At 73.3% G+C, this 57,330-nt stretch carries 50 protein-coding genes and 1 pseudogene (2 of these 51 only partly in view); 25 read left to right on the plus strand and 26 right to left on the minus strand.

Features of this window, described 5'->3' with window-relative positions; all coding sequences use genetic code 11:
- Both ACZ4XX_RS13950 and ACZ4XX_RS13955 read left to right on the plus strand, forming a co-directional pair.
- On the plus strand, nt 1–787 hold the 3' portion of the coding sequence (locus tag ACZ4XX_RS13950) for an aspartate ammonia-lyase (RefSeq protein WP_468508168.1). The gene continues 647 nt to the left of window position 1, outside the view; only the last 787 of its 1,434 coding nucleotides appear in the window; the start codon falls outside the window, past its left edge; it ends in the stop codon at nt 785–787.
- Nucleotides 788–945: 158 nt separating this feature from the next.
- Entirely contained in the window at nt 946–2,589 is a 1,644-nt protein-coding gene (locus ACZ4XX_RS13955; protein WP_468508169.1) for a GMC oxidoreductase, read from the plus strand.
- Nucleotides 2,590–2,665: 76 nt separating this feature from the next.
- Here ACZ4XX_RS13955 and ACZ4XX_RS13960 read toward each other — a convergent pair whose 3' ends face one another.
- The 3 genes from ACZ4XX_RS13960 to ACZ4XX_RS13970 all read right to left on the minus strand — a co-directional run bounded on the left by ACZ4XX_RS13960 (nt 2,666) and on the right by ACZ4XX_RS13970 (nt 4,761).
- On the minus strand, nt 2,666–3,154 hold the full coding sequence (locus ACZ4XX_RS13960) for a carboxymuconolactone decarboxylase family protein (RefSeq protein ID WP_468508170.1): 489 nt from the start codon (nt 3,152–3,154) through the stop codon (nt 2,666–2,668).
- The gene (locus ACZ4XX_RS13965) at nt 3,151–4,230 is read right to left on the minus strand and encodes an NAD(P)H-dependent amine dehydrogenase family protein (protein WP_468508171.1); all 1,080 of its coding nucleotides are present in this window, start codon (nt 4,228–4,230) and stop codon (nt 3,151–3,153) included. Before ACZ4XX_RS13965 ends, ACZ4XX_RS13960 begins: the two co-directional genes overlap by 4 nt.
- A gap of 90 nt (nt 4,231–4,320) precedes the next feature.
- The gene (locus ACZ4XX_RS13970; protein ID WP_468508172.1) at nt 4,321–4,761 is read right to left on the minus strand and encodes a GNAT family N-acetyltransferase; all 441 of its coding nucleotides are present in this window, start codon (nt 4,759–4,761) and stop codon (nt 4,321–4,323) included.
- A gap of 178 nt (nt 4,762–4,939) precedes the next feature.
- On the opposite strand from ACZ4XX_RS13970, the gene ACZ4XX_RS13975 reads away from it, so the two are divergent.
- A complete protein-coding gene (locus ACZ4XX_RS13975) occupies nt 4,940–5,764 on the plus strand; it encodes a hypothetical protein (protein WP_468508173.1) in 825 nt (274 codons plus the stop codon).
- Between the two features lie 104 nt (nt 5,765–5,868).
- On the opposite strand, the gene ACZ4XX_RS13980 is transcribed toward ACZ4XX_RS13975, so the two are convergent.
- Entirely contained in the window at nt 5,869–7,251 is a 1,383-nt protein-coding gene (locus ACZ4XX_RS13980; protein WP_468508174.1) for an NAD(P)/FAD-dependent oxidoreductase, read from the minus strand.
- Nucleotides 7,252–7,758: 507 nt separating this feature from the next.
- Here ACZ4XX_RS13980 and ACZ4XX_RS13985 point away from each other — a divergent pair.
- Nucleotides 7,759–8,328, plus strand: coding sequence for an NADPH-dependent FMN reductase (locus tag ACZ4XX_RS13985; protein ID WP_468508175.1), 570 nt, complete (start codon nt 7,759–7,761; stop codon nt 8,326–8,328).
- A 17-nt stretch (nt 8,329–8,345) separates the two neighbouring features.
- On the opposite strand, the gene ACZ4XX_RS13990 is transcribed toward ACZ4XX_RS13985, so the two are convergent.
- From ACZ4XX_RS13990 to ACZ4XX_RS14000, 3 genes are all read right to left on the minus strand, one after another.
- Nucleotides 8,346–9,524, minus strand: coding sequence for a YncE family protein (locus tag ACZ4XX_RS13990; protein WP_468508176.1), 1,179 nt, complete (start codon nt 9,522–9,524; stop codon nt 8,346–8,348).
- A gap of 196 nt (nt 9,525–9,720) precedes the next feature.
- Nucleotides 9,721–10,302 carry a dienelactone hydrolase family protein gene (locus ACZ4XX_RS13995; RefSeq protein ID WP_468508177.1) on the minus strand — a complete coding sequence of 194 codons (582 nt, stop codon included), beginning with the start codon at nt 10,300–10,302 and terminating at the stop codon, nt 9,721–9,723.
- A 255-nt stretch (nt 10,303–10,557) separates the two neighbouring features.
- Nucleotides 10,558–10,908 carry a hypothetical protein gene (locus tag ACZ4XX_RS14000; protein WP_468508178.1) on the minus strand — a complete coding sequence of 117 codons (351 nt, stop codon included), beginning with the start codon at nt 10,906–10,908 and terminating at the stop codon, nt 10,558–10,560.
- Between the two features lie 203 nt (nt 10,909–11,111).
- Here ACZ4XX_RS14000 and ACZ4XX_RS14005 point away from each other — a divergent pair, with 203 nt between their 5' ends.
- The 7 genes from ACZ4XX_RS14005 (at nt 11,112) to ACZ4XX_RS14035 (ending at nt 18,193) form a co-directional block, all read left to right on the plus strand.
- Nucleotides 11,112–12,320 (plus strand): RNA ligase, encoded by a 1,209-nt coding sequence (locus ACZ4XX_RS14005; protein ID WP_468508179.1) that lies wholly within the window; start codon nt 11,112–11,114, stop codon nt 12,318–12,320.
- A 2-nt stretch (nt 12,321–12,322) separates the two neighbouring features.
- Nucleotides 12,323–13,240 carry a phosphatase domain-containing protein gene (locus tag ACZ4XX_RS14010; RefSeq protein ID WP_468508180.1) on the plus strand — a complete coding sequence of 306 codons (918 nt, stop codon included), beginning with the start codon at nt 12,323–12,325 and terminating at the stop codon, nt 13,238–13,240.
- Nucleotides 13,241–13,304: 64 nt separating this feature from the next.
- The gene (locus ACZ4XX_RS14015) at nt 13,305–14,021 is read left to right on the plus strand and encodes a ribonuclease H family protein (protein ID WP_468508181.1); all 717 of its coding nucleotides are present in this window, start codon (nt 13,305–13,307) and stop codon (nt 14,019–14,021) included.
- A 297-nt stretch (nt 14,022–14,318) separates the two neighbouring features.
- Nucleotides 14,319–15,002: a GNAT family N-acetyltransferase gene (locus ACZ4XX_RS14020; RefSeq protein WP_468508182.1), complete on the plus strand. Its 684-nt coding sequence runs from the start codon at nt 14,319–14,321 to the stop codon at nt 15,000–15,002.
- 449 nt (nt 15,003–15,451) lie between these two features.
- Nucleotides 15,452–16,600 carry an enoyl-CoA hydratase/isomerase family protein gene (locus tag ACZ4XX_RS14025; RefSeq protein WP_468508183.1) on the plus strand — a complete coding sequence of 383 codons (1,149 nt, stop codon included), beginning with the start codon at nt 15,452–15,454 and terminating at the stop codon, nt 16,598–16,600.
- Nucleotides 16,597–17,526, plus strand: a complete 930-nt coding sequence (locus tag ACZ4XX_RS14030) for a glutaminase (RefSeq protein ID WP_468508184.1) — start codon at nt 16,597–16,599, stop codon at nt 17,524–17,526. The genes ACZ4XX_RS14025 and ACZ4XX_RS14030 overlap by 4 nt, the downstream gene beginning before the upstream one ends.
- Nucleotides 17,527–17,707: 181 nt before the next feature.
- Nucleotides 17,708–18,193 (plus strand): NUDIX domain-containing protein, encoded by a 486-nt coding sequence (locus tag ACZ4XX_RS14035; protein ID WP_468508185.1) that lies wholly within the window; start codon nt 17,708–17,710, stop codon nt 18,191–18,193.
- Nucleotides 18,194–18,236: 43 nt separating this feature from the next.
- On the opposite strand, the gene ACZ4XX_RS14040 is transcribed toward ACZ4XX_RS14035, so the two are convergent.
- From ACZ4XX_RS14040 to ACZ4XX_RS14090, 11 genes are all read right to left on the minus strand, one after another.
- Nucleotides 18,237–19,001, minus strand: coding sequence for a class I SAM-dependent methyltransferase (locus tag ACZ4XX_RS14040; protein WP_468508186.1), 765 nt, complete (start codon nt 18,999–19,001; stop codon nt 18,237–18,239).
- Nucleotides 19,002–19,008: 7 nt separating this feature from the next.
- The gene (locus tag ACZ4XX_RS14045; protein WP_468508187.1) at nt 19,009–21,714 is read right to left on the minus strand and encodes a helix-turn-helix transcriptional regulator; all 2,706 of its coding nucleotides are present in this window, start codon (nt 21,712–21,714) and stop codon (nt 19,009–19,011) included.
- Nucleotides 21,715–21,813: 99 nt separating this feature from the next.
- Nucleotides 21,814–22,692, minus strand: coding sequence for a bis(hydroxyethyl) terephthalate hydrolase (gene bdeA / locus ACZ4XX_RS14050; RefSeq protein WP_468508275.1), 879 nt, complete (start codon nt 22,690–22,692; stop codon nt 21,814–21,816).
- Between the two features lie 291 nt (nt 22,693–22,983).
- On the minus strand, nt 22,984–24,363 hold the full coding sequence (locus ACZ4XX_RS14055; protein ID WP_468508188.1) for an aldehyde dehydrogenase family protein: 1,380 nt from the start codon (nt 24,361–24,363) through the stop codon (nt 22,984–22,986).
- 34 nt (nt 24,364–24,397) lie between these two features.
- The gene (locus ACZ4XX_RS14060; RefSeq protein ID WP_468508189.1) at nt 24,398–26,173 is read right to left on the minus strand and encodes an asparagine synthetase B family protein; all 1,776 of its coding nucleotides are present in this window, start codon (nt 26,171–26,173) and stop codon (nt 24,398–24,400) included.
- A 225-nt stretch (nt 26,174–26,398) separates the two neighbouring features.
- Complete coding sequence (locus ACZ4XX_RS14065) at nt 26,399–26,968, minus strand: hypothetical protein (protein ID WP_468508190.1); 570 nt, start codon at nt 26,966–26,968, stop codon at nt 26,399–26,401.
- A gap of 43 nt (nt 26,969–27,011) precedes the next feature.
- Nucleotides 27,012–28,001 carry a hypothetical protein gene (locus tag ACZ4XX_RS14070; RefSeq protein ID WP_468508191.1) on the minus strand — a complete coding sequence of 330 codons (990 nt, stop codon included), beginning with the start codon at nt 27,999–28,001 and terminating at the stop codon, nt 27,012–27,014.
- On the minus strand, nt 27,998–29,101 hold the full coding sequence (locus ACZ4XX_RS14075) for a hypothetical protein (protein WP_468508192.1): 1,104 nt from the start codon (nt 29,099–29,101) through the stop codon (nt 27,998–28,000). The genes ACZ4XX_RS14070 and ACZ4XX_RS14075 overlap by 4 nt, the downstream gene beginning before the upstream one ends.
- Nucleotides 29,098–30,153 carry a hypothetical protein gene (locus tag ACZ4XX_RS14080; RefSeq protein WP_468508193.1) on the minus strand — a complete coding sequence of 352 codons (1,056 nt, stop codon included), beginning with the start codon at nt 30,151–30,153 and terminating at the stop codon, nt 29,098–29,100. The genes ACZ4XX_RS14075 and ACZ4XX_RS14080 overlap by 4 nt, the downstream gene beginning before the upstream one ends.
- The gene (locus ACZ4XX_RS14085) at nt 30,150–30,899 is read right to left on the minus strand and encodes a cupin domain-containing protein (RefSeq protein ID WP_468508194.1); all 750 of its coding nucleotides are present in this window, start codon (nt 30,897–30,899) and stop codon (nt 30,150–30,152) included. Before ACZ4XX_RS14085 ends, ACZ4XX_RS14080 begins: the two co-directional genes overlap by 4 nt.
- A 147-nt stretch (nt 30,900–31,046) precedes the next feature.
- Nucleotides 31,047–31,754, minus strand: a complete 708-nt coding sequence (locus tag ACZ4XX_RS14090) for a lysophospholipid acyltransferase family protein (RefSeq protein ID WP_468508195.1) — start codon at nt 31,752–31,754, stop codon at nt 31,047–31,049.
- Between the two features lie 210 nt (nt 31,755–31,964).
- Between ACZ4XX_RS14090 and ACZ4XX_RS14095 the strand changes: the two genes are divergently transcribed.
- Nucleotides 31,965–32,366: a hypothetical protein gene (locus ACZ4XX_RS14095; protein WP_468508196.1), complete on the plus strand. Its 402-nt coding sequence runs from the start codon at nt 31,965–31,967 to the stop codon at nt 32,364–32,366.
- 147 nt (nt 32,367–32,513) lie between these two features.
- The gene (secD, locus tag ACZ4XX_RS14100; protein WP_468508197.1) at nt 32,514–34,850 is read left to right on the plus strand and encodes a protein translocase subunit SecD; all 2,337 of its coding nucleotides are present in this window, start codon (nt 32,514–32,516) and stop codon (nt 34,848–34,850) included.
- A 187-nt stretch (nt 34,851–35,037) separates the two neighbouring features.
- Here the strand turns inward: secD and mgt are convergent.
- A pseudogene (gene mgt, locus ACZ4XX_RS14105) lies at nt 35,038–36,256 on the minus strand (macrolide-inactivating glycosyltransferase).
- A gap of 254 nt (nt 36,257–36,510) precedes the next feature.
- On the opposite strand from mgt, the gene ACZ4XX_RS14110 reads away from it, so the two are divergent.
- The 7 genes from ACZ4XX_RS14110 to ACZ4XX_RS14140 all read left to right on the plus strand — a co-directional run bounded on the left by ACZ4XX_RS14110 (nt 36,511) and on the right by ACZ4XX_RS14140 (nt 44,446).
- Complete coding sequence (locus tag ACZ4XX_RS14110) at nt 36,511–37,221, plus strand: NPP1 family protein (RefSeq protein WP_468508276.1); 711 nt, start codon at nt 36,511–36,513, stop codon at nt 37,219–37,221.
- 201 nt (nt 37,222–37,422) lie between these two features.
- The gene (gene fabV / locus ACZ4XX_RS14115) at nt 37,423–38,631 is read left to right on the plus strand and encodes an enoyl-[acyl-carrier-protein] reductase FabV (RefSeq protein ID WP_468508198.1); all 1,209 of its coding nucleotides are present in this window, start codon (nt 37,423–37,425) and stop codon (nt 38,629–38,631) included.
- A 114-nt stretch (nt 38,632–38,745) separates the two neighbouring features.
- Nucleotides 38,746–40,884, plus strand: a complete 2,139-nt coding sequence (locus ACZ4XX_RS14120; protein WP_468508199.1) for a pectinesterase family protein — start codon at nt 38,746–38,748, stop codon at nt 40,882–40,884.
- Nucleotides 40,885–41,022: 138 nt separating this feature from the next.
- Nucleotides 41,023–42,129 carry a hypothetical protein gene (locus tag ACZ4XX_RS14125; RefSeq protein WP_468508200.1) on the plus strand — a complete coding sequence of 369 codons (1,107 nt, stop codon included), beginning with the start codon at nt 41,023–41,025 and terminating at the stop codon, nt 42,127–42,129.
- 254 nt (nt 42,130–42,383) lie between these two features.
- A complete protein-coding gene (locus ACZ4XX_RS14130; RefSeq protein ID WP_468508201.1) occupies nt 42,384–43,556 on the plus strand; it encodes an alpha-hydroxy-acid oxidizing protein in 1,173 nt (390 codons plus the stop codon).
- A gap of 133 nt (nt 43,557–43,689) precedes the next feature.
- Nucleotides 43,690–44,022, plus strand: coding sequence for a hypothetical protein (locus ACZ4XX_RS14135; protein WP_468508202.1), 333 nt, complete (start codon nt 43,690–43,692; stop codon nt 44,020–44,022).
- Nucleotides 44,023–44,101: 79 nt separating this feature from the next.
- Complete coding sequence (locus ACZ4XX_RS14140) at nt 44,102–44,446, plus strand: hypothetical protein (protein ID WP_468508203.1); 345 nt, start codon at nt 44,102–44,104, stop codon at nt 44,444–44,446.
- 122 nt (nt 44,447–44,568) lie between these two features.
- Here the strand turns inward: ACZ4XX_RS14140 and ACZ4XX_RS14145 are convergent, their stop codons facing one another.
- From ACZ4XX_RS14145 to ACZ4XX_RS14155, 3 genes are all read right to left on the minus strand, one after another.
- Nucleotides 44,569–45,393, minus strand: a complete 825-nt coding sequence (locus tag ACZ4XX_RS14145) for an aldo/keto reductase (RefSeq protein ID WP_468508204.1) — start codon at nt 45,391–45,393, stop codon at nt 44,569–44,571.
- A gap of 150 nt (nt 45,394–45,543) precedes the next feature.
- Nucleotides 45,544–45,969: a GlcG/HbpS family heme-binding protein gene (locus ACZ4XX_RS14150; RefSeq protein WP_468508205.1), complete on the minus strand. Its 426-nt coding sequence runs from the start codon at nt 45,967–45,969 to the stop codon at nt 45,544–45,546.
- A 47-nt stretch (nt 45,970–46,016) separates the two neighbouring features.
- Nucleotides 46,017–47,225 (minus strand): MFS transporter, encoded by a 1,209-nt coding sequence (locus ACZ4XX_RS14155; protein WP_468508206.1) that lies wholly within the window; start codon nt 47,223–47,225, stop codon nt 46,017–46,019.
- A 266-nt stretch (nt 47,226–47,491) separates the two neighbouring features.
- On the opposite strand from ACZ4XX_RS14155, the gene ACZ4XX_RS14160 reads away from it, so the two are divergent.
- The 4 genes from ACZ4XX_RS14160 (at nt 47,492) to ACZ4XX_RS14175 (ending at nt 52,628) form a co-directional block, all read left to right on the plus strand.
- Nucleotides 47,492–48,334: a DUF6461 domain-containing protein gene (locus ACZ4XX_RS14160; protein WP_468508207.1), complete on the plus strand. Its 843-nt coding sequence runs from the start codon at nt 47,492–47,494 to the stop codon at nt 48,332–48,334.
- Between the two features lie 546 nt (nt 48,335–48,880).
- Complete coding sequence (locus ACZ4XX_RS14165; protein ID WP_468508208.1) at nt 48,881–51,382, plus strand: RICIN domain-containing protein; 2,502 nt, start codon at nt 48,881–48,883, stop codon at nt 51,380–51,382.
- Between the two features lie 174 nt (nt 51,383–51,556).
- A complete protein-coding gene (locus tag ACZ4XX_RS14170) occupies nt 51,557–52,069 on the plus strand; it encodes a hypothetical protein (protein WP_468508209.1) in 513 nt (170 codons plus the stop codon).
- 124 nt (nt 52,070–52,193) lie between these two features.
- On the plus strand, nt 52,194–52,628 hold the full coding sequence (locus tag ACZ4XX_RS14175) for a DUF7144 family membrane protein (protein WP_468508210.1): 435 nt from the start codon (nt 52,194–52,196) through the stop codon (nt 52,626–52,628).
- A gap of 36 nt (nt 52,629–52,664) precedes the next feature.
- Here the strand turns inward: ACZ4XX_RS14175 and glsA are convergent, their stop codons facing one another.
- From glsA to ACZ4XX_RS14195, 4 genes are all read right to left on the minus strand, one after another.
- Nucleotides 52,665–53,993, minus strand: coding sequence for a glutaminase A (gene glsA / locus ACZ4XX_RS14180; protein WP_468508211.1), 1,329 nt, complete (start codon nt 53,991–53,993; stop codon nt 52,665–52,667).
- Between the two features lie 120 nt (nt 53,994–54,113).
- Entirely contained in the window at nt 54,114–54,776 is a 663-nt protein-coding gene (locus ACZ4XX_RS14185; RefSeq protein WP_468508212.1) for a DsbA family protein, read from the minus strand.
- 171 nt (nt 54,777–54,947) lie between these two features.
- Nucleotides 54,948–55,631 (minus strand): hypothetical protein, encoded by a 684-nt coding sequence (locus ACZ4XX_RS14190; RefSeq protein ID WP_468508213.1) that lies wholly within the window; start codon nt 55,629–55,631, stop codon nt 54,948–54,950.
- 77 nt (nt 55,632–55,708) lie between these two features.
- Nucleotides 55,709–56,077, minus strand: a complete 369-nt coding sequence (locus ACZ4XX_RS14195) for a GNAT family N-acetyltransferase (RefSeq protein ID WP_468508214.1) — start codon at nt 56,075–56,077, stop codon at nt 55,709–55,711.
- A gap of 364 nt (nt 56,078–56,441) precedes the next feature.
- Here ACZ4XX_RS14195 and ACZ4XX_RS14200 point away from each other — a divergent pair, with 364 nt between their 5' ends.
- Nucleotides 56,442–57,330 carry the 5' portion of an FAD-dependent monooxygenase gene (locus ACZ4XX_RS14200; RefSeq protein WP_468508215.1) on the plus strand. 245 nt of this gene lie beyond the right edge of the window, so the window shows 889 of its 1,134 coding nt (coding positions 1–889); it begins with the start codon at nt 56,442–56,444; the stop codon falls past the right edge of the window.

Genomic DNA, 57,330 nt, shown 5'->3' on the forward strand with positions numbered 1-57,330 from the left:
GCTGGAGGAGGACCGCAGCCGGCTCGCCGAGGCCGTCGAACTCATCCACGAGATCAACCTCGGGGCCACCGCCATCGGGACCGGTCTCAACGCCGCCCCCGGCTACGCCGAGACCGCCCGCCGCAACCTCGCCGAGCTCACCGGTCTGCCGCTCGTCACCTCCGCCAACCTGATCGAGGCCACCCAGGACTGCGGCGCCTTCGTCCAGCTCTCCGGGGTCCTCAAGCGCATCGCGGTCAAGCTCTCCAAGACCTGCAACGACCTGCGGCTGCTGTCCTCGGGACCGCGGGCCGGGCTCAACGAGATCAACCTGCCGCCGGTCCAGGCCGGTTCCAGCATCATGCCCGGCAAGGTCAACCCGGTGATTCCCGAGGTCGTCAACCAGGTCGCCTTCGAGGTGATCGGCAACGACATCACCATCACCATGGCCGCCGAGGCCGGCCAGCTCCAGCTCAACGCCTTCGAGCCGGTCATCTTCCACGCCCTGTCGAAGAGCCTCCTCTCCCTGCGCGCCGCCTGCCTGACCCTCGCCGACCGCTGCGTCAGCGGCATCACCGCCAACACCGAGGCGCTGAGGGCGGCCGTCGAGAACTCCATCGGCCTCGCCACCGCCCTCAACCCGCACCTCGGCTACACCGCGGCCACGGCCATCGCGCAGGAGGCGCTCGCCACCGGGCGCGGAGTGGTCGAACTCACCCTGGAGAAGGGCCTGCTGCCCGCCGAACGCCTCGCGGAGCTGCTCACCCCGGAGCGCCTCACCGGAGCCCCGGGCCCGGCCCTGGCCTGACCTCTCCGCCCCCTCCGGCTCCTCCGCTCCGAGGTCCGTCCATCGTGGCGGTGTTCGAGAGGTGTACCCGACGTGAAGTTACCCGTCGGTTTCTCGTGACTTCCCCGATGGTCGACAGTAGAACATGTTCCCATTCGCCTCTGAGTGAGGAACATCACATGAGCGAACACCCCCTGCCCGCAAGGGGAATCGGCGGCGTAAGCCGTCGTCGATTCCTCGCGGGAACAGGTTCTGTTCTCGGTGCCGCCGCCCTCGTCGGCCACGGCGCCCCGGCCCACGCGGAAACCCGCCTCGCCGACACCCCCATCCCCACCGGCGCCCACGTGCCCGCCCTCGTCATCGGCACCGGATACGGCGGCTCCGTTGCCGCCCTCCGGCTCGCCCGGGCGGGCGTCGCCGTCCACATGGTGGAGATGGGCATGGCCTGGGACACCCCGGGACCGGACGGCAAGATCTTCGCCAACACCACCCGGCCCGACTACCGCTCCTTCTGGCTGCGGACCCGCACCAAGCAGCCGCTGAGCAACTTCCTCGGCTTCCCCCTCGACAAGGACGTCCCGCGGCACACCGGCATCCTCGACGCCGAGGACTTCGCCGGCATCACCGTCTACCAGGGCAGGGGCGTCGGCGGCGGCTCCCTCGTCAACGGCGGCATGGCCGTCACCCCGCGCCGCGAGAACTTCGCGGCCATCCTCCCCACCGTCGATGCGGCCGAGATGTACGCGACGTACTACCCGCGCGCCAACGCGGGACTCGGCGTCACCGAGGTCGACCAGGCCTGGTGGGAGAGCACCGCCTGCTACCAGTACGCGCGCGTCGGCCGCAAGCACGCCCAGCGCTCCGGCTTCCCCTTCGTGTTCGTCCCGAACGTCTACGACTGGGACTACATGAAGCAGGAGGCCGCCGGGGCCGTCCCGAAGTCCGCCCTCGACGGCGAGGTCATCTACGGCAACAACGCCGGCAAGAAGACCCTCCAGAAGACCTACCTGGCCCAGGCCGCCGCCACCGGCCGGGTCACCGTCTCCGCCCTGCACAAGGTCACCTCCGTGACCCCGGCGGCCGGTGGCGGCTACACCGTCGCCATCGACCAGATCGACACCACGGGCGCCACCCTCGCGAGCAAGACCGTCACCGCCGACAAGGTCTTCTTCGCCGCCGGAAGCATCGGCACGAGCAAGCTCCTCACCCGCCTCAAGGCCACCGGCGCCCTCCCCGCCCTCAACAACGAGATCGGCAAGGGCTGGGGCGACAACGGCAACGTCATGTGCGGCCGCGCCAACCACATGTGGGACCCGACCGGCAAACTCCAGTCCGCCATGCCCACCGCGGGCATCGACAACTGGGACGCGGGCGGCGCCTTCGCCGAGGTCGCCCCGCTGCCCACCGGCATCGAGACCTACGCCTCCTTCTACCTCTCCATCACCAAGACCCCCCACCGGGCCGAGTTCACCTGGAACCCGGCCACCGGCAAGGTCGACCTGAGCTGGGACAGGGCCTGGAAGCAGACCTCCATCGACGCCGCGAAGACCATCTTCGACAAGATCAACTCCAAGGAGGGCACGATCTACCGCACCGACCTCTTCGGTGTGTACAAGATCTGGGGCGACCACCTCACGTACCACCCGCTCGGCGGTGCCGTCCTGGGCAGGGCGACCGACAACCACGGACGCCTCCACGGCTACTCCGGGCTGTACGTCATCGACGGATCACTGATCCCCGGCAACGCCAGCGTCAACCCGTTCGTCACCATCACGGCCCTCGCCGAACGCAACATCGAACGGATCGTCGCCGAGGACTTCTGAGCCCGGGGCGCGACACGGGCACGTCGCACGGGGAAGGGCCGGCCGGGAACCACCCGGCCGGCCCTTCCTCGCGCGCTCAGTGCGTCGGCAGCACGCACACCTCGTCGAGCCCCAGCACCCGGTTGAGCCGCCCGAACGCCAGCCACGAGCCCAGACTCATCGTCAGCTCCACGATCTCCGCCTGGCTGTACCGGGCCGTCATCCGCTCCCAGAACTTCTCGTCCAGGCCGTGATGGTCCAGCGCGTACCGCTCCGCGTACTCGGCCGCGAGCCGCGTCCGCTCGTCGAAGGCCTCGGAGGCCTCCGTCTCGCGCCAGGCGGCGACGAGTTCGTCGAAGCCCTCCTCGACCTTCACCCCGTCCCGGTCGGTACGCCAGTCCAGACAGAAGCCGCAGCCGTTGATCTGCGCGATCCGCAGCCGCGCCGCCTCGAACTCGCGCAGCCCCAGCGTCGTATGGGCGTACACCGACAGCGAGAAGTTCGCCGCCGCCGTCCCGATCTCCGGGACCATGTCGCCCCACACGTACCCGATCGGCTCCTGGCCCTCGGGAATGTCGATGATCACCGTGGTCTCCTTCCCAGCTTCCCGACCGCCGGCCGCAACGGCACGTCCAGCGCGTCGTACAGTCCCGGATCCGCCGCCACCAGCCAGTCGATCGCCCCGACCAGCCGGCCCACCGCCGTCGCGTTCCCGCCCGCCGAGCGGTTCTCGCCCTCGGCGGTCGCCGCCACCGTCACCTCGATCCGGGGACTGCCCTCGACGATCACCCGGTGTGCCCCCGCCCCGTCCGGCGGCACGGGCCAGTCCGGCGCGCACGAGGGGTGGATGCGGGTCACGTGCTCGATCACGATGCGGGGCTCGCCTCCGACGATGCCCTGCACCTCGAAGCGGATCGCGCCCTGCGTGCCCGCCTCGAAGACGCCCATGGTCCGGGTCTTCACGGTCGACTCCAGCGGACGCCGGTCGACCGTCTCGAGGATCTCGTCGAGCTCGGCGCCGAGCGCGCGGGCCATCAGACGTATCTGCCCGCCCCACACCATCGTCGGGACCGACGGCAGCAGCATCGGCGGCTCGTAGTCGAGCGGCCGGCCCATCCCGATCAGGTCCCGGACCGACTCCTCCTGCTCGTACGTCGAGTAGTCGAAGATCTCCTGACAGCGGATCACGTCCACCGTGCTGCCCAGCCCGCTCACCAGCAGCGGCAGAACGTCGTTGCCCCAGCCCGGGTCGACTCCCGACACGAACAGCGAACCGCCGCCCTCGGCGATCGCGGCCAGCACCGGATCCCGGAACTCGGGAGGTGCGTTGCGCTGGTCGTACAGCGGATACAGCGCGGGGGTGACCACCACCGCGCCCGTCCGCACCGCGCGCGCCACGTCGTCGAGCGCCCCGTCGGGCCGGGTGTCGCCGGAAGCCGCGTACACCACCGCCCCCGGCCGCCCGTCCAGCACCGCGCCCACATCGTCGACGGCCACGACCCCGAGGTCGTGGCCGAGCCCCGCGAGCCGGCCCGCGTCCCGCCCGACCTTCGCCGGATCGGAGACCAGCACGGCCGCGAGTTCCAGCCCTGGATGGGCGTCCACGGCGCGGATCGCCGCGCGCCCGACATTTCCGGTACCCCACACCACCGTCCGAATCATGCGCGGAGGGTAGCGCCGGGCCCCGAAGGTTCCCAGACCCGTGACACCATCATCTGACGAATCGTCAGATCGCGTTGGCGGCCTGGCGCGTCAGGCCAGCCGCAGCGTCACGAACGGCACGGTGTCGCCCGGCAGGACGTACCGCTCCACCTCGACGAAACCGCGCGCCAGCGCGAACCGCAGCCCGTCCTCGTTCGAGGCCAGCACCACCGTCTCGACGCCCTCGTCGCTCAGCGCCCGCGCGTGCGCGAGTCCCCGCTCGTACAGTGCGGTCCCGACGCCCCGCCCCCGGAACCCGGGCAGCGTCCGCGCGATGACCGTCGCCGCCGCGGTCTCCTCGTCCGGCGGCCGCACCGTCGAACAACCCACCGCCGCCTCCCCGAGATATGCCACGTCCAGCCGGTTGCGACCCGCGCGCTCACGGACCTCGTCGGCGGAGAGCACGGCCGTCGGGATGATCGTGTTGTGGACGGCCCGCCAGTCGGCGAGCTGGGCCTCGCTCAGGGCCGGCTCGATACGGAGATCGTTCATGTGTGCAGGAAACCGCGGCCCTTCCGGCCCGGTCAACCGCATTCGGGTGCGGAGAGACGGCGGAGGACCGTGACACCGTCGGCCGCGGCCGTACGGGTGAGGGCACCGCAACCACCGCAGTGCCGCCCGCCGAACGGGTACGCATCCCCGCATTGCCCCCGGCCAGGAGGATCCGTCCATGTCCGTCCACAAGGGCGTCCCCGCGCTGCTGAGCGCCGGCACACTGTGCGCCGCCCTGCTGCTCAGCGGATGCGCGAACACCGCGCCCCCCGCCCCCGCCGCACCCGCAGGGACGGCCGCCTCGCTCCCGCCCGCCGGGGACTCCCGCCCCGCGGGCGCCCCACCCGGCGCACCCGGGGCCGGCGGGCCGGGGGAGCCGGCGAGCAGCATCGCCTCCGAACCCGTCCCCGCCCCCGGGCTCCCCGGCGTCGGCCCCGCCACCCAGGCCCTCGTCCCCGACGGCACCACCCAGGCCCTCGTCGTCACCGGTGCCGACGGCGACGACAACACCTCCACCGCGACCCTCTACGAGAAGGACCCCCGCGGCGGCTGGATCGAGACCGGGGGGTCGTGGCCCGCCCACAACGCGCTGCGGGGCTGGACCGCCGACCACACGGCCGGTGACCTGCGCACCCCCATCGGGGTCTTCCGGCTCGGCGACGCGGGCGGCCGGCTGCCCGACCCGGGCTCCCGCCTCCCGTACGACCAGGACGACCAGTTCGCCATCAGCGGTACAGGCTTCTCCGGCGAGCCCCTCGAAGGCTCCTTCGACCATGTGGTCGCCATCGACTACAACCGCGTCCCCGGCCGGACCCCGCTCGACAGGGAACGCCCGCTCGGCGACGAGAAGGGCGGCGGAGTCTGGATCCACGTCGACCACGGCGGACCCACTCAGGCCTGCGTCACCCTCGAACGCGAGTCGCTGCGCTCGCTCATCCGCGCCCTCGACCCGGCCAGAGAGCCTGTCATCGTCATGGGTCCGGCGTCCGAACTCGCCCGCTGAGCGAGGCCGGGGAGCACCGGGCCGCTCCCGCCGGCCACAGAGACGGGGCCGGACGCGCCCTTGCCCGTCCGGCCCCGTCACGGTGGCCCGTGCGCGCGTGCCCCTCAGTTCCCTCCGCCGGTCCCGACCGCCCCGCGGAACGCGCCCGTGTGGAGCCGGACCTGCTCCGGGGTCAGATACGCGTCGGTGTACTCGAAGTCCCGCAGCGTGCCCGTCTTCGACGCCAGGAACCCGGTCCGCACGAAGTCGTCCCCGGCCGCGGCGTTCAGCAGCCAGTTCGTCATCACCCGGGTCTTCGCCACATTGGTCCGCAGCGCCGCCCAGTGATAGGCGCGGGCCACGGCCTGCGCCGGCGCCCCGTGCAGTTCCACACCGAGCGGCTTCGAGACCCCGTCCAGTCCGCCGAGGTCCACCACCAGACCCAGATCCTTGTGGACGTACGGATGGGTCGGCTCGCCGCGCAGCGTCGAGACCAGGTTGTCGGCGAGCGCCTTGCCCTGCCGCATCGCGTGCTGGGCGGTCGGCGGACAGATCGCGCCCTCCTCGCCCTTGGCGAGATCCGGCACCGCCGCCGCGTCCCCGAGGGCCCACACCCCGTCGAGGCCCGGCACGGTCATCTCGGGCGTGACCACGAGCCGTCCCCGGAACGTCTCCGCACCGAGCGTGGCGATCAGCGGGCTGGCCGCCACCCCGGCCGTCCAGATCAGCGTCCGGCTCGGCAGCACCCGCCCGTCCGTGAGCGTCACGGCGTCGTCGTCCACGGAGGCCACCGACACCCCGAGGGACACCTCGATGCCGCGCTTCGTCAGGATGTCCATCGCGGCGGCGCCCAGCTTGTCGCCCAGCTCGGGCATCAGCTTCGGCGCGATGTCGACCAGGTGCCACTTGATGAGCTTCGGGTCGATGCGGGGATAGCGCTTGACCGCGTTGTGGGTGAGCAGCTGGAGGCAGGCGGCCGTCTCCGTGCCCGCGTAGCCGCCGCCGACCACCACGAACCGCAGCCGTGCGGCCCGCTCCTCCTCGTCGTTGCTCGCGTCCGCCAGGTCCAGCTGCGCGATGACGTGGTCGCGGATGTACACGGCCTCGGCGAGGGTCTTCATCCCCCGCGCGTGCTCTGCGAGACCGGGGATGTCGAAACTGCGGGTCACGCTGCCGGGCGCGAGCACGAGATGGTCGTACGGCTCGGTCACGTACTCCCCGGCGATCGTGCGCACCACACAGGCCTTCGCCGCCGTGTCCACGCCGACCACACCGCCCGGCACGATCCGGGTGCGGTGCCGTTCGCTGCGGCGCAGCGACAGGGCGACCGACTGCGGGGTCAGCACCCCCGCCGCCACCTGGGGGAGCAGGGGCAGATACAGCTGGTACGAGAACGGTGAGAGGAGCGCGAGCTGCGCCTCCCGCTCCGCGAGGCGTCGTTCGAGCCGCCGTACACAGGCCACTCCGGCGAATCCGGCGCCCACCACGAGAATCCTCGGTCGCGTCACGCTGTCCGCCCTTCCGTATGAGCGTGCAAGAAACCATCGGATATGGACCGGTGATCCGGGTATGGCATGCTTTCGCCTCCTATCCGTGGTTCACCCTTTTTATCGTCATTGCGTCTGGATCGCTCTTCGGCAAGGTCCGCCCCGGTGCGGACGGGCGCCGCCGGCGTCGTCCTCGCCCGACCTGCCGCCGATGCCCTCTTCGACGGCCTGCGGCTCGGGGCGCTCGGCCCCGGCGCCGACCCGGACGTGCCCGCCGGGACTCCCCGCCCTCGGCCTCGCTGTACGTGTGCACCGTGCGTCTCGAAGCAAACCCGGCGTCTTCCCCGAACCTCGCCCCCGGCTCGCCGCGACGGCCGGAGCCGACGCCGCGCTCGTCACCACCGTCTCCGCCGCCGCCCAGGCCAGAGGCCCCGCCGGGGCTCCGGTCGCAGGGGGACCACGGGCGGGTTACGTTGCCGAAGGCCCCGCGCGGAGGCCGTATCCCTCCCGGAAGGCGGAACACCCCGCATGACCACGTACAAGGTCGGCTACTTCGTCGGCAGTCTGTCGAAGGACTCCATCAACAGGACCCTCTCCCGCGCCCTCCTCCGCGTGGCACCGCCGGAACTGGAGTTCCAGGAGATCCCCATCAAGGACCTCCCGCTCTACAACCACGACTTCGACGCGGACTACCCGCCCGAGGGCCGGGCCCTCAAGGAGGCCATCGCCGCCGTCGACGCCGTCCTCTTCGTCACCCCCGAGTACAACCGGTCCATCCCCGGCGGCCTCAAGAACGCCATCGACTGGGCCAGCCGTCCCTGGGGCACCAACTCGTTCACCCACAAGCCGTCGGCCGTCATCGGCGCCTCGCCCGGCAAGATCGGCACCGCCGTCGCCCAGCAGAGCCTCCGCTCGGTGCTGAGCTTCTGCAACTCCCCGCAGATGAACGCCCCCGAGGCCTACATCCAGTTCGTCCCGGGGCTCTTCACACCGGACGGCGAGGTCACCGACCCGACGACCCAGCAGTTCCTGACCGACTTCATGGCCGACTTCAAGACCTTCATCGAACGGGTCCTCACCGTCCTGCCCCAGCGCTGAACGGGGTCGTGAACGGGTCAGAGGACCACGATCCCCAGCGGACGCGACCCCGCCTCCAGCCGGCGGACGTCACCCGTGCCGAGGTCGACGACGCTCAGGCCGTCCCAGTACCCGCCGCGGGTGAACCCGCCGGTCACATAGGCGGTGCGCCCGTCCTCGGAGACCGCCACGTCCTCGTGCGGCCCCTCCAGGGGATAGACCCGCTCCGCGCCTCCGGGGGTCCGGACCGTCAGGGAGGGCCCCTCGTCCTCGTCCGGGTCGATCGGCCCCGTGCCCACCGTCAGGAGCGTGCCGTCGGGGGTCACCGTGGCGCCGTGCTGGTGGGTGTCGGCGGTCATCGGCTCGATGGCGGTCCGGCCGGTCCGCGGGTCGACGACCGCGAGCCGCTCGCCCTCGAAGGGCAGCAGCAGCATTCCGTCCGAGGGGCGCACGGCCGTGTAGTGCGGCTTCAGCCAGGAACCGAGCCCGCCCTCCGTGCCGTACGGGGCGACCTCCACGCGGCGCGGCTCCAGCGTCCCCGCGTCGACGACCGTGACGTCGAAGGAGTCGTGGTTCGTCGCGTACACCTCGGCGCCGTCGCGTGAGACGTCCACGTCGAAGGGGCGGCGGCCGACCGGCACCGTGTCGGTGACCCGCAGGGCCGCCGTGTCGATCACCTCCAGGGCGCCGTTCCCGCCGGGCACGTTGACCCCCACGTACACCCGGCGCCCGTCCGGCGCGAGGGCGATGCCCATGCCGCCTCCCCGGTACTCGCCCGTGGTCACGGGACCCGTCTCCGTCTCGTACGGGACGAGCGCGAGCCGCTGCCGGGTCTTCGTGTCCACCACCGCGACGCCCTCGGCGGTCGCCACCCAGGCCCGCCCGTCCTTGCCGAGGGCCAGACCGTAGGGAGCGGTGCCGACCTCGACCGATCCGGTGGCACCGCGCTCGGGGTCGACGAAGGTCACCGTGTCGGAGCCGAAGTCGGCTACCAGGAGGGTGCCCGGCGCGGGCGTGCCGGCCGGGGAGGGTGCCACGGTGACGGAAGAGCCGGCCGTGGGCGGGGCGCCGGTGGGGGACACTCCGGCCGACGACGCCGTTCCCGTCGCCGAGGCCGCCCCTCCGGAACCCTGCGCGCACCCGGCGAGCAGGACCACGGCCACGGCTCCGGGCAGGAGCACCCGGGCGGTACGGGACGCGCGGCGGTACTTCGTCATGACGGACTCCTCGGTACGGCGGACACGGGCGGCCCCGTCCGGGGACGGGGCCGCACCCTGCACCGATCCTCCGCCCGTGCACGGCCGTGCACGGTCCGACAGCCGGCCCCGGCCCGACGGCAGGACGGACGACACCGGGGTCGACCGATCGGCTGACCTCGTCCGTCCGTGCGCCTGCCCGGGTGGCGGGCGACGATCAGCGCTTGACGCCGTCCAGGAAGCAGACCGCCCGCTCCACGCACAGCGCCGCCGCCTCGGGCACGAAGGACGGCGCCCCGCGCTCGGCGAACAGATGCGCGCTCCCCGGGTACAGGAAGAGTCTCCGGTCCGCCGCGTCCGCCACCAGCGCGCGAGCGGCCGCCAGATCACCCTCGTCGACGAAGAAGGGGTCGGCGTCCATCCCGTGCACCTGCGCGGGGACGCCCTCCGGCCAGGCCGCGCCGAACTCCGACACCGGCACGCAAGCGCTGAACAGCAGGGCGCCGAGCGTCCCGGCCCGGGTCTGCGCCAGCTTCTGGGCGGGCAGCACACCGAGCGAGAACCCGGCGTAGACGAGGGCCTCGGGCAGCTCCGTGGCCGCCCGCTCGCCGCGCGCCAGGAGCGTGTCGAAACCGATCTCCTGTGCGTACCCGACGCCGGCCTCGAGATCGGTGAAGGTCCGGCCCCCGTACAGGTCGGGGGTGTGCACCGTGTGCCCCGCCCGCCGCAGCTCCTCGGCGAACGCGCCGACGCCCGCGGTCAGCCCGAGCGAGTGATGGAAGAGCAGAACCTCGGCCATGTCGTCATCCCCAGTCATCCGTACGCGGCCCGCTCCCACTGCGGCACGGACCGATCGGCAGCAGCATGACCCACGGCACTGACAACGCCCGGAAAGCGGGCGGGCGGACGGGCCGGGGCGCCGAGCCGGATCGCGGCGGGCGGGAACGGTGCGACGAGCGGGAAACGAGGGGACGGGCCGGTGCGCCGACCGGGAACGATCGGGGCGGGCCGGGGCCGGCCGGAAGCGTGACGGACGGCCCCGGAACGACAGGCCCTAACGCATCGGCCGCTGCGGCAGGACGGCGCCCGCCTGGCCCACGACACCGGAGGGTCCGCCGACGCCCATCGGGCCGCCGACGCCGGACTGCTGGACGGCGCCCTGGTGCGCGAGGGCGACGACTCCCTGGTGCGCCCCCTGACCCTGGTGCGCCCCCGGGTGCGCGACCGCTCCCGCGTGCGCGACGACGCCGTGCTGAGGGCCCTGGACACCCTGCGGCGGCACCTGGATGACCCGGCTCAGGTCCCGCAGAACCTCCTCGGCGACCTGGCGGACGTCACCCGGAACATCCCCCCGCTCCCGTATGAGCTCGGCGTAGATCGGTGCCGTGCCGTCCGCGTGGTTCATGGGGCTCGCTTCCTTCGTCTGCGCCGGTGAGGTCACCGACGGGGAGACGGCGAGTCTACGGGGCACCACCGACACACCCCGGAGTGAGCCCCCGCACACCGCCCCGCCCACCACACCGCCACGCCTCCGCCGCGGCGGATATTCGCTGTCCTCCGGGCCCCCGAACACGGAGAATGGATCATCGATCACCCGGGAGGGACCCCATGAGCCAGGCGACCCTGACTCTGCACGACCTGATGCCGTCCGACGAGCTCACCGCCGCACTCGCGGACGGGCACGTCACGCGCAAGAGGCACCCCGAGCTGCCGCTGTCGATCTACACGTACACGCGCGGGTGCCAGTACGCCCAGCACTGGAACCGGGCGACCACCCGCTGCCGCGGACTCGTCGCCGACGACGCCACCGGACGGATCGTCGCCCTCCCCCTCCCCAAGTTCTTCAACGTCTCCGAACACGCCGCCGGCCGCCCCTACGCGCCGCCACTGCCCGACGAGGCGTTCGAGGTGTACGACAAGGTCGACGGCAGCCTCGCCGTGGTCTTCCACTACGACGGCCGCTGGCACGCCGCCTCCAAGGGCTCCTTCACCAGCACCCAGGCCACCTGGGCTCAGCGCCGGCTCGACGCGGCCGACACGGCGGGCCTGACGCCCGGAGCCACGTACCTCGCCGAGATCCTCTACCCGGGCAACCGCATCGTCGTGAACTACGGCGAGCGCCGCGACCTCGTCCTGCTCGCCGCGTTCGGTCCGGACGGCACCGAGATCCCGCTCGCCGAGGCCGCCACCGGTTGGCAGCCCGTGGGCTCCGTCGTCCGCACCTGGCCCGCCATGGGCCTCGCCGAGCTCGTCGCCCTGACGGAGTCCAACACCCTCCCCGGCGGCCACCGTGCCACCGGCACCGACGCCGAGGGCTTCGTCCTGCGCTTCGCCTCCGGCCTGCGCGCCAAGGCCAAGCTCGCCGAGTACGTGCGCCTCCACAAGGTGCTCACCGGTGTCACCGAGCGTGACATCTGGCGCGGCCACGGCATCCAGCGCTTCGCCGCGCTTCCGGTCGGCGAGGTCGCCAAGGGCCTCGGCTGCTCCGTGGCCGAGGTCGAGGCCGACGGCGGCAAGCCGCTGGACGCCCTCCTGGAGCAGGTGCCGGACGAGTTCGACGCCTGGGTGCGCGAGCTGATCGGCGGCTTCGAGACCGCGGCCACCGAGCGCGAGCGGGCCGTCGACGAGGCGTACGCGCGCCTGGCCCACCTCGCCGGCGACCGTGGCGCCTTCGCCCGTGCCGCGGCCGGGGTGTCCGACCGCGGCCTGCGCGCCGCCCTGTTCCTGCGCCTCGACGGGCGCCCCACCGACCTCCTCGTCTGGCGCCAGCTGCGTCCCGAGGCCACCGACCCCTTCGCCCACGACCAGGAGAACTGACCGTGCCTGTCGTCCATGTCATGACCGGCCTCCCGGCCTCCGGGAAGACGACGGCCGCCCGCGCCCTCCAGGCGGCCGCCGAGGGACGCGTGCGGCGCGTCAACCTCGACGATCTCCGCTCCATGCTCGACATTCCCGCACCGGACCGCGGCCGCTCCCACAAGCACGAGCAGACCGTGCTCGGCATCCAGGACGCCGCCGTCCGCGCCGCCGTCGACGACGGCTTCGACGTCGTCGTCGACAACACCCATCTGACCCCGCACATCCCGAAGCGGCTGAAGGCCGCCGTCGGCGGCCTCGCCACCTTCGTCGTCCACGACTTCACCGACGTGCCCGTCGACGAGTGCGTGCGCCGCGACGCCGCCCGCGAGCGGGCCGTGGGCGAGGAGATCATCCGCATCCTCGCCGAGAAGCACGCCAAGGCCACCAGGGGCGGCTGGCGGCTCACCGCGGACTGGCTCAACGACCGCCCCACGGTCGGGGAGCCCTACGTCCCCGACCCCAGCCTCCCCACCGCCGTCATGTGCGACATCGACGGCACCCTCGCCCTGCGCGTCGACCGGGGCCCGTACGACTTCAGGTACTGCGACCGCGACCTGCTCAACGTCTCGGTGCGGGACGCCCTGCGTGCCTTCCGGCACACCGAGCAGGACCGGATCGTGCTGCTGTCGGGCCGGAGCGAGGACCACCGGGCGCTCACCGAGGCCTGGCTCGCCCACCACGAGGTGCCGTACGACGAGCTGTGGATGCGGGCGTCCGGTGACGGCCGCGGCGACGACCTGGTGAAGGCCGAGCTCTTCGACGCCCAGGTGCGCCACCGGTACAACGTCCGCGTCTCGCTCGACGACCGTGACCGTGTCGTCGCCCTCTGGCGCCGGATGGGCCTGCCCACCTGGCAGGTCAACTACGGCGACTTCTGACCCACGGCGGCCGGCGCCGCGGGGGTGGGACCGCCCGCCCCCGCCGCCGTGTCAGGATCGTGGGATGGTGGAAAAGATCATCGCGGCGTGCGACGGCGCGTCCAAGGGAAACCCCGGCCCCGCGGCCTGGGCATGGGTCATCGGCCGCTCCGACGGAGCGATCGACCGCTGGGAGGCCGGCCCGCTCGGCCGCGCGACCAACAACGTGGCCGAGCTCACGGCTCTGGAGCAACTGCTCGAAACCCTCGACCCGGCGGTGCCGGTCGAGGTCCGGATGGACTCCCAGTACGCCATGAAGGCCGTCACGACCTGGCTCCCCGGCTGGCGTCGCAAGGGCTGGAAGACGTCCTCCGGCAGCCCCGTGGCCAACAAGGACCTGGTCGTCCGGATCGACGCGCTCCTCACCGGCCGGGACGTCGACTTCGTCTACGTGCCCGCGCACCAGGTCGACGGCGACCCCCTCAACGACGCGGCCGACCGCGCGGCGAGCCACACCGCCCGTACGCAGGAGCCCACGGGCTCCGCCGCGGGAGCACCGCTGCCGCCCCCGGAAGCCCCGACACGCGCCTCCGCGCCCCGTACGCGCTCCTCAGCGCCGTCCGGCTCCCCGGGCGGTGCCCCGGCCGGTTCCTCCGGTGGTGCGGCCACGCGTCGGAGTCGCCCGTCCGGCGGCACGCTGAAGGCGAGATTCTCGGGTCGCTGCCGCTGCGGCAAGGCCTACGACAAGGGTGAGACCATCGCGAAGAACCCCGACGGCTGGGGCCATCCCACCTGCGTCTGAACCCCTTCGGAGCCGTCCCGCCGTCCGACTGGCGGGCGGCTCCGTCCGTTGCTTGAGACCGCTCCGGCCGGGTGCACGCCAGCCTTCACCCAGGCGTGTATCCGGGTTCGCCGGGGGTTCTGTTCTCCGAGCGCTTGTGGCTGCATACTGTCCTCCTCGCCACCGGTGACGAACCGTTTTACCTGCTTATTTGTCGCTCTCTTGACGTGGTCGGCACCGGCGAGAACCTCCCCCTTGCTGCCGCCGCGGTGACCCCTCGGCGGAAGCTTTCCCTGCCCGTGAAAGACCCGAGGTTCCGTGCCAGTACCTGTTCTCCTGACCGGGCGCTCCGTGCGCCTGGAGCCGCTGGCGATGCGGCACGCCGAAGCCCTCGCCCGGGCCGGCGGGGCGGACCGATCGGCCTACGCCTTCACCCCCGTACCCGACGGCTTCGAATCGGCCCTCGACTACATCGCCCGTGCCCTGAGCGATCAGGCGGCAGGAAGATGCCTGCCCTTCGCCCTGGTGAGCACGGCCGACGAGCGAGTCATCGGCTCGACCCGGTTCCTCGAACTCGACTACTGGCGGGGGCCGCTGGTGTGGCCGCCCGTCCCCGGCATGCCCCACGGAGATCCGCTGACCTCCGTGCCGGACGCCGCCGAGATCGGCAACACCTGGATCGCGGGCGACGCCCGGGGGACCGGCGTCAACACCGAGGCCAAGTACCTCATGCTCCGGCACGCCTTCGAAGCCTGGGGCGTGCGTCGCATCACGATGCGCGCGGACGCCCGCAACACCCGCTCCAGAATCGCGATCGAGCGCCTCGGAGCGAGCTGCGAAGGAGTCAGGCGCGCCCACTCCCGAGGTCTCGACGGAGCCGTCCGCGACACGGCCTTCTACTCGGTCCTCGACGAGGAATGGCCGACCGTCCGCGACATCATCGAAATCCGTCTGTCCACACCCCGCCAGGTGCGCGTTCCGCAGGATCTGCTCCCGGCCTGAACCCCTTCCGGCACCGCTCCGGCGGGCGCTCGCGCCCCCGCCGGAGCGGTGGTTCCATGGAAGGGACGGGAAGGACTCGACATTCGAGGACGCGGGGTAGCGGCCGTCACAGACCGTGCACCGTGCAATCAGGATCCGCGAGAAGCGGATGAGTCCTTCCCGCCCCCCGTCCCCGTGACCTTCCCGCGCCTTCGTCGCGGTCCCGCTCCGCCGAGCCCCCGTACGTGGCGGGCATCCTCCGCGCCGCCCGCCACGCGCACGACACCCCGGGCGTCCGCCGGTGCGTCGACGCCTCCTCCCGGCGACCGACCGGGCCACCGGTACGGCCGGGGCTGCCCGCGGCGACCGGTACGGCCGGCGGTGATCGCCGGATCCACCTGGGTCGTGTCCCGGACCGCCCGGTACGGTGATCGCGACAGCGCCCCGCGCACCGAAGGGACCGAGTGAACGTGCCGACCGGAACCGCCGACGTACTCCTCCGGACGGAGGGCCGGGCCGGCTTCCTCACCCTGAACCGCCCCCGCGCCATCAACGCGCTCACCCACGCCATGGTCCTCGCCCTCGACGCGGCCCTGACCGACTGGGAGCACGACCCGGCCGTCACGACCGTCGTCATCGAAGGCGCGGGCGAGCGCGGCCTCTGCGCCGGCGGAGACATCCGCGCCATCCACGACGACGCGCGCGCCGACGGATCCGGCTCCGCCGCCTTCTGGCGCGACGAGTACCGGCTCAACGCCCGTATCGCCCGCTACCCGAAGCCGTTCGTCGCCCTCATGGACGGCATCGTCATGGGCGGCGGCGTCGGCGTCTCCGCGCACGGCTCCCTCCGCGTCGTCACCGAACGCTCCCGGGTCGCCATGCCGGAGACCGGCATCGGATTCGTCCCCGACGTCGGCGGTACGTACCTCCTGGGGCGCGCCCCCGGCGAGCTCGGCACCCATCTCGCCCTCACCGGCGGCCACGTCGGAGCCGCCGACGCGATCCTCACCGGCCTCGCCGACCACTTCGTCCCCTCCGCCGAACTGCCCGCCCTGGTCCGGGACCTGACCCGGCTCCCGGCCGACGAGGCCGTCGCCCGGCACACCGCGACGGCCCCGCCCGGCGTCCTCGCCGAGCAGCGGCCGTGGATCGACGCCTGCTACCCGGCCGAGACCGTCGAGACCGTCCTGGACCGCCTCTTCGAGACCGGAGTGCCCGCCGCCAAGGAGGCGGCGACCACCCTGCTCGCGAAGTCCCCGACGGCCCTCAAGGCGACCCTGGCCACCCTGCGTCGTTCGCGGGCCCTCACGACCCTCGAAGAGGTCCTGGACCTGGAGTTCCGCGTCTCCTGCGCCGCCCTGACCACCCCCGACCTCGTCGAGGGCATCCGTGCCCAGGTCGTCGACAAGGACCGGAACCCCCGCTGGACCCCGGCCACCCTCCCCGAGGTCACGGAGGAGTCCGTCGCCCGCTTCTTCGCCGTACCTGCCGGCGGCGACCTCGGCCTCGCCGCCGCCCCGCAGGACGAGGCGAACCGGCGGACCACCGGGCGGTCCGCCGAGCACCGGCGGGCGCCCCGGCAGACCGTCGAGGACCCGGGACCGCGGGACCGCGCGTGACCACGAACGCCACCACCTCCTTCCAGCCCGTCCTCGACCGCATCGCCGAGGAGATCGCCGAGCTCACCGACCGGGGCACCCCGGCCGACTACATCCCCGCGCTCGCCGCCGGCGACCCCACCGACTTCGGCATGGCCGTGGCGGAACTCGACGGCACGGTCTACGGGGTGGGGGACTGGCGGCGGCCCTTCTCCACCCAGTCCGTCACCAAGGTCTTCACCCTCGCGCTCGCCCTCGCCGGAGAGGGCGACGCGCTCTGGGCCCATGTCGGCCGGGAACCCTCCGGCGACCCGTTCAACTCCCTGGTCCAGCTGGAGTACGAGAACGGCATCCCGCGCAACCCGTTCATCAATGCCGGCGCCCTCGTCGTCACCGACCGCCTGCACCGGCTGACGGGCGACGCCTCGGGAAGCCTGCTCGCCTTCCTGCGCGCCGAGAGCGGCAACCAGGACCTGGCCTTCGACACCGACGTGGCCGCGTCGGAAGCCGCCCACGGCGACCGCAACGCGGCCCTCGCCCACTTCATGTCCTCCTACGGCAACATCACGGGGCCGGTGCCCGACCTGCTGCGCGAGTACTTCCGCCAGTGCTCCCTCGAAGCGTCCTGCGCCGACCTGGCCCTCGCCACCGGCTTCCTGGCCCGCCACGGTCTGCGCGCCGACGGCTCACGGCTGCTGACCCGCAGCCAGGCCAAGCAGGTCAACGCCGTCATGCTCACCTGCGGTACGTACGACGCGGCCGGTGACTTCGCCTACCGGGTGGGTCTCCCGGGCAAGAGCGGCGTCGGCGGAGCGGTCGTCGCCGTCGTGCCGGGCCGCTGCACCCTCTGTGTCTGGAGCCCGGGTCTCGACGACCGGGGCAACTCGGTGGCCGGTGTGACCGCCCTCGACCGCTTCACGACCATCACGGGTCTGTCGGTCTTCTGACCCGCGCCGGTCCTCCCCTCCCCGCGGTCCTCCCCTCCCCGCGGTTCTCCTTTCCCCGCGGTCCTCCCACCTGCGCGGTCGGCGGGGCAGACCGCACGGTGCGGGCGCGGGAGGGGGCATGTCGGCGGACGGGGTGGGCATGCTGCCGGGGTGGCCGACAGCCCGGACCGAGGAGACCCGTATGACCGTTCCCACCCGCATCCGCAACTCCGCGAAGGCCGTCGTCCTCCACGAGGGGTCCGTCCTGCTCACCCGGAACCTCTGGAACGGCAGAGAGTGTCACTTCCTCCCCGGAGGGGGCCAGGAGACCGGAGAGCTGCTGCCCGACGCGCTCCGCCGGGAGGTGCGCGAGGAGACCGGGCTGACCGTGCGGGTCGGCCCGCTGCTCTGGGTCCTGGAGGGCTGGAGGGAGGACCCCGGCGACCTCGCCCCGGAGAACTTCCACCGGGTCGAGGTCGTCTTCCTCTGCACCGTGGAGGGCAGCGCCGAACTCGTCGGCGGAACCGAGCAGGACATCGACCAGATCGGCCTCGACTGGGTCCCGCTGGAGAAGATCACCTCGCTCGGAACCCTGTCGCCCCGCTACCGCGCCCACATGGCGCCCCTGGTGGCCGGCAGTGTCCCCCGCGCCGCGTACCTGGAGCGCCGGGCCGTGCCCGGAACGTAGCGGCGTCCGCACGCCCGGCCGGGCGGTACGGGTCGGACCTCTCCTAAGCGGTGTCCGGCCTGCGTGCCTCGACCAGGGTCCGTGCGGAGTGGGCCACGAACGGACCCTCCGCGCGGATCAGCGCGTCGAGCGCGCGCAGCCGGGGCAGCTGGGACTCCACCGTGAACCCCGGCACGATCCAGATGACCTTGCGTAGGAACCACACCACGGCGCCGATGTCGTGGAACTCCATCCGCAGCCGCTCGGAGCGGAGATCGACGATCTCGAGACCGGCGCCGCGCGCCGCCGCGCTCTCGTCGTCGGGGTGCCGGTCCCGAGCCGACTCCGGCTGCGGGCCCAGGAAGTGCTCGACCAGTTCCCAGACGCTGGCGGGACCGACGTGCTGCGCGAGGTACGTGCCGCCCGGCCGCAGGACGCGGGCGATCTCCGCCCACCACACCGTGACGGGGTGCCGGCTGGTGACGAGGTCGAACGCGGCGTCGCCGAACGGCAGGGGAGGCTCGTCGGGATCCGCGACGACGACGGCTCCCCGCGGGTGCAGGAGCGCGGTGGCCCGGGCGAGGTTGGGCGGCCACGACTCGGTGGCCACCATCGTCCGCGGCAGCGTGGGCACACCGGCGAGGACCTCCCCGCCGCCCGTCTGGACGTCGAGGCTGGCCGAGGCACGGGCGAGCCGGTCGCCGAGCATCCGGTGGTAGCCCCAGGACGGCCGCTGCTCCGTCGCCCGCCCGTCGAGCCAGGAGAAGTCCCAGCCGTCGACGGACGCCTCGGAGGCCTCCGCGACGAGTTCTTCGAAGGTTCGTGTCATCCCCTCATCATCGCCGGTCGCCCGGCCCGGGACCGGGTCGACGGCCTGCCGGCCGCGTGCCCGCCGATGCCGGCACCTCCGCGTCCCACCCGTCCACCACGCCCGGGAGTTCCACCCGGGAACGGATCCCCAGCCGGGCGAAGACGCCCCGCAGATGGTGGTCCACCGTGCGGGGGCTGAGCGAGAGGTGGTCGGCGACCTCCTGGTTGGTGGAGCCACGCGCGACGAGGCGGGCGATGCGCTGCTGCTGCGGGGTCAGCTCGCGCAGCGCCGCCGGGTCCGGCGCCCCGCCCGAAGTGCCTCCGGTGGCCCGGAGTTCGGAGCGCGCGTGCTCGGCCCAGCCGTCGGCGGCGGCCCGCTCGAAGGTCACGAGGGCGTCGCGCAGCGGACCGCGCGCGTCCCCCGGCCGTCGGCGGCGCCGCAGCCATCTGCCGTACGCGAGGAGGGTGCGGGCCCGCTCGAAGTCGTTCCCGCAGCTGTCGTGGCGGCGCACCGCCTCACGGAACCAGTACGCCGACGCCTCGCCCTCCGCGAGCAGGGCCCGGCAGCGTGCCAACTGCGCCTGCGCGGGACCGTCGACGCCCAGCGCGGCCCAGGCCGCGTACTCCTCGGCCGCGTCCCGGGCCTCCGCGTCCCGGCCGGCCTCGACCGCGGTCTCCACGAAACAGGGGACCACCAGCATGCGCAGCGCGAAATGACCGCCCCGCGGGCCCGGCCGGACCAACGGGACGAGCCGCGCCGCCGCCTGGGCGGCCAGACCCCGCCCCAGCTCCGCCCGCGCCAGCGCCCACTCCGCGAGCGTCGCGGCCTGCACGAGCCCGTGCGGTCCCGCCGTCGCGAGCGCCCGCCCGGCGTGCTCCGTCACCGCGGACCCGTCGCCCTCCACCGATGCCACCAGAGCCAGTACGGCGTGCTGATGGGCCGCCACGTTGTGCTGGCCCGTCGCCTCCGCCGTCCGCAGCCCCTCCCGCGCCGCGCGCGCGGCGCGGCTGTACCGCCCGGCCCGCAGTTCGGCGTACGCGAGCTGTTCGAGCGCGTGGGGCAGCAGCGCGGTGCGGTGCTCCGCCCGCGCCCGGACCAGCGCACGGGCATGGATCCGGGCCGCCGCCGCGGTGTCCCCGAGGACGAGCGCGGCCGCCCCGGCCCGAAGGAGCAGCCGGGGATCGTCCGCACCACCGTCCCCCGCGACCACCCGCGCCAGTGCCGTACGAGCGTCGTCCAGCCGTACCGTCAACGCGGCACTCAGCCCCTCGGCGAAGTCGCGCTCCGCACCACGCACGTCCTCGCCTCCGTCCAGGGCGGCCAGACACGCCTCCACGTCGCCGCCCGCCCACGCCGCCTCCATCGCCAGGAACCGGGCGTCGGACGCCTCCACCGGCGCCCGCCCCCGCAGCAGTTCCGCCGCCTGGAGCAGCGCCTCATGGGCGTCCATGACCGGGCCTCCGGCCAGCGCCGCAAGCCCCCGGACCAGCTGTGCCCGGCCCCGGGCGACCGGCGAGAGCGTGCGCGCGGCGGCGGACGGCCCCAGCCGGTCGGCCCGATGACCCTCGCCCCGCGCGAGCGCCGCGCCGGCCACCGGGCGCTCCGCCGAGGACGCCGACGCAGGGCCCGGGCGGTCCACCGAAGGCACCCCGGTGCCCCCGGACGGAGCGGCTGCCCGGGTCGCCCCGGGCCAGGACGGCCGGGCCGAGGCGAGCGCGGCGCGCCCGAGGAACGGGTCCTCGAAGCCGACCGACCCTCCCCTGCGGCGGCGCAGCAGCCCGTCCGCGACCAGTCCCTCCAGCGGCTCGGACGGGGTGCGGACCCCGCGCGTCCCGGTGGGCGCCGACCGGCCGACGCCGCCGCCGACCCCGTACGCCTCCGTGCCCGCACCGTCGGCCCCGGCCCGGCCCGCCAGGGCCGTCACGGCGACCGTGGCGAGCAGCCGGCGGGAGGCAGCGGGGAGGCGCTCCAGGAGTCCGCCGTACACCTCGGCGAGGACCGTGTCGTCGACCGCAGGCCGCGGCAGGGGCAGGAACCCGGCGAGCTGAGGCGCGGTCAGGCGCCGTACCGCCGCGGCCAGGACACCGGGATGCCCGGCCGCCTCGTCGAGCAACCGCTCCCCGACCGGCGGCGCGGGGGCGACCACCGGGCACAGGTCGCCGAGCAGCGCCCGCGCCCCGGACAGGGTCAGTCTGCCCAGCCGCACCGTCTCCGCCCCCGGCACCTCGGGGAACCGGTGATGGCGCGCGGCCGACACCAGCCACCCCACCCGGCCCGGTCGGCCGCGCGCCCGGCCGCCGTCCTCCTGCCAGGCCGCGGCGAGGGCGGCCCGCGAATGCGCGTCCCACAGATGGAGGTCGTCCACACAGATCAGTACGGCTGCCCCCTCGGTGGCGAGGGCGGCCACGGCCCGGGCGAGCCCGTCCTCGCTCCGCGCGAGCCGCAGGGCGCGGCGCCCGGCCGCCGGGGTGGGGGCGAGCTCCGTGAACAGTGCCCGCACCGCGCTCCACGGACCCCGGTGGTGGGGCGCGGCGACCCGGTACGCCGTACCGGGAAAGTCGTACGCCGCCCGGGAGAGAAGGGCGGTGCGCCCCTCGCCGGGGCTGCCGGTGACGAACAGGACACCGCCCCGTCCGGCCGTGGCACGGGCCGACAGGCGGGCCACGGCGGCGAGTTCGGCCGCGCGGTCGTAGAGCCGCGGGCCGTCGGCGGGGTGCGTCGCTCCGCTCACGGCGGTCACGTTACCGACCCGTAGGGGACGGCGGAAGGCTCCCGGGCCTGGGCGGTGGCCCAGACCCGGGAACCGGGTTCTGTGACGGTGCACAGAGCGTCAGGAACCGAGCGGGCAGGTGCCCCGGTACTCGTCGATCGTCAGACTCGGCCGTGGCAACGGGCACAGGAACTGGTCGTAGCGGGTGTCGTCGTCGATGAAACGCTTGAGCCAGGAGAGGCTGTACTTCGCGATCGTCGTGTTCGACGAGTTCGGGGTGAAGTGCGTGGCGCCGTTGAGCTCCAGATACGCCTTGTCGAGCGAACCGGGCAGGCTCTCGTAGAACGGCTCGGAGTGCGTGGCGACGGGGGCGATCGTGTCGCCGTCGGCGCCGATGACGAGCGTGGGCGTGGTGATCTCGGGCCAGGTCTTGTCCGTGTTCCACGCGGTGAGGGGAACGGCGGCCTTGAGCGACGGCCGGCTCTTGGCGGCCTCCAGGGTGCCGCCGCCGCCCATCGAGTGCCCCATCACGCCGAGCCGGCTCGCGTCGACGCGGCCCCGCACGGCACTGCGCTGGGTCAGGTAGTCGAGCGCCGACAGGAGCTGCCGCCCACGGCTGTCGGGCTGGTCGACCGTGGTCAGGGTGTCGATGGTGAACACCACGAAGCCCTGCGAGGCGAGCCGCGGCCCGAGCCACGCGATGGAGGACTGGTAGGCGGTGAACCCCGGCGAGATCACCACCGCGCCGAAGGTGCCGTCGCTCGTGGACGTCGGGTAGTAGATCGTTCCGCCGCCGAAGCCGCTGACGGCGAGCGAGGAGACGGCCGTCTCGCCGACGGTGTACGAGCCGCGCAGCGCCTCGATGCTCGTCTGGGTGGGCGCCGGACCGCGCTCGTACGGATTGTCCGCCACCGCGGCGGCCGCCGCCGGGCTCGCAGGAGCGGAGCCGGCGGCCTGGGCGCCGGGGGCGAGCAGCAGGGTCAGACAGGCGGCGGCCATGGCCGCGCCGAAGTGTCGTGTCACGACGGAGTCGTCCTCTCGTGTCGTGGGGTGGCCGCCACCCGAGCGTCCGGACGGTGGCCACGCCGTGAACTGGCCCGGCCACTGTCCGGTCGGCACGCCCCACGGGCATCGGTGGAATCGCCGGTCTTCTCCGGACGGTGCCTCCACCTCGCCGTCGTCACCCTCTCCGACACCCTCGTCCGGCTCGGCCCACGACCGGCAGGACGCCCCGCGTGCCCGGAGCCAGGCCCGCCGGGACGCGGGACCTGACGCCCTCCGGGCCCGGTGTCAGGCCCGGCGTCCCAGCCGGACCGTCACCGTCTTCGGCCGCTGGTACTCCTGGAGCGCCAGCGTGCTCAGGTCCGTTCCGTGGCCGGAGGCGCCACGGCCGCCGTGCGGGAGTTCCGCCGTCTGTACGAGATGGCAGTTCACCCAGGTCTCGCCCGCGTCCAGGGCGGCCGTCAGCTCCAGGCCGGTCGTCAGGTCGGTGGTCCACACGCTCGCGGCGAGGGCCTGCGGGACGCCGTTCGCCAGGGCGAGCGCCGCCGCCGGACCGTCGGCCCGCTGCACGGTGAGGAGCGGGCCGAACACCTCCTCGGTGACCGCCGGATCGTCGTCCGGGAGGTCGGCGAGCACCCGCGCAGGCCGCCAGTGCCCCGCCTCCTCGCCCGGCGCCGGGGCGATGTCCGCGGCGATGCTCCGCTTGGCGCCGGACGCGGCGACCAGACGGTCGTAACGCTCCGCCTGGTCCGGGTTGTTGAGCGGACCGAAGTCCCGCCCGGCCACCCGGGCGGCCATCGCCGCAGTCAGCCCGGCGACGGCGGCCTCGTAGTTCTCCGGCAGGGTGATGACCCGTGCCGGAGCGGCACAGCTCTGCCCCGCGTTGTAGGTGACGGCGTCGGCGAGCGACTCCCAGGTGTCGGCGGGCGCGTCAGGGAGGACGATCGCCGGAGCGTTGCCACCCAGCTCCAGGCTCACCCGCCGTGTCCCCGCGCGGACCGCCACGTCCGCCCCGGCCCGGCCGCTCCCCGTGAACGCCACCATGTCCACCGCCGACCCGACGAGCAGGCGGCCCGTCTCCCGGTCGCCGGGGAGATGCACGAGGACCCCCGGTCCCAGGGCGAGCGCGGCGTGCTCCGCGAGGAGCTCCAGGCTGTCCGGGGTCGTCTCGGCCGGCTTGGCCACCACCGTGTTCCCGGCCGCCAGGGCCGGCGCACACCGCCAGGCCGCCATCAGCAGCGGATAGTTCCACGGCACGACCACACCCACCACACCGACCGGCTCCCAGCGCACCCAGCTCTCGTGGCCCGCCACCAGCAGGCCCGCGGCCGGTGCCGTACGCGTCCTGGCCGCCGTCGCGAAGAATCGGAACAGGTCCGCGACCTGATCGACCTCGCCCGCCGTCTCCGCCCCCGGCTTTCCCGTCCCGGCCCCCTCGCGGGCCACGTACTCCGCCGCGTGCTCCTCGACCAGTCCGGCGAGCCGGTCGAGGCGCCGGCCCCGCTCCTTGGGCGTGAGGGCACTCCAGCCGGGCAGGGCGGCACGCGCACCGGCGACGGCGGCCCGGACCTCGGGCAGCCGGGACAGCACGGCCGCACCCCGCGGCGCCCCGGTACGGGGGTCGGTCAGTTCGGTCACGGCGGGGGAGCCGGTTGCGTCGGTGGTCATGCGGGGGCCTCTCGTCCATCGGGGTGGTGCGCGTTCACACGTCGTACGACCTCAGCCAGAGCTCCAGGGTGAGCACCAGCCACAACTTGCCGCCCTGCCGGGGCAGCAGAGCGCCCTCGCCCCGCAGCCAGGCCCGGACCGTCTCCGGCCGGAACAGGCCGCGCTGCAGGGATCTGGGCCCGAGGAGGAGGTCCTGGCCGAGGTCGCGGAGCGGGCCCGTCAGCCACTGCTGGACCGGCACCCGCATCCCGCTCTTGGGCCGGTCGACCACCGTGCCCGGGAGCAGGTCCCGCACGGCCTCCTTGAGGATCCACTTCTCCGCCGTTCCACGGAGCTTGAAGGAAGGCGGGGTGGCGAAGGCATGGTCGACGACCGACCGGTCGAAGAGCGGGGAACGGCCTTCCACCCCCTGCGAGGAGGTCAGCCGCTCCACCTTGGTGAGGATGTGGTGGGCGCCCTTGGTCCGCAGGTTGCAGTGGAGCAGCTGGTTGAGGAGGTGCCCCATCCGGTACGGGCTGCCGCCCTCGGCCGTCAGATACGGTGCCACGTGCCGCTCCAGGGGCGGGGCGCCCCGCAGGGCGTCGAGCGCCTGCGCCGTCAGCAGGTCCGGCAGGTCCGTCCAGCACTTGCGGTACGAGCGCAGATACGCGGTCGCCCGGTCCTCGTCCCAGGGCGCGCCCGGGGTCCGGTGCATCTCCTGGACCAGCATGGGCAGGTTCTTCGGCCCGCCGAAGACGGGGTCCCCGCCCTCGCCGTTGAGGACCACGGACGCGCCGTCGGCGGCCACCGCCTCGGCGAGGATCAGGTTCGGCACGGTCAGCGGATCGCCGACGGGGCTGTCGAGCAGGGCGGCCGCCTCGGCGAGCCGGGAGGCCACGGCCGCGCCCGAGACGTTCAGGACCCGGTGGCGGGTGTGGCAGTGCGCGGCCACCAGACCCGAGTAGCCCAGCTCGTTCGGCAGATCGTCGCCGAAGCTGATCGAGTAGGTGTGCACCGGGTGACCGTGCAGCTTCGCCGCCAGGGCCGTGACCAGGGAGCTGTCGATCCCGCCGGAGAGGAGCACGGCGGCCGGCTCGGCGACGGGCAGCCGGCTCGCCGTCGCCCGCTCCAACAGGCCCCGCAGCGCGAGGACATGGTTGCTCGGGTCCTCCGGAAGGGGTTCCTCGATCCGCTCACGGGGCTCCCAGTGGACGGTCTCGGTGGACGTCCCGTCCCGGTGCAGCCGGAGCACCCGGCCGGGCAGCACCTCCCGTACCCCGGTCAGCAGGGTCTCCTCGCCGGGCAGATAGGCGAAGGTGAGGAAGGAGCGGACCGCGGACAGGTTCATCGAGGTGCCGAGCGCGGGCCAGCGGCGCAGCGCGCGCAGCGAGGTGGAGGCCGCCCAGGCGGCGTCGGCGCGCGCGTAGAACAGGGTGCGGGCACCGACGTGGTCACGGATCAGGACCAGATCGGGGCCGTCGAGCACGGCGAGCACGAACATTCCCTCGGCCAGGGCCACCCCCGCGTCCCCGAGCAACGCCCAGCAGCGCAGCAGCAGTTCGCCGTCCGTGCAGTCGGGCGGCGGGGGAGCGGCCCGCTCCGCGAGGGCGGCGAGGAGCACCGGGCGGTTGTGCAGGGTGACCTCTCCGACGGCAGTCCGCCCGTGCGCGGTGAACGGTCCCTCGGCGCGGCCGTGTTCACCGGGGAGCAGCGACAGCTCGGCCCCGGGGACCTCGGCCGGGACATGGCCGGGGCCGAGGGCGCCCATCGCGTCGAGATGGGCGCGGGCCTGCCCGGTGGTGGCGGCCAGACAGGCGCACAGACGTGCCACGAACTGCTCCTTCTCCTGGTGCTGCTTGTCGTGCGGTGGTGCGGTGGCGCGGTGGTGTGGTGGTGTGGTCGAGCCGTCGTACGGTGGCGCGGGTGGTGCCGGTTTCGGGGACGACGCCGGGCGCCGGGGCACGGCGGGCGCCGATGGCGCGGGTGGTGCCGGTTTCGGGGACGACGCCGGGCGCCGGGGCACGGCGGGCGCCGATGGCGCGGCCGGGCGTCCGAATCAGCCGAAGTCGTCGTCGTTCCAGGCGTCCCCGTCCCCGTCCCAGTTCGCGTCCCAGTCGTTCCCGTCCCCGGACCCGTCGGTCCCGTCCGACCCGTCGTCGGAGGTCGAGCCACCGGTGTCGCCCCCGCCTCCGCCGCCTCCGGACTGCTGGGCCTGCGCCTGCTGCTGCCGCAGCGCCTCCTCCTGCTCGGGCGACATGCTCAGCGGCGGCAGCTGGGCGGCGGTGACGGCGAGGGTCGCCACCCCGAGGCCCGCGAGCAGGACGCCCATCCGGCCGCCGAAGGAACTCCGGTTCACCAGGACCTTCTCGCCGCGCGCCCACAGCGTGCGGCCGTAGCCGATGTCCCGGGCGTAGGTGACGGTGCCGTCGGCGAGACTGCGCTTGATGATGCGGTCGCCGAGCAGCTCGTCGGTGCCGGAGGCGCCGCGGTTGTCGTGCCAGTGCACGAGATGCGGGTGGCCGGAGGCGCGGCGGCGCCACTCCTCCAGGCCGTCCTCGTAGCGGCGGTGGACGGTGCCGTCGGCGAGCAGTTCGTCCGCGTAGCCGATCTCTTCGGGACGGTTCATGGTGTGCGTACCTCGGGTCGGTGGGAGGGAGCGCCGGGACGGGTCACGCGGCGGGCCAGGTCATGAAGCCGGTTCCGCGCAGTCCGCGCAGGCCGCTCCACAGGGAGTCGCGGGGTGGTCGTGGCCCCCGCGTCAGGCGCAGTACGGTGCGCAGCAGCCGGTCCGGGGGCACGGCAGCGACCTCGGCGAACCGTCCCTCCGCCAGCCAGTCGGCCTCCCGCGGCCGCAGCGCGGCGGGCAGGGCGGCGAGGGCGGCGGGACCGGGTGCCGGGCCCCGGCCGGTGGGCAGGCGCAGGGCGGCCGCGTGCCGGGGCGCCAGGCCGAGGGACACCACCCGCACGCCGGGCACCGGCCCCAGACCGGCTCGGACCAGGGCCGGGAACGCGAGCCCGGCCGGGCTCGCGTCGTGCAGCACGTACACGGTGGCGTCTTCGGCCCGCCGCAGGGCGGCGAGCAGCCGCGGGTCGAGCGGCAGGGCGTCGGTGGCGGCGAACACCGGGCAGGCCGCCTCCAGATGGACGTGGTTGGCGAGCAGCATCCCGGCGATCGAGCGGTCCTGGCACAGCAGCAGCCGGGGCAGCCCGTAGTCGTAGAGGTCGGGCTCGGGAGCCTCGGGGGAATCGGACGAATCCACCCGCGCGGCCGGCTCGGGCAGCGGCGGAAGGAGTCCCGGTACGGTCTCCCGGCCCCGCGCCTCCAGAAGGCGGGTGAACAGGGGCAGCCGCAGGACCGGGGCCGGGGTGCCGGGGACGCGGCCCCTCAGGAGCGTCGAACCGGGGCTCAGGACGCGGCAGGTCTCGTAGTACAGCTGACGCTCGGTGAAGCGCAGCCCGCCGGGTGCTCCGGCGCGGGCCGCGGCCGCGGTGACGGCCCGGTCGGCCATCCCGACCGTCGTCCGCGCGGCGATGCCGAGGGCGGTGCGGCCGTCGGTGCGGACGGCCTGACCGGCACCGGCGGCGCGGCTGGATCCGGGCTGCTGCCCGGCCCCAGGGGTCGGGCCGGTGCGCGGGGGCGGGAGGTGTCGCTGGCTCATCCGGCCGTGGCGCCTTTCGTACGGGACGGGCCGCCGGCCTGCCCCGGCGCCTCGGCCGGCCAGGTCAGGAAGCCGTCGGTGGAGCGGAGCGCGGGGGGACGGGCGGACAGGGCCCGTTCCACGGCGGCCGTGACGGCCGACTCCAGGAGGGACGGCGGGACGGCGGCGAGCGGGCTCCAGCGGCCCCCGGCCAGCCAGGAGGCGTCCTCCTCGGTCAGGCCCGCGACGGAACGGAGCTCCACCGCGTCCACCGTGGACGTGGTCGAGACCCGGTGTACGGCGCCCCGGCGGGTCCGGACCGCGGAGACCGGGAGGCCGGCGTCCACCACGACCCGGCCCGGATGGGCGAGGCGCAACAGCGGTGCGAGCAGCGCTCCCAGGGCGCTCGCGTCGTGGAGCACCACCACCGGGAGCCCGGCGGGCACGTCCGCCAGTGCCTCGTGCGCGGCGGCCGGTTCGGCCTCGACGAGCCGTGCCGTGAGCTTCGTGGGGATGGCGTTGACCCGGAGGAACACGGCGACCGCGTGATCGGTGCAGAGGATGACGGCCTCGCGGCGGCCGGCGCCGGACTCACGGGGTGCGGGCGTGCGCGGGTCGTCGTCCACCACACCCGGGGGCAGCTGCCGGTAAGCGGTGCGCCAGGGACCGGTCATCGCCTGCCGGAACGTCGACTCCGAGGGGGTGATGTTCCACCAGGCCCTACTGGCGGGCTGGTACGGGATGGACAGGGCCGCGATCACGACGATGCAGGTCGCGGTGACGGAGAGCGCCCCCGCCCAGCCCTGGAAGAGACGGCCGAGGAAGAGGAGGAGAACGGCGAGGGGCACGGCGACCAGCCACCGGACACCCGGCCGGATCCCGCGTGCGGGCCGCGCGTCCCAGAGGGAGGTGGAGACACGGGAGAGGTACCAGAGCTGGGTGAGGGTCACCTTCAGGCGTCCGCCGTCGGTGGCGCGTTCGGCGATCCGCCGGATCCGCAGATCGTGCATGCCCCGGCCGTGGACCTTCGGGTCGAGCGCGAACCGGCGCTCGCAGCGCGAGCACGTCTGCCCGGTCCGTTCCCTGGCCGCCAGCTGGGCGGCGCAGTGCGGGCAGATCACCGGCCACCCACCGGGTCCGGTCCTGCAGGCTCGGGCCAGGTGAGGAAACCCAGCTCCGCGGCGCGCCGCCGGTCGGGGTCGACCCCGCGCGACACCTGCCCGGCGACCCGGTCGACGACCGCGAGCAGCCGGGCCGGCGGCAGCCCCACGAGCGGGAACCGCCAGCCCTGTCCGAGCCATTTCAGCTCCTCGGGGGTGTACGTGCCCAGCGCGGTGAGGAGCCGCATGTCCGCCGGGCTCGGCTTTCGCCGGTCCCGGTACGGAACGGCCTGGGGCAGGGCCCGTACGGTGCGCAGCGGCGGCCCCACGTCGATGACCGTCCGGCCGGGCAGGGCGTCCCGGAGGCCGCGTAGCAGCAGTTCGCCCGCCGCGTCGGAGTCGTGGAGCACGAGCACCGGACCCTTCGACGGGACGGCCGCGGCCTCCGTGGCGCTCCGGACCACCGCGAGGCCGTGGCGGGCGGGCAGCCCGTCGGCGACGAGGAAGGCGACGACGGCGCGGTCGGGGCAGACCAGCACCCCGGTCGTGGCGGCCGCGTCGGCCGGGTGCGCGGCGCCGCCGTTCGACCCCGCGATGTCGAGCACACCGGGCGGGAGCACCCCGTACACCGTCCGCCAGGGGGAGAGCACCAGTGCGGGGAAGGCCTCCCGGACGACCGGCGGGATGCCACGGCCCGCGCCCATGGCCCGGGCCGTGGTGATGCCCAGGCCGATGAGCAGCAGGACGGCGGAGGCGATCAGCAGGACCGGTGCCTCGGCGAAGAGGGCGATGACCGTGACGAAGCCGGCCACCACGAACGCCGCGCCCATGCAGCCCTGCCCGAACTCGCTGTCCCGGAGCCGCTTGCGGGAGAGGGCGTACCAGAGCTGGTCGGGGACGATCCCGATCCGGCCGCCGTCCGTGAGGGCGGTGGTGATCCGGCGTACCCGCAGGTCGTTGAGACGGAGCGGGTTGGTCTTGGGGTCCAGCGCGTAGGAGCGTCCGCAGTGGGTGCAGCGGTTGCCGGTGCGCTCCTTGCGGAGCAGGTTGCGTTCACAGTGCGGGCAGATCACCTGGGCACCTCCAGCGCGGCGGCCACCCGGCGCAGCCGGGCGGCGAGCCGTTCGCGGACCGTGGTGGCGGCGATGCCGTGGACCCGCTGGGCGCGCTCGATGTCGCGGAGCTCGGCGGCCAGCGTCCGGTAGTCCGTGACGGGCTCGGCGGCCAGTGCGGTCCGGCCGCCGACGGAGGAGCCGCCGGGGGACCCGGCCCGCCGCTCGGCCTCGGCCGCGGTGATCGCGTAGTCCTCGTGGTCGATCCCGTAGCCGGTGTTCGCGGCGAGGATCGTCAGCGGGACGTCGCCGCGGTTGGCGAAGGAGTGCGGCATCATCTCCGGGATCCGGATCAGCATGCCGGGTGTCAGCGGGACGTCGGTGACGCGCCCGCGGGCCTCGTCATACAGCCCGCAGGCGGCATGACCGAGGCTGAGGACGAAGTGCTCCCCGCCGTGCGCGTGCGGGGTGAAGGCACTGCGCGGGCCCACGACGCCGAGTTTGACGGTGGCGTTCGACGGCCGGTCGGGCGAGGTCGCCGCGTCCCCGACCAGATAGTGGGCGAACTGCCCGTCGTCGATGAACCGCAGGAACTCCTGCTCGGGTCCGAGTTCCCGGCTGCCCTCCCGGTCGGCGAGCAGAATGCCGCCGTCGGGCCGCAGGTGGTACAGCTCCACTCCACCGGGCAGATCCCGCGGGCCCCGGCCCGGTAGGTCGTCCGGTATCCGGTCCTGCGCTCGTACCTGTCGTACGGGTCGTACCGCCATCGCGCCTCCCCCTGACGCCCGTTGCACGTGCTCACGCACAACAACGGCATGGTAGAGCGCTGTTCGGCAACAGCGGGAGTCCTCGGGGCGACTCTCGGGGTACCCGGAGGTGAACGCGCGCCCCTCCGCCGGGCCCCGGGGGCCCGCTCAGAGTCCCCGGTCAGAGGCCGCCGTGGGTTCGGCGAGCGCCCCGGCCGCCGTCGCCGCGGGTTCGCCGAGCGCCCCGGCCGCCGTCCGCCACGCCGCCGTGACGGCACCGTGGGCCAGCTCCGTCGCAGCGGTCACATCGGCGGGCAGCCGCAGCGGCGCCCCGATGTGGACATGCAGACACGGCCTCCGGACCGGCGCCGTGAGCACCCCGGCGATCTGCTTCAGGCGCCCGCCCGACGTGATCCGACGGGCACCCGCCTGACCGATCGGCACCACCGGACGCCCTGTGGCCTCGGCGAGCCGCGCGAGTCCCGTGCGGAACGCCTCGGGCGGGTTCTCGGCGGAGTCCGGACGCGTCGGGATCCGGCCCTCCGCGTACAGCATCACGTGCCGTCCCGAGGCGAGTGCCACCGCCGCGTGGTCGAGGGCGGCGGCAGCGTGGGCCGAGCCGCGGTGGACGGGCACGTGGCCCTCGCGTGTCAGGGCCCGGCCGAGCAGGGGGATCCGCCACAGCCCCGCGGTGGCGAGCAGCACCGGCTCGACGGCGAGCCGCTTGCGGAGCGCGGCGAGGACGAGTGCCGGGTCGGCCGTCGAGGTGTGGTTCACGACCAGGATGCTGCCGGGTTCGAGGCGTGCCCCGGGATCGGCGGTGACGGTCAGTCGCCCGAAGAACGGGACGACGCGGGCGGCGAGGCGGCTGAGCACGAGGGGCCCCCTGGATCCGAGTGGGACGAGGCGCTGACCCGTCCATCGTGCGAGACCGGGCGTCCCGTCACATGAGCACGCGTACTCAGCTGCCGTACCCAGAGGACATGGGTGCGGGGCGCGGTGGCAGGCGGCCCCGCGGGGCGGTCTAGGCTGATGGCTCGACTGCCGGGAACGGGGAACAGGATCAGCGGGAGAGGGGGCAGGACGGTGGGACGTTCGACGCGACAGCTCGTGGCCCTCCTGCCCGCGATGCTCTGCGCGGTCTGGTCCCTCCTGGTCCTTCCCGCGTCGACGGCGCAGGCGACGGACCACACGGCCGGACCGGCTCCGACCCGGACCGTGGCCTCCGTGCCGTCCCACGGTGCGGGACCCCGCGTCTCGGCTCCCGAGCCGCACTTCGCGCCCACCGCCGTCGTACGACTCCCCGCCGCCGTCGAGAACCCCGTACGGATCCCCGTCACGCCCGCGGGCACGGCCGTCGTCCCCGCCGACCTCTCCCTCCCGGCCCGCGGCGTCCTCGCCGGCGACCCCCGCCGGGAGCGCGCACCGCCCGGTACGGCCCACGACCCGCGGGCCCCTCGCGGCCCTCCCTCCACCCGGCACAGCTGACGTTCCTCCGCGTCGCCGTCCGGGTCATCGGCATGCCCCCGGACCGGTCCACGACGCGTGTCCATCCGTACGTCCGGCACGGCCGGCGCGCGCTCCCACCCTCCGCGTGGGCGCGCGCCGTCGCCGTGCGCCGCCCGTGGAGTATCCGTGTCCTCTCGTTCCGCGCTCTGGCGTGCGCTGCTCGCGCTCGCCGTCGTCGCCCTGTCCCTCTGGATCACCCTGACCACCCCGCCCCGCCTCGGACTCGACCTCCGCGGCGGGACCCGCATCGTCCTCCAGACCGAGGACGGCCCCACCGCCCGCGCCGACGCCGCGGCCACCGACCGCGCCCTGGAGGTGCTCCGCAAGCGCGTCGACGGGCTCGGCGTCGCCGAACCCTCGCTCGCCCGCTCCGGCGAGCGCCGCATCGTCGTCGAACTTCCCGGACTCCGCGACCCGCGTCAGGCCGCCGAGGTCATCGGCCGGACGGCCCAGCTCACCTTCCACGCCGTGACCGGCGAGGCGCAGGGCCCGGCCGCGAAGAACGGGACGGCACGTGTCCTCGCCGACCCCGACGCGCCCGGCCGTTTCCTCGACCTCGCCGCACCCGCGCTCACCGGCGACGGCGTCAAGAGCGCCGAGGCCGCGCTCGACACCACGAGCGGCCGCGGCTGGACGGTCGACCTCTCCTTCCGCGACCGGGCCGCCGACACCTGGGCCCGGCTGACCGGCGCCGCGGCCTGCGCGTCGCCCGGAGACCAGGCCCGCAGGGTCGCGATCGTCCTCGACGACCGCATCGTCTCCGCGCCCGCCATGCAGACCGGCGTGCCGTGCGGCTCGGGCATCGGGGGCGGCTCCGCGCAGATCACCGGCGGATTCTCCGCGCAGGATGCCCGCGACCTCGCGGCCCTCGTCCAGGGCGGCGCCCTGCCGGTCCCCGTCACGACGATCGAGCAGAGCACCGTGGGTCCGACCCTCGGCGCCGAGGCGATCCGCGCCAGCGCCTGGGCCGCGGTGATCGGTCTCGCCTGCACCGGGGTCTTCGTGATGGTGATCTACCGGCTCCTCGGCGTCCTCGCGACCGCCGCACTCCTCCTCTACGGGCTGATCTCGTACGCCGCGGTGGTCGCCCTCGGCGCCACGCTCACCCTCCCCGGCCTCGCCGGATTCGTCCTGGCCATCGGCATCGCCGTCGATGCGAACGTCCTCGTCTTCGAGCGCGCGAGGGAGGAGTACGCGGCACTGGGCCGGGCCGCGTCCGGGCGCGATCTGCGGCGGCCGCTGACGACGGCGTTCGGCAAGGTGTGGAGCGCCGTCGCGGACTCCCATGTCACCACCCTGCTCGCGGCGGGCCTGCTCTTCGTCTTCGCCACCGGCCCCGTCAAGGGCTTCGGCGTGACCCTCGCGATCGGCGTCGTGACCTCCCTCCTCACCGCGATGGTCATCACCCGCCTCCTCGCCGACCTCGCCCTGCGCCTGCCCGCCGTGCGCCGACGTCCGGCGGTCACGGGCATGGCAGGACTCGGCCGGCTGCGCACCCGGCTGACCCGCCGGGTGCCGCGCCTGATGGCCCACCGGCGGCGCTGGCTGCTCTCCTGCGCCGGACTCCTGATGGTGGCCCTCGCCGGAATCGGCGTTCGTGGCGTGGAGTTCGGTGTCGAGTTCACCGGCGGCAGGGTCGTCCAGTACACGGCCGAGCGCCCCGTCGACGCGGACGCGGCGCGCGCCGCGATCGCGAGGGCGGGCTTCCCCGACGCCGTCGTCCAGACGACCGGCGACAGCGACGTGTCGGTACGCGTCCGGGAGAGCGGGGACGGGGAGCAGCGGGAGATCCGGGAGGCGCTCATCCGGGTCGCGGGCCCGGTGGAGGTGGAGCGCGACGACCTGATCGGCCCCAGCCTGGGAGGCGAGCTGCGCACCCATGCCCTGCTCGCCCTCGGGCTGGCGGTCGCGGCCCAACTGCTCTATCTGACCGTACGGTTCCGCTGGACGTACGCGACGGCGGCGGTCGCCGCCATGACCCAGGACGTGCTGCTCGTGATCGGCCTGTTCGCCTGGCTCGGCAAGCCGGTGGACAGCGTCTTCCTCGCCGCGCTCCTGACGGTCGTCGGCTACTCGGTCAACGACTCGGTGGTCGTCCTCGACCGGCTGCGGGAGCTGCGGCGCCGCGGTGGCGGCGTGTCGCTCGCGGACCTCGCCGACCGGGCCGTCGCCCAGACCCTGCCCCGCACGGTCAACACCGGTATGGGGGCGCTCTTCGTCCTGGTGGCGCTGGCCGTCCTCGGCGGCGACTCGCTCACGGACTTCTCCGTGGCGCTGCTTGCCGGAGTCGTGCTCGGCATGGCGTCCACGGTGTTCACGGCGATGCCGTTGGCCGTGGCCCTGGAGAACAGGAACCCGGCTCCCGCCGCGACCGGCGCATCGGGAGGCCCTTCCGGCTCCGGCACGCGACGGCGGGCGGGCGGTGCCCGCGCGGACCGGGACCGCTCGGGGGCGGTGGTCTGACCCGGGTGAACCGAGCGGCGCGTCCGGAATGCCTGCGCCGGAGGCGGCGGCCCGTCACGCACACCGTACGGTCCGACCGGGCGGAGCCCCCGTACGGTCTCTCCGTACGGAGCCCTCGTCCGGTCCGGGCAGGACGGAGCCCTCGTACGGTCTCTCCGTACGAGGGCCGGCGGGTCGCCCTCTCGGGTCACGCCCCCGCGAGTTCGGCCTCGATCAGGTCGGCGGCCCGGCGCGTGCCTCCCTCGCGGGCCATCGACTCCTGGATCTCCCGGGCACGGCGGGCCACGTCGGGATCGTCGAGGAGCGCGAGCATGTCCTTCCGCAGCCGCTCCGGGGTGACCTCGTCCATCGGCAGGTGCCGTGCCACGCCCAGCGCCTGGAGCATGTCGGCGTTCCCGAACTGGTCGACGGCCTGCGGAACGGCCACCATGGGCGTTGCCGTGGCCAGGCCCTCCTGGCTGCCTCCCGCGCCCGCGTGGGTCACGAACGCGTCGGCCTGCCGGAGGATCGCCAACTGGGGTACCCAGGAGTGCACTTCGACGTTGGCCGGCACATCGCCGAGCTCGGCCGCGTCCACGAACTTCCCGATCTGGAGGACGACATGCCAGCCGGGAAGCCCGGCGAACGCCGCCACGCAGTCGCGGTAGAAGCCGGGCAGCTTGGTGAACGCGGAGCCGAGGGAGACCAGGACCACCTTCTCCGCGTCCGCCGGCCGCTGCCAGCCGCCCTGCTCGGCACGCTCGCCCTGGCAGGCGCCGACGAAGGTGTAGACGGACTCGTCGACCCGGTCGGCCTGCGGCTGCAGCGCCTTCGGAATGAGGACGAGCGCACGGCGCGGGCGGGCGACGAACCGGTCCGGGTCGGTGTCGAGCCCGTGCTCGGCGAGCCAGGCCTCGAACCGCGCGTAGTACGCCTTGCCGCGCGGCGAGGCCTTGAGCTCGGCGAACATCGGCTCGGCGACCTCCTCCTCGTACCCCTCCCACGGCACGAGGTTCGGCCACAGCGAGACCGCGGGCACGCCCCAGCCGTGGGCGAGGACGCGGGCCGGGTAGGAGGTGATGTCGTGGAGGACGAGGTCGGGCCGGTCCCCGTCGAAGGCCTCGGCGAGCTGCGGCAGCGCCTGCACGGCATCGCTCAGGAAGGGTTCGAGGTTGTCGATCAGTTCGGTCCCCCAGGCGTCCGGGTCGTCGTCGGTCGGCAGGGTCGAGGTGTAGACGACGGGCGTGGCCCCCGTCTCCGCGACCTTCTCGGCGAAGGACGCGGGGACGGCGTAGCTGACGCGGTGCCCACGCGCGACGAGCTCGCGGATCACCTCCAGGCTCGGGTTCACGTGGCCGTGCGCGGCGATGGAGAACATGGCGATGTGTGCGGGAGACGCGGTGGTGGTCATGACGGTCACCATAGATGAGACGAGACGTCTCGTCTACTCGTCTACTCGTTTGCTCGGCGGCGGCTGCGGCGACTGCGGCGGCTGTGGCGGTTGGGGCGGCAGGTCGCGGTCGCGGTCGCGATGTGGGGAGTTCACGAGCGGACCCCGCAGTTGATGAGCTGTTCATGCCAAGATGTCGCCTGTCGCGTCATGCCGCCCGACCCAGGGGACACAGTGAAGACACAGGTGTACGCCACCAGGGGCGCACTCGCCCTCGCCGCCGCCCTCACGATGATCATCGCGCTGCCCGGGAGTGCGTTCGCCGCACCGCCCCCCGCGCTCCCGGCCAACGCCGACGGCCTGGAACAGACCTTCCAGCCGGCCTACGACTACGACACGGACGGGTGCTACTCCACCGCCGCGATCGGACCCGACGGCACCGTCAACGGCGGGCTCAAGCCGTCCGGCGCCCTCAACGGCCAGTGCCGGGACTCCTGGGACCTCACCCAGACCAACGGCTACTCCCGCGCGAAGTGCAACAACGGCTGGTGCGCGATCCTCTACGGCCTCTACTTCGAGAAGGACCAGGCCGTCATCGGCAGCGGCCTCGGGGGACACCGCCACGACTGGGAACACGTCGTCGTCTGGGTGCAGAACAACCAGGCGCAGTACGTCTCCACGTCCGCCCACGGCAACTTCAACACCTACGGCCGGGACGCGATCCGCTGGGACGGCACCCACCCGAAGGTCGTCTACCACAAGGACGGCATCGGCACGCACTGCTTCCGCCCCGCCAACGCCAACGACGAGCCGCCGGAGAACCACCAGCACAGCTGGCAGTTCCCCAGCCTGGTCGGCTGGAACGGCTACCCGGCCGGTCTGCGCGACAAGCTCAGCCAGGCCGACTTCGGGAGCGCGGTGTTCGGCCTGAAGGACGGCAACTTCGCCCCCCACCTGGCCAAGGCCAAGCCGGCCGGGATCCCCTTCGACCCGTACGCCTGACCTCGCAGGGGCTCCGGCGCCCCGGCCGGCCGGCAGACAGGCCCACGTCTGCCGGCCCGCCGGAGCCAGTCGAAACCCTCCAAGCCGGGCCGGGCAACGTTGTACCAGGTCAAGATCACCACGCTCATCCGCACGGCCGCAGACTTGCAGGACGCGGCGGCTGCCGCGGCCCTGTCCGTATCGACACCTGGGACACCACACGTGAGCGAACGCGTCATCCAGCCCAAGAGCCGGGGCTTCCTCTTCCTCGACTCCCACCCCGGCGGCTGCCGACAGCTGGTGGACGCGATGTGGCGGGCCGTCCCCGACCCGGCCGCCGCCGGGGGAGAAGGACCGGTGGCTCTGGTCATCGGCTCGTCCGCCGGGTACGGCCTGGCCGCAACGATCGCGGGCCTGGCCCGTGTCGGCATCCGCGGGATCGGCGTGTGCTTCGAGAAGGCGCCCGCGCGCCGCACCGGCACGGCCGGCTGGTACCGCACCGCCGCCACCGCGCGGCTCGCCCGGCAGCACGGGCGGGACATGGTCTTCCTCAACGGCGACGCGTTCAGCGACACGATGAAGGAGCAGGTCGCCGACCTCCTGACCGAACGGTTCGGGGGACGACTCGACTACCTGGTCTACTCGGTGGCCGCACCTCGCCGCACCGACCCGGACACCGGCGCCGTACACGCCTCGGTCCTCAAGCCGATCGGCGCGCCCTCCACCACCAGGACCCTCGTCTTCGACGAGCGCGGCGCCCCGGAGGTCAAGGACGTCACCACGGCGCCGGCCGAGGGCGACGACATCGAGCAGACCGTGGCGGTGATGGGCGGCACCGACTGGGAACGGTGGATCACCTTCCTGGCCGACCGGTCCCTGCTCGCCGACGGCTTCGCCACCGCCGCCCTGTCCTACATCGGCTCGCCGCTCACCGCGGCGATCTACCGGCAGGGCACCATCGGTGCCGCGAAGGCGCATCTGGAAGCCACCGCACGCACGCTGGACGAGCGCCTCGGCAGGACCCTGGGCGGTCGGGCCGTCACCTCGGTCAACGCCGCCGCCGTCACCCAGTCCTCCACCGCCGTCCCGGGCATCGCCCTGTACGTGGGGCTGCTGCGCGGCGTACTCGGCGACGCCATGACGGCCCCGATCGGTCAACTGGTGGAGCTGTGGGACCAGCTGACCGGCGCCCGCCCCTTCGACGTCGACGACGAGGACCGGGTCCGCCTCGACACCTGGGAACTCGACCCCGCCGTGCAGAGCGCCGTCGCCGAGCGCTGGAGCAGCGCCACCAGTGACACCGTCGCCGAACTCGCCGACCTCGACTGGTTCGGCGACGAGGTCCGCCGCCTCTACGGCTTCTCCGTCCCCGGAATCGACTACACCGCTGCCGTCGAGACCGATGTCCCCTGGCCCGCCCCCACCGTGTGAACCGCTCGCCGAGCACCCCGGTCGCGCGAGCGGCGGCAACCTTTCCTCTTCCTGTGGCGACTACCGGGCGCCCGCCCTTCCCGGCGGGCGCCCCCACACGGAAGGACGGACGACATGACCGAGGTGCGAGGCAGGGCGAGGCACCGGAGACGCGGCAGGGCGCTGGTGATCGGTGTCCCGGTGGCGCTCACCGCTGCCGGGGTGCTCGCCTACGGCACGGCCTTCGGCGTCTTCGGCACGGACGCGAGGCCCCGGGCGGAGGCCGTGGACGCGAAGGGCGTCGAGGCGAAGGCCGGGGCCGCGGCGACGGCGGCGGAGACGCCCGTCTGGGCCCGTGCCGTCGCCGACGGTTTCGCTTCGGTCGACGCATGGGGGCAGAAGGGCACGTACGGCGGGAGGGACGGCAGGACGGTCACCGTCCGGACCCTCGCCGACCTCGAGAAGTACGCCACCGCCCCGGAGCCGTACGTCATCGTCGTGGCCGGGACGATCACGGTGAGCCCCACGGGCAAGGAGATCAAGGTCGCCTCCGACAAGACCATCGTCGGCTCGGGGACGTCCGGTCACATCGTCGGAGGAGGCTTCTTCCTCGGGCAGGGCGTGCACAACGTCATCATCCGGAACCTGACGATCCGGGACGCGTACCAGGGCATCTGGAACGACAAGGAACACGACTTCGACGCCGTCCAGATGGACGGCGCGCACCACGTGTGGATCGACCACAACGACCTGCGGCACATGGCCGACGGCCTCATCGACAGCCGCAAGGACACGACGTACGTCACCGTCTCCTGGAACAGGCTCGGCACCAACAACAAGACCTTCGGCATCGGCTGGACAGACAACGTCACGGCCGATCTGACCATCCACCACAACTGGTTCCGCGAGACCGAACAGCGCAACCCGTCCACGGACAACGTCGCCCACGCGCACCTCTACAACAACCTCCTCCAGGACGACCCCGGCACCGACATCACGTCGTCGTACGGGAACTACGCCCGCGGGAAGACGCGGATGGTCCTCGAGAACAGCGTCTTCCAAGGCGTGAACAACCCGGTCATCAAGGACGGCACGGCGGCGTTGGTGCAGCGCGGAAACGTCTTCTCCGGCACCACGGGCCGCAACGAGAGCGGCGGTACCGGGTTCGACCCGAAGGCCTTCTACCCGTACACGCTCGATCCGGCGGCGGCGGTGCCGGCGCTGCTCAGGTCGGGGGCGGGCCCGCGGACGACGATCGGCACGGCGACCGCGGGAGGCACGGCGGGCACGGTGAGCGCGACTCCGGCCGCGGCGCCGACCGTCCTCACCGTGGCGAAGGACGGCAGCGGCCGCTTCACCAGCGTGCAGAAGGCCGTCGACGCGGTACCGGCGGGCAACAGCTCGCGCGTCGTGATCCGAGTGGCGCCCGGCGTCTACCGGGAGACGGTCAAGGTCCCCTCGAACAAGCCGCAGGTCACGATCGAGGGCACCGGCGGAAGCCGCAAGGACACCGTCATCGTCGAGGGCCACGCCTCCGGCATGACCAGACCGGACGGCTCGGGGACGTACGGGACGGGCGGCAGCGCCACCGTCGCGGTCGAGGCCGACGACTTCCAGGCACGGAACCTCACCTTCTCGAACGACTTCGACGAGGCCGCGAACCGCAACCTGAACGGCCATCAGGCCGTCGCCCTCCGCACGGCCGCCGACCGGGTCCTCCTCGACGGCGTCATCGTCAGCGGCGACCAGGACACCCTCCTGCTCGACACCGCGGCGAAGGACAGGCTCGGCCGGGTGTACGTCACCCACTCGTATGTGATCGGCAACGTCGACTTCGTCTTCGGGCGGGCCACGGCGGTGATCGACAGATCGGTCCTCACCCTGAAGAAGCGCTGGGACGGCACGTCTGCGGGGTACGTGACGGCCCCCAGCACCCCGGCCGGCCGCAAGGGTTTCCTGATCACCCGCTCCACGGTGAACGGTGACGTCTCCGCGGGCGGCTTCTTCCTCGGGCGCCCCTGGCACGCGGGCGGAGACGCGACGCTCTCGCCCCAGACGACGGTACGCGACAGCGTCCTGAGCGCTGCGGTGAAGCCGACCCCCTGGACGGACATGAGCGGTTTCTCCTGGAAGGCGGACCGCTTCGCGGAATACCGCAACACGGGCGCGGGCGCGGGCCCGGCCCACGCCGACCGCCCGCACCTGACCGCCACGGAGGCAGCCACCCAGGACACGCTCCACTGGCTGGGCGACTGGAGGCCACAGACGTCCTGAGCCCCGCCCGCCGTGCGCACCGGCGGGGTTCCGTGGGCGGCCTGACCTGCCGCGAGACCCCGAAGTCCGGCATGCGATCATGCGGTTGCCCCGGGGGTGGGCCGCCCGGTCGGGCGTGTGCGACGCGAGGAGTGCGGTGTGAGATCGGGCGGGGACCGGGACGATTCGTCGGTGCCGGACGACGTGTGGGAGCAGTTCCTGCGGGATTCCGTGGAAGGCGTCGCGGACGCGCCCAAGGAGCCGTCCGCGCGGGCCCGGGTCGTGACGGAGCGGCTCCGCGACGAGCCCGCGGGCAACGAGGGTTGGCGGACGTACACGCCCGCCGCCCCGGCCCGGCGCAAGAAGGGCTGGTACCTGGCCGGACTGGCCGCCGCCGTGGCGCTGCTGGTCGTGGCGTTCGACCCGTGGGACATCATCGGCGCGTCCGGCGGGGACGGCGCGTCCGGACCGCCGCTCGCCCAGGAGTCGGGGCGCCCGACGGGCGCGCCGCCCCTGGAGCCGGCACAACGTCCCACGCTCGACGAGCCGTTCAGGGGATCGCCCGCCGCGCGCTGGGCGGACGGCACGGCCGGGATCGCCGTCCCCGACGCCCGGGCGACCGGATGGATGAGCAAGACGCAGGTGGAGAAGGCGCTTCGCCAGACGCGCGACTTCCTCGCCGGATCCGGCCTGGACCCGGCGGTGCTGCGCGGCGAGCGCCCGACCAGGGCCATCGCCCTGATCAACCCGCACCAGAAGGACGTCAAGGACTATCTGGCCGCCGCGTTCGGCACACCGACGGAGGAGAACGACCCGCTGCTGCTCTTCAGCCGGTTCGACCCGTCGCACACGCGCCTGGTCGGCGACGTCGTCAAGACCCGCGGCCGGATGACCTTCCGGGAGGGCCATCGCGGTGCCCTCCAGGTGACCACCGACGTCACCTACGTCTACCCGGTCGTCCAGGCCGAGGCAGGCAGCGACGAGGTCGTCCGCACGATCGCGCGGCGCGAGGTCGTGGTCAACTGGGACGACCCCTCGAAGATCATCACCGAGCCGGGCACCCTCTCCCTCGTCTCGTACAAGGTCGACATGACCAACGGCGGCTGCGACACCCACACCGGCTACTTCACCCCGGAGTTCGGCACGCGGGAGCCGGACGGCCGTTCGAGCGACGGCGAGACCGTCGACCCGTACGACCGCAACGCGCCGATGTTCGGCGGGCAGGGGAGCCCGGACGACACCTGCAGGACCGCGTCCCGCTCCTGACCACCGGTCGTACCTGCTTCCTGCCGTTCCCGCGGCCCCGCCCTCGCGTGTCCGCGGGCGTGTCCGCCCTCCGCGCCCGCCTATGCGCCCGCCCTCCGTGCCCTCCGTGCCCTCCGCCTGTGTCCGTCCTCCGCGCCCTCGGTATTCCCGGCCGCCGTTCCATGGTCACGGGCGCACCGGGCGGGCACGATGGTGGCCACCGCGGCGGGGTGACCCGTGCGCGCCGACAGGAACCGGAAGGGACACGTCACCCCATGCCCCAGCACTACGGCGACTACCAGCACGAGATCTACTTCGACGGGCTCTTCGGCGTCCTGCCCACCCAGCCGATGACCTTCGCCGAACTGGAGTCGCGGGCGCGGGCCGCCCTCCCGCCCTCGCTGTGGTCGTACGTGGCGGGCGGCGCGGGCGACGAGGCCACCCAGGAGGCCAACGCCACGGCCTTCCGCACCTGGGGGCTCGTGCCGCGCATGATGGTCGGCGCGGCCCAGCGCGACCTGTCCGTCGACCTGTTCGGGCTGAAGCTGCCGTCACCGCTGTTCATGGCGCCGGTCGGCGTGATCGGTCTCTGCGCCCAGGACGGGCACGGCGACCTGGCGACCGCCCGCGCCGCCGCCCGTACCGGCGTGCCGATGATCGCCTCCACGCTCACCGTCGACCCGATGGAGGAGGTCGCCGCCGAGTTCGGCGACACACCGGGCTTCTTCCAGCTCTACACGCCCACCGACCGCGACCTCGCGGAGAGTCTCGTACGCCGCGCCGAAGCCGCCGGCTTCAAGGGCATCGTCGTCACGCTCGACACCTGGATCACCGGCTGGCGGCCCCGTGACCTCGCCACCGGCAACTTCCCCCAGCTGCGCGGACACGCGCTCGCGAACTACACCTCCGACCCGGTCTTCCGCGCCCGCCTGGCCAAGAGCCCCGAGGAGGACCCGCGCGCCGCCGTCCTGGAGTGGGTGGGCGTCTTCGGCAAGCCGCTCGTCTGGGACGACCTGGCCTGGCTCCGCTCGCTCACCGACCTGCCGATCGTCCTCAAGGGCATCTGCCACCCCGAGGACGTCCGCCGCGCGAGGGACGGAGGCGTGGACGGCGTCTACTGCTCCAACCACGGCGGCCGCCAGGCCAACGGAGGCCTGCCCGCCCTGGACGCCCTGCCCGACGTGGTCGCCGCCGCAGACGGTCTCCCCGTGCTCTTCGACTCGGGGGTCCGCAGCGGCGCGGACGTCGTCAAGGCCCTCGCCCTCGGGGCCACGGCGGTGGGGGTCGGGCGCCCGTACGCGTACGGACTCGCCCTCGGCGGCACCGACGGCATCGTGCACGTCCTCCGTGCCCTGCTCGCCGAGGCCGACCTGATCATGGCCGTCGACGGCTACCCGACGCTCGCCGACCTCCGCACGGACGGCGCGCTGCGCACGGTGCGCTCGTAGGCGGTGTCCGCCCACGGCCCTGGCCGCCTGCTCTGGCAACGGCTCCACCAGCGTCAAGGCCCAGACCCTGGGCGCCTTCCTCAAAGGCCGCTGGGAGTTCGAGGCCGAGAACGGGGAGGGGGCCCGGATCGACGTGTCCGAAGAGGGGCGTTGGCTGATCACCGGCGGGGGCGCGGACGATCCGTGGGCGGAGGAAGGCGACTGGTCCTTCGAGGGCGGCCGCCTCTCCCTGGCGGTCGACCGGCGCGAACCCTACGTGGTCCACGACGTTCCCGAGAAGGCGGAGAAGGCGCTCGGCGGCAGCTACACCCTGTCGGGAGGACTCATCGAGGGCCAGGACGCGGGCTATGCGCGGATGAGGATCAGCGGAGGCCAGGACGAAGTGGTGCTGACGTTCCCCGAGTACACGGACGACGGGCCGCGGGTGGTCACCTGCACACGGGTGGAGGTCCACGAGGCGTCCTGAGGCCCGGCCGGGCCTCGTCCGGTGCCTCGCCGTACACTCCACCTCGCCGGTTGCGGCGTTTCTCGGGGGAGGCGATGTGGTGGGCGACGGTGTGTGGTCCGGGAGGGAACAGCGGCTCGACCTCGGGGCGTCGCTGCTGTTCGGAGCGGTCTACGCGGCTGCGTTGTTCCTCATCGTGACGGGCTTCACCGCAGAACCGAGGGGCTGCGGCGGCCGCTTCGCCCCCGCGTGCGCGGCCGGGACGTACGCCCGCCTCGGCGTCGGCTTCGGGCTCGCCCTGGTCGTGGCACCGCTGCTGTACAAGGTCGTGCCGAGTGTCCCGTACGGGCGGGGCGTCGGCCGGGCGGCGGGCATCGTCGCCCTGCTCCTCGGGGCGGCGGCCGGTATCGCCCTGGCGGCACTGGCCGCCCACGCCCTCTCCTGAGGCGGACATCGCGGCTGGTTCCTTCGGAAGGGCGGGGTGCTCGCGCGCGGGCTGCGGGTGCGGATCGCGGCCCGCGCGTGGCTGGTGAAACGGAGTTCCGTGGCCCGGGCCCCGGGACGGGTTCAGTTGAGGGTGTCGGGGTCCGGCCCGGTGCGCAGTCCGCGGTCGAGGCCGCCGAGCGCGCTCATCTCCTCGTCGGAGAGGGCGAAGTCGAAGACGTCGATGTTCTCGCGGATACGAGCGGGGGTGACGGACTTCGGGATCACGACGTTCCCGAGCTGGAGGTGCCAGCGCAGCACCACCTGGGCGGGGGACCTGCCGTGCCGGGTGGCGATGTCCACCAGGGACGGCTCGGCGAGGACGGCGCCCTGGGCGAGCGGGCTCCACGCCTCCGTGGCGATGGAGTGGACGGCGTGCAGCTCGCGGAGCTCCCGCTGCTGGAGCGCCGGGTGGAGCTCGATCTGGTTGACGGCGGGCACGAGGTCGCTGCTGTCGAGCAGCCGCTTCAGGTGCGCGGGCTGGAAGTTGGAGACACCGGCCGCGCGGACCCGCCCGTCGGCGACCAGCTTCTCGATCGCGCGCCAGGTGTCGACGTACAGGTCGCGCGCCGGGGTCGGCCAGTGGATGAGGTACAGGTCCACATGGTCGAGGCCCAGCTTGGCGAGGCTCTCGTCGAAGGCCCGCAGGGTGGAGTCGTACCCCTGGTCGGCGTTCCAGAGCTTGGTGGTCACGAAGAGCTCGCCGCGGTCGATGTCGGAGTCGGCGAGCGCCCGCCCCACACCGGCCTCGTTGCCGTAGATCGCGGCGGTGTCCAGGGAGCGGTATCCGGCCCGGAGGGCGTGGCCGACGGCTGCGGTCGTCTCGTCGTCGGGGACCTGGAAGACACCGAAGCCGAGCTGCGGGATCTTCACGCCGTTGTTGAGCGTGACGGTGGGGAGGTGGGACATGCGTGCACTGCCTTCTCTGCGGGTTCGCCCACGGGTTTCTTCGAGGGCGTTTCTCTGGGCTTCTCTGGGGATGGCGCGAGGGACGTGTCCGACGGATGGCCGCGAGGGAGGGCGCGGAAGGGGTCCCTGCGGGTGTCTCGCCGGTACGGATCAGGCGAGGGCCCCGGTGGCCGCGACCGCGAAGGAGTGGTCCTGCGCGGGTGCGCCGCCGCCGACACCGATGGCGCCGATGAGCGTGCCGTCGCGGTGGACGGGGACGCCGCCGGCGATGAAGAGGAGCGGGCGGTCCAGGGCCGTGGTCAGGGAGTGGAAGGGGCCGTCCGGCTTGACCAGGTCGACGAGGTCGGCGGTGGGGGCGTCGAGCTGCAGGGCGGTGTAGGCCTTGCGGGTGCTCGTCTCGCCGGAGATCAGCACGGCGCGGTCGTCGCGGCGGAAGGCGAGGAGGTGGCCGCCGGCGTCGAGGACGGTGACGCTGACGGTGACCCCGGCGGCCTCGGCGGCGCGGCGGGCCGCGGTGAGCAGGATCTCGGCGTCCTGGGTGCTCAGCGGGGCGACGGCGGTGGTGGTGGCGTTCATGGGGTTCTCCTGAGGTGGTGTGCTGCGCAGGGGGAGGGGGAGGGAGGTCAGTGGTGTACGGGGATACGGGTGCCGGCGTCCGCGTCGGTGCTCGTGGCACCGACGGTCGCGGGCGCCCGGCGCTCCAGCGCGGCGGACCAGAGGGCGAGGCCGAGAGCGGCGGCGGCGAGGACGGCGCCGACCCAGTTCGGGGCGGTGTAGCCGAGGCCTGCGGCGATGACGAGGCCGCCGAGCCAGGCGGCGAGCGCGTTGCCGAGGTTGAAGGCGCCGATGTTGACGGCGGAGGCGAGGGTCGGTGCGCCGTGCGCCTGGTCGAGGACGCGCTTCTGCAGCGGCGGGACGGTGGCGAAGCCGAGCGCCCCGACGAGGAGGATCGCGATCGCGGCGAGGATCTTGTCGTGGGCGGCCACGGTGAAGAGGGCGAGGACGATCGCGAGCCCGCCGAGGGCGGTGTACAGCAGGGGCATCAGCGCGCGGTCGGCGTACCGGCCGCCGAGCAGGTTGCCGAGGAACATGCCGGTGCCGAAGAGGACGAGGAGCCAGGTGACGGCGCCGTCGGAGTAGCCGGCGACCTCGGTCATCATCGGCGCGATGTAGGTGATCGCGGCGAAGACACCGCCGAAGCCGAGCACGGTCATCGCCATGGCGAGCAGGACCTGCGGGTTGCGGAACGCCTTCAGCTCCCGGCGCAGGTGGGTGCCCTCCGGGCGGGGCATCGCGGGGACGAGCCTGGCGATGCCGAGCAGGCCGAGCACGCCGAGTGCGGCGACTACGGCGAAGGTGGTCCGCCAGCCGACGGCCTGCCCGACGAGGGTGCCGAGCGGCACACCGACGATGTTGGCCACGGTGAGGCCGGTGAACATGGTGGCGATGGCGCCGGCCTTCTTGTCCGGGGCGACGAGGTCGGCGGCGACGACGGATCCGATGCCGAAGAACGATCCGTGCGCGAGTGAGGCGATCACACGGCCGGTCACCATCAGTCCGAAGCTCGGGGCGATCGCGGAGAGTATGTTTCCGGCCACGAACAGTCCCATGAGCAGCATGAGCATGCGCTTACGGCTCACCTTGTTGCCGAGGACGGTCAGCAGCGGCGCGCCGACGACGACGCCGAGCGCGTAGCCGGTGACGAGCAGGCCGGCGGTGGGGATGGAGACGCCGTAGTCACCGGCGATCTCGGGCAGCAGCCCCATGACGACGAACTCGGTCGTGCCGATCCCGAATGCCCCGACTGCCAGGGCGAGGAGTGCGAGCGGCATGGCTCACCCCTTCCGTGATTGCTTGAGTAAGCTCTTTACGTGCTCACACAATAGTTGCACGCGCGCTATAAGTGCAATCGCGGCTAGTCGGTGCGCTCGGGATGACGGTGATCGCAAGGGCCGGGGTCGTGCCGGTGCGTCGACGCGCCGCCGCACCGGCGCCGTCAAGGCCCTGCAGGGGCCTGTCGCCGTGCGTCTCGGTGCTCGTCGCTGTGGGAACCGGCCTGTACGGGGCACTGTCGGAGGCCTCGGGCACACTGCGCCGTATGAACTCGGTGACCGCGCACGACTACGCCTGGATCCGCACCTCGCCGCTCTTCCGCCACGCCATGGAGAGTGGATACACCCTGACGCTGATACGCGGGCTGACACCACACGAGGTGTTGCAGGCGATAGGGGCGGAACCGCGCGGCACCGGGGAAGGGACGGCCGGGCTGATCGAGGCGGACGACGCCCACCGCGCCGAGGTGGACTTCGACTACTGGGACGAGTCCTACGTCGCCGGCGCCTTCAGCACCCCGGGCGAGAGCGGCGACTGGACCCTCGTCCTCGGTTTCGACGGTGGCCTGGGGATCGAGGGTGGGTGCGCGGAGACGCTGTCGAAGGGCGGCCGGGTCGTGGCGCACTCGAGCAACGGCGGCAAGCCCATCCACCTCTTCCACTGGTTCGAGGACGGTGAACTCCGTACGACGTTCGAGGGCCCCTCGGCGCGCGACGGCAACAGCCCCGACGAACTGGTTCCCCTGCTCCGGGAAGTCGGCTTCCCTCTGACTCCCGAGGGTGAGCACGACGAGGACGCCCCGGACGTCGACGGGAAGGCGGCGGTCCTCGCTCTGGCCGAGAGGCTGACCGGCGTGCGCGTCACCGAATCCCTCCTCCGGGGCGCCATGTACGAACTGGGTCTCGTTCCCGAACGGCCTGCCGAGGAGTGGACCGGCCTGGTCATCGACATCACCGATGCCCACGGGGAGCGTCTGTACAGGGAGTGGACCTACGAGGAGATCGCGGCGGCTTCGGACCGCGCACGGGCGGAGGCGAACGCGCCGGTCGTGATCACCTGCAACGAGCCGTCGGCCATGGACCGTGCGGAGCGCGAGACGGGTGAGTAGCGAACGGGGCGTTCCCGTCGGACGGCGTGTCGTGTGAAGTGGTGAAGCAGGGCGGAGATCTCCGCGACGACGTGGCGGAGCTTGCCCGGCACCTTGATGTCCGGGTCCCCCAGACCATCACCCGCGCCTACGACATCCGGTAGACCTCACGGTCCGGGCCGGGCGGGCCCTCCCCCAGGGGAGGCCCGCCCGGCCTTCTGGCGTACCCGGGGGTGGTCGCGTCCCTCCTCCTTGAGGAGGGCGCCGTCGAAGTCTCCCTGGACCGAGCGCAGCCGGGCGAGCAGCGCGGGCCTGCTACGGACGAGGCGACAACTCGGCGTCCCGGCGGAAAGTCCAAGCGCCGGGGTGATTCGTCCCTATGAGCGATGACCCACGGGCGAGCAGTCTGAGTGCCGCTCGGCCGCATGCCGTGCACCCGCACCGTCTCGCCCCACCCCACCCGGAACAGCCGGCCGCGCCGCCGCCCGTCAGTTCGTCGGCCGCCCCCGAGGACGCCGGACCGTCAAGGAGCCCTCCCCCTCGTGGCTCCTCCGATCAGGGAGAACCATGCGCACTCCTCGTAGCAGACTGGCCGCGGCGCTCGTCGCCGCCGCGCTGGTCGTCACCGGCGGCAGCACGCTGGCGACGCCCGCGGCGTCCGCAGCGTCCGCGGCGGACGCGGCACCCGGCGCCGCCGGCTACACCGTCACCGTCGGCGCCAAGGGCTCGTGGACCCACCCCGACGACACCCCCGCCGGCACGTACATCGACAAGGACGGCACCTTCTACTTCCAGCAGGCGCACGCCCTGTACGGCGCGAGCGACCCCCGCAAGTGGACCTTCTACACCGGGACGAACTTCGACACCGCCACCCGGTCCAGCGGCATCAGCGACGCGGTGAACCCGGCCAACCCCAACGACCGCAACAACGACACCACCTGGCGCTGCAACAACAGCCCGACAGGTGTGGAGTCCACCCAGGCGCCCTCCACCGGTTCGTACGCGCACCGCAACTACTGCGACCTCGCCGGTGTCTGGGTCGACCCCGACACCGGCGACTGGTACGGACTCGTGCACAACGAGTTCACCCCCCAGCCCTTCGGCGACGGCATTCACTACGACGGCATCGACTACGCCGTCTCCAAGGACCAGGGACGCACGTGGACCATCAAGGACCACGTCATCACCTCGCACTACAGCACCGAGCGCGGCGACACCGCTGCCTTCCCGCAGCAGACGTACCACTACGGCACCGGTGACCAGCGCCTGTTCGTCGACACGGCGTCCGGCTACTTCTACGCCTTCTACGGTTCCCGGATCGTGAACAAGGGCGGTGGCTGGGCCGCGTTCTACGGGCATGTCGCCCGAGCCCCGATCGCGTCGAAGATGGCGCCCGGCTCCTGGCAGAAGTGGTACGGCGGCGCCTGGTCGGAGCCCGGCGTCGGAGGCCGCGAGAGCACCATGGTCCCGGTCGGATCCGGCAGCACGACGGGCTACACCCCGCCGTCGAAGGAGTACGACCCCGCCAACAGCGGCACCGTGAGCCAGCAGGTGGCCGCCGGCCTGACACCCCCGACGTCCCCGCTGTTCGTCATGGACATCACGTACAACGCCCATCTCGGCCTGTACATCGGCCAGCCCCAGGCGGTCGACCAGAGCGGCAACGCCTCCCAGGAGATCTACGCCACCGACAACCTGGCCACCCAGAAGTGGTTCCGTCTCGGTGACACCGGTAGCTACAGGAACGCCTCCTGGTACCGCTGGTTCCTCGACAGCGGCAACAAGACCGCCTCCGGGATCGTCGGCAAGAACTTCCGCTCCTACTGCTCCTTCGGCTGCTCCAACGGCACCAGCAGCGAGTACGTCAACCTGACGATCGGCACCACGGAGCCCGCGGCCCCCGTCGACACGACCAGGGCCTACCGCATCTCCAGCGCCGGTGGCCGCGTCCTGGCCGAGGTCTCGGGCGGTTCGGCCACCACCTCCCTCGCCGCCGCCACCGGCTCCGGCCTCGAGTCGTGGATCTTCACCCCGAACGGGGACGGCTCGTACCGCATCGCCAACTCCGCCTCCGGCCGGCTCCTCGGCGTGAGCACCACCTCCACCACCACGCGAGCCTGGGGCACCAAGCCCACGGTCACCGCCGCCCCGGCCGGCGGCCCGACCGTCGGTCAGCAGTGGTTCGTGATCCGGGGCACCTCGCCCGCCGACGGAGCGGCCACCGGCACGTACAAGATCGTCAACCGTTACAGCGGCCTCGTCATCGGCCTCTCCGCCGACTCCGGGCGCCTCGCCGAGACCACACCCACCCGCAACTGGAGCAACACCACGGGCAACGCGGTCGGCGGCACCCGGACGGCGGGCGAGCAGGCCCTGACTCTGACCCCGACCGGCCAGGTGGCCGAGACGGTCACGGTCACCCACCCGGGCAACCGGACGACCACCCTGAACAAGCCCGTCTCCCTCCAGCTGGAAGCCGCCGACTCCGCGGGCAAACCCCTGACGTTCACCGCCACCGGCCTTCCCGCCGGGCTGGGGATCAGCGCCGGCGGACTGGTCACGGGCACGCCCACCGCGGCGGGCACGTCGACCGTCACCGTCACGGCGTCCTCCGGCAGCGCCACGGGCACGACCACGTTCACCTGGGCAGTCGCGGCCTCCCTCGACGGGGTCCACACCCTCACCGCCGCGGGCAAGGCACTCGACAACCCCGACCACAGCACCACCGCAGGCACCCGGCTCATCACGTGGGCGCCGACCGGCGGCCCCAACCAGAAGTGGAGCTTCACCCAGCAGGCCGACGGGAGCTACATACTCAAGAACAGCGAGTCCGGGCTGTGCGCCGACGTCGAGGGCGGCTCGACGAGCACCGGCGCGCGCGTCATCCAGTGGACCTGCACCCAGGGCGCCAACCAGCGCTGGAACATCGTCCGCCTGGCCGCCGGCACCTACACCGTCGCCTCCGCGGCGAGCGGGCTGCTGCTGACCACCGCCTCCACCGCCGACGGAGCCCTCGTCACCCAACAGCCCGACACCGGGACGTCGCTCCAGCAGTGGACCGTCAACTGACGATGCCGCCACGGCGGCGGTGATGACCGGCCTGCCGGGCCCTCGCGAGCAGCGAGGGGCCGGCAGGCCTTTCTCGGCTCTGCAGGCCGCCAGGCCTTTCGGCTGGCAAGGCCGTCTCGGGCCCGCCAGGCCTTCTCCGGCCCGGCGATCGGCCCAGCCGTCTACCGTTCGCCTGTGAGCAGCTCTTTTCAGACGATCGTCGACCTGGACGCGACAGCCGAGGACGCCGCCGCGCACGGGGAGCGGGTGACGGCATGGCTGGTGGGCGAGGGAGTCGTGAGGCTGCCGGACCACGTTCCCGGGCCGCGGTGGGAGAGGGCGACCGGGTTCCGGGAAGCGAGCGGGAGCGATGGGCTGACCGTGGTCACCGGGCGGACGGTGTTCTTCTCGCCGCAGCGGAGCGGGCCGCCGGTCTGTCCGCGCTGCGCGGTGGCATTCGGGGAAGAACACCTGGAGGTGTTCTCTCCGGCCATGGACGGATGGTGGAACACCGGCAGGGGCGACGTGCCCTGTCCGGCCTGCGGAGGGCTGGTGCCGCTGGCCGCGTGGGAGTGGACCGGAGGCGGGCTCGCCTTCGCGTACCTGGGGTTCGAGTTCTGGAACGGGCCGGCGTTGCTGCCGGATTTCGTCGCCGAGCTGGGCCGGGTGCTCGGGCACCGGACGCGGTTCGTGCGAGGACGGATCTAGGCCGGGGGCGGGCGGAGCGGCGGGGCGGCCTGGTGGGGCGGACGGGGGGGCGACACCCGCACGCGTTCACCCGTTCGGAGTAGTTGAACGATCGCTCCCGGAGCGGCGGCCGGACGATGACCCCATGAGCCAGAACACCGCACCCCGCCCGCCCAGCGCCGGCACGAGCGTCAGAGGGGCCGCAGGCGGAACCCTGTTCGCCGGTGTCCTCATGGTGGTCATCGGTATCCTCGACATCCTCCAGGGCATCGTCGCCGTCGCCAAGGACGACGTCTACGCCCGGGTCGGCGACTACGTCTTCGAGTTCAACCTGACGAGCTGGGGCTGGACCCACATCGTCCTCGGCATCCTCGTCGGCCTCGCCGGCACCGGAATCCTCATGGGCTCCGAGTGGGGACGGATGGGCGGCATCACGCTGGCCGTCCTGAACACCGTCGCCCAGTTCATGTTCCTGCCCTACCAGCCCTGGTGGGCGCTCTTCTCGATGGCCATCTCGATCATCGTGATCTGGGCACTGGCCACGGACCACACCTCCTTCCACAAGCACGGCACGGCCTGATCGACCGCCGGCCGGCGCCGTCTCCGTAGGCGCCGGTCACGAGGGCGTCCGTGCCCACTCGACGGCGGCCGACCGTGAGGCGAGCACGACCCCATGGGCACGGAGGGGCACTGCGGCCTCGCCCACGAGGCCCACGAGGTGTCCCCTGGCCGTGACGCGTTCCAGAACCGCGCGCAGGAGGGTCTCCGCAGCCGCGTCGACGGCCGTGACGTGCGCGAGGTCGACGACAGCGCGGCTGTGGCCGACCTCGGGCAGGCGCTCCGCGAGGGCGTAGGCCAGCCGTTCGGCGGCCGTGAAGTCGAGCTCTCCCCGCGCGGCGACCCAGGGGGACAGATCGCCAGGTGCCGTTCCGTTCCCCGGTCGGGACCACGCGGCCCCTCCCGGTCCGTCGCTCGGGCCGGTCTCGACGACCGGCGTGCCGGGCGCCGGGTTGTGCATCAGATGGAGCCCGAGTTCCTGCGACAGCACGGTCAGCGCCGCGACCGCGCGGACGGGGTTCCCGGCGCCGTCGAGCAGCGGGCTGTAGCAGCCCATGCCGGACCGGCCCGGGCTGACGGCCACCAAGCCCCCGGAGACGCCGCTCTTCGCCGGCAGCCCCACGCGGAGCAGCCAGTCGCCCGAACCGTCGTACATCCCGCAGGTCGCCATGACAGCCAGGACCTGGACGGTCACCGGCTCAGGGACCACCCGCGCACCGGTGACGGGATTGACCCCGCCGTTCGCGAGAGTCGCCGCCATCACCGCGAGGTCGACGGCATGGACCCGGATCGCGCACTGCCGGAAATAGACGTCGAGTGCTGCTGACGGGTCACCCGTGAGGGATCCCGCCGCACGCATCAGGTGCGCCAGGGCGATGTTCCGGTCGCCCGTGGCGGCTTCTGCGCGGTAGACCTCCTCGTCGACGTCCAGGGCCCGGCCTGCGAAGCCGCTGAGCGTCTCCAGGATCCGGGAGAATCGCTGCTCGGCGCCCGCGGCCGGCACCAGGGCCGTGGTCGCGATGGCCCCCGCGTTGATCATGGGGTTCGCCGGCCGGCCGGTCTTCGGATCCAGGCTGATCGCGTTGAACGGCTCACCGCTGGGCTCGGCACCCACACGGCGGAAGACCTCGGCCGCGCCGAGTTCGCTCAGCGCGAGCGCGAGGACGAACGGCTTGGACACCGACTGGATCGTGAAGAGCCTGTCCGCCTCTCCCGCCCGGTAGCGATGCCCGGACGCACTCGCCAGCGCGATGCCGAAGTCCGCGGGATCCGCCTGCGTCAGGGGCGGGATGTACGTGGCGAGGTGCCCGCTGTCCAGCTCCCGGAACTCACGCCACAGCTTCGCCAGCACGGCGTTCACCGCATCGACCACGACACCCTTCACCATGTGGCCATCCTCGTCCAGATGTCGATGACGCCCCACCGGAGGACGGCGTCGGGGACGCGGGAAGCGGGTGCGTGGCCGGCGAGCGGAGCGAGGCCCACAGGGGAGGGGCGTTGTCGCCGGTCACCGGGCAAGCCGGGCGTCGATGAGGGCCTTGAAGCCCTCGTAGGAGCCGGGGGTCCGGACCCGCACCCCGTCGACGAAGAAGGTCGGCGTCCCCTGAACGCCGAGGGCGAGTCCGTCCCGCTGGTCGGCCCTGACGCGTTCCAGAGTCGCCGGCGCCTTCACCGCGGCGTCGTACTTCGCCACGTCGAGGCCCAGGGTGACCGCGTACGTGCGGAAGAGGGCGGCCTTGGACTCCTTCGCCTCGCCCCACTCCTTCTGCGTGGCGAACAGCTTGCCGTACATCGCCTCGAACTCGCCCTGCCGGGCCGCCGCCTCGACCGCGAGGGCCGCGGTCGTGCTGTTGCGGTGGCCGGGCATGGGGAAGTAGCGGGCGATGAACGTCACGCGGTCCCCGTACTCGGCGCGCAGCCTCTCGACGGTGGGGTGGACGGCACCGCAGCCCTCACATTCGAAGTCGAGGAACTCGACGACGGTCAGTTCGCTGCGCCGGGGCGTGGTCAGGCGGTGGCTGTCCTCCCGGACGGGACGGGCGTCGGCGGCGGCCTCGACGGTCACGGACGCGGGGTCCGCGGGTGCGAAGAGCAGGAACGAGCCGAACGCGACGCCGAGGGCTGCCACGAGGACCGCGGCGGCCAGGAGGTTCTTCTTGAGCTTGGTCATGAGTCCTCACGAGTGGGGGTGGGGCCGGATGCCGGGCCGTCATGCCGCCCGGGGCCGTTGTCCTGGTGAGCAGCCGCGGGCCCCAGTGGCGCGCCAGGTCGGTCCACCAGCCGTCGCCGATGACGTCGACGGGGGCGGGTCGGGAATGCCGAGCCCGGCAGCGGCCCCGGGCTATGCCGCGAGGGCGTACCGAGGCAGCCGGAGGGACACGGCCCGGTCGAGGAGAGGGGCGTGGACGGTCTGCCCGCGCCGGCCACGAGGGGGCGCGCGGCCGGCCTGCAACCGGGCGATGAAGCGCGGGAGCGGCAGAGTGTCGTCCTGGGCGGGGTGGCGAGCCGGCCCGGGTCCGGAGCCGGGGACGCCGCAGCACAGCCAGACGAATCGCAGCAACGCGACCACCGCGGTGAGCGCCGGAGGCGTCTGCCACCGGAACCGCTCGAAGACCCTGAGGAGGCGGGCCGCCAGAACGAGAGTGATCACGTGCCCCGCCGCGAAGGCCTCCGGGGGCGCCCCGGCGGCGGTGCCGTGGCCGAGCGAGCCCACAAGGCCGTCGGGAGCGCCTGCGACGGCGCAGACACCCGGTACGGCGTAGGCGGCCTGATACACCACCTGCGCACCCACGAGTGCGGTCAGCAGCTGTGTGTCGGAGAGCCGGCGGCCCGACAGGACGACCGCCGCCGCACCCGCACCGCAGAGCGGCACGGAGAGCATCACCCACCGGGGGACATGCCCCTGCACCAGCAGGTGACCGGCCAACGGCAGGACCACGCAGACGGCGACGGCGATCGCCGTCCACAGTCCGCGCCGCGTCTCCGGGAGAGGCGATGCGCAACGGGTGCCGTGTGCGCGTGCCATGTGGTCCGTGCTTCCAGGTTCACTCGGTGGGCCCAGGCGCACGGGTGGCACCTGGCAGTTCGAGCAGGGTATCCCGCTCACCCTGATGCGCCTGAGGCGCATCCCGAACCCCACGGAACACGGTGGTCCCGTCCGCGGGCCGTTCGCGCCGAACGGGTCAGCCGCCGTCCGACGTCCACCCCCGCGAACGGCATGTCAGCCACCATGTCCAGGCCGGCGCGGCCGATGACCACACCGGTCTCGCGTGCTTCGAGAGCCCACCAGCCGAACCCTCGCTCGGCGAAGTCGGCCCGCATGGCGGACAGCGCGGCGTCCCTCTGCTCCCGCGTGAGCACGTCCCCCAGGTGTTCCCGGACTTCGCGACCGGCGTTCACGGCGGCCCACGGTGCGCGATCGGATTCCCTCCACGACCGGAGCACGAGACGTTCGGTACGCAGCTCTGGCATGGCGGTCGGCCAACCCGATCGCGAGCGGGGTGTCGAGAGAGCACGGGGCGCCCGCCGGAACAGGCGATCGCATGTGATCACTGCGTGATTACAATGCGCGCGCCGGAGTGGTTCGACGGCACAACACCCGTACGGCGAAAGGGATCAGGGCCGCGCTCGACCTCGAACCGCAGGCCCCCGCCCATCGATGACGTCCGGCGGTTCGCGGGGCTCGGCAGGGACGGACTGCCGCAGTCGCTCCTGGACCACCTGACGAGGCTGCCGTCCCCGGCCCGACCGACCCGCCCGCCGTCCCCGCCCCGCAGCGTCCCGCGTCCCCTCGTACCCACCGCCCGCTCCCCGACACGTTCTGGAGACATCCGACATGGCATCACCCCTGCGCGTCCTCATCCACGGCGGAGGCATCGGCGGTCTCACGCTCGCCACCGCCCTCGCCCGGCGCGGCCACACCGTGGAGGTCGCCGAGATCCGCGACGCACTGGACGCGCTCGGCGTCGGCATCATCCAGCCGACCAACGCCCTGTACGGCATGCGGGAGATCGGCGTCCTCGACGCGTGCCTGGAAGCAGGGTTCGAGTGGGAGTTCCTGACGATCGCCGACCCCGCGGGGAACGTCCTCGCCCGTATCCCGCAGCCGCGCATGGGCGACGTGCCGGCCGCCAACGGCATACCGCGGCCCGCACTCGCCGGGGTCCTCGGCGACGCCGCCGTCGCCGCCGGCGCGAAGGTCCGGTTCGGTGTGACGATCACCGAACTCGACGACGACGGCACGGGCGTCGACGTGACGCTCTCCGACGGTTCCACCGGACGCCGGGACCTCGTGGTCGGTTTCGACGGGATCGGTTCCCCGCTCCGTACCCGGCTCTACGGCGACCGGTACGCGCCCGCGTACACCGGTTTCGCCAACTGGCGGGTCACCCTGCCCCGCCCCGCCGACGTCCGGGGCGTGGTGATGGCCACGGCGGGCAGGGAGGCGAAGGCCCTGCTCACCCCCATCACGGACGAACTGATGTATCTGGGGGCCGTGTTCCCCGAGGCCGAGGACTTCCGCCCCGACCCGGAGCACGCGCACGAGGAGCTGGCGAAGCGCCTCGCCATGTTCTCCGGCCCCGTCGCCGAGGCGCTCGCCGCCGTCACCGACCCCTCGGCCGTGGTGTACTCCCGCATCTCCCAGGTGAGTGTCGAGGAGCCCTGGCACGTGGGCCGGGTGGCCCTGGCCGGTGACGCGGCCCACGCCTCCACCCCGCACCTCG

Source organism: Streptomyces sp. NPDC029956 (genome assembly GCF_055574655.1).

Excerpts from the sequence above, each read along its gene's own strand:
- ACZ4XX_RS13955 (WP_468508169.1), top strand. The coding sequence starts at position 946 with ATGAGCGAACACCCCCTGCCCGCAAGGGGAATCGGCGGCGTAAGCCGT.
- ACZ4XX_RS13965 (WP_468508171.1), bottom strand. The coding sequence starts at position 4,230 with ATGATTCGGACGGTGGTGTGGGGTACCGGAAATGTCGGGCGCGCGGCG.
- ACZ4XX_RS13970 (WP_468508172.1), bottom strand. The coding sequence starts at position 4,761 with ATGAACGATCTCCGTATCGAGCCGGCCCTGAGCGAGGCCCAGCTCGCC.
- ACZ4XX_RS13975 (WP_468508173.1), top strand. The coding sequence starts at position 4,940 with ATGTCCGTCCACAAGGGCGTCCCCGCGCTGCTGAGCGCCGGCACACTG.
- ACZ4XX_RS13985 (WP_468508175.1), top strand. The coding sequence starts at position 7,759 with ATGACCACGTACAAGGTCGGCTACTTCGTCGGCAGTCTGTCGAAGGAC.
- ACZ4XX_RS13990 (WP_468508176.1), bottom strand. The coding sequence starts at position 9,524 with ATGACGAAGTACCGCCGCGCGTCCCGTACCGCCCGGGTGCTCCTGCCC.
- ACZ4XX_RS13995 (WP_468508177.1), bottom strand. The coding sequence starts at position 10,302 with ATGGCCGAGGTTCTGCTCTTCCATCACTCGCTCGGGCTGACCGCGGGC.
- ACZ4XX_RS14000 (WP_468508178.1), bottom strand. The coding sequence starts at position 10,908 with ATGAACCACGCGGACGGCACGGCACCGATCTACGCCGAGCTCATACGG.
- ACZ4XX_RS14005 (WP_468508179.1), top strand. The coding sequence starts at position 11,112 with ATGAGCCAGGCGACCCTGACTCTGCACGACCTGATGCCGTCCGACGAG.
- ACZ4XX_RS14015 (WP_468508181.1), top strand. The coding sequence starts at position 13,305 with ATGGTGGAAAAGATCATCGCGGCGTGCGACGGCGCGTCCAAGGGAAAC.
- ACZ4XX_RS14035 (WP_468508185.1), top strand. The coding sequence starts at position 17,708 with ATGACCGTTCCCACCCGCATCCGCAACTCCGCGAAGGCCGTCGTCCTC.
- ACZ4XX_RS14040 (WP_468508186.1), bottom strand. The coding sequence starts at position 19,001 with ATGACACGAACCTTCGAAGAACTCGTCGCGGAGGCCTCCGAGGCGTCC.
- bdeA (WP_468508275.1), bottom strand. The coding sequence starts at position 22,692 with ATGGCCGCCGCCTGTCTGACCCTGCTGCTCGCCCCCGGCGCCCAGGCC.
- ACZ4XX_RS14055 (WP_468508188.1), bottom strand. The coding sequence starts at position 24,363 with ATGACCACCGACGCAACCGGCTCCCCCGCCGTGACCGAACTGACCGAC.
- ACZ4XX_RS14065 (WP_468508190.1), bottom strand. The coding sequence starts at position 26,968 with ATGAACCGTCCCGAAGAGATCGGCTACGCGGACGAACTGCTCGCCGAC.
- ACZ4XX_RS14070 (WP_468508191.1), bottom strand. The coding sequence starts at position 28,001 with ATGAGCCAGCGACACCTCCCGCCCCCGCGCACCGGCCCGACCCCTGGG.
- ACZ4XX_RS14085 (WP_468508194.1), bottom strand. The coding sequence starts at position 30,899 with ATGGCGGTACGACCCGTACGACAGGTACGAGCGCAGGACCGGATACCG.
- ACZ4XX_RS14110 (WP_468508276.1), top strand. The coding sequence starts at position 36,511 with ATGATCATCGCGCTGCCCGGGAGTGCGTTCGCCGCACCGCCCCCCGCG.
- ACZ4XX_RS14120 (WP_468508199.1), top strand. The coding sequence starts at position 38,746 with ATGACCGAGGTGCGAGGCAGGGCGAGGCACCGGAGACGCGGCAGGGCG.
- ACZ4XX_RS14130 (WP_468508201.1), top strand. The coding sequence starts at position 42,384 with ATGCCCCAGCACTACGGCGACTACCAGCACGAGATCTACTTCGACGGG.
- ACZ4XX_RS14145 (WP_468508204.1), bottom strand. The coding sequence starts at position 45,393 with ATGTCCCACCTCCCCACCGTCACGCTCAACAACGGCGTGAAGATCCCG.
- ACZ4XX_RS14150 (WP_468508205.1), bottom strand. The coding sequence starts at position 45,969 with ATGAACGCCACCACCACCGCCGTCGCCCCGCTGAGCACCCAGGACGCC.
- ACZ4XX_RS14155 (WP_468508206.1), bottom strand. The coding sequence starts at position 47,225 with ATGCCGCTCGCACTCCTCGCCCTGGCAGTCGGGGCATTCGGGATCGGC.
- ACZ4XX_RS14160 (WP_468508207.1), top strand. The coding sequence starts at position 47,492 with ATGAACTCGGTGACCGCGCACGACTACGCCTGGATCCGCACCTCGCCG.
- ACZ4XX_RS14165 (WP_468508208.1), top strand. The coding sequence starts at position 48,881 with ATGCGCACTCCTCGTAGCAGACTGGCCGCGGCGCTCGTCGCCGCCGCG.
- ACZ4XX_RS14175 (WP_468508210.1), top strand. The coding sequence starts at position 52,194 with ATGAGCCAGAACACCGCACCCCGCCCGCCCAGCGCCGGCACGAGCGTC.
- glsA (WP_468508211.1), bottom strand. The coding sequence starts at position 53,993 with ATGGTGAAGGGTGTCGTGGTCGATGCGGTGAACGCCGTGCTGGCGAAG.
- ACZ4XX_RS14185 (WP_468508212.1), bottom strand. The coding sequence starts at position 54,776 with ATGACCAAGCTCAAGAAGAACCTCCTGGCCGCCGCGGTCCTCGTGGCA.
- ACZ4XX_RS14190 (WP_468508213.1), bottom strand. The coding sequence starts at position 55,631 with ATGGCACGCGCACACGGCACCCGTTGCGCATCGCCTCTCCCGGAGACG.
- ACZ4XX_RS14195 (WP_468508214.1), bottom strand. The coding sequence starts at position 56,077 with ATGCCAGAGCTGCGTACCGAACGTCTCGTGCTCCGGTCGTGGAGGGAA.